At 44.9% G+C, this 57,671-nt stretch carries 54 protein-coding genes and 1 riboswitch (2 of these 55 cut by a window edge); of the genes, 13 read left to right on the forward strand and 41 right to left on the reverse strand.

Features of this window, described 5'->3' with window-relative positions; translation table 11 throughout:
- The 5 genes from MHH86_RS29995 to MHH86_RS30015 all read left to right on the forward strand — a co-directional run.
- On the forward strand, positions 1 to 1,174 hold the 3' portion of the coding sequence (locus MHH86_RS29995; RefSeq protein WP_038573751.1) for an MATE family efflux transporter. 218 nt of this gene lie to the left of the window's left edge; only the last 1,174 of its 1,392 coding nucleotides appear in the window; its start codon lies beyond the left edge, outside the window; it ends in the stop codon at positions 1,172 to 1,174.
- Between the two features lie 152 nt (positions 1,175 to 1,326).
- Positions 1,327 to 3,000: a GAF domain-containing sensor histidine kinase gene (locus MHH86_RS30000; RefSeq protein WP_038573753.1), complete on the forward strand. Its 1,674-nt coding sequence runs from the start codon at positions 1,327 to 1,329 to the stop codon at positions 2,998 to 3,000.
- A gap of 16 nt (positions 3,001 to 3,016) precedes the next feature.
- Complete coding sequence (locus MHH86_RS30005; RefSeq protein ID WP_038573755.1) at positions 3,017 to 3,709, forward strand: response regulator transcription factor; 693 nt, start codon at positions 3,017 to 3,019, stop codon at positions 3,707 to 3,709.
- A gap of 153 nt (positions 3,710 to 3,862) precedes the next feature.
- The gene (locus tag MHH86_RS30010) at positions 3,863 to 4,426 is read left to right on the forward strand and encodes an NADPH-dependent FMN reductase (RefSeq protein WP_038573757.1); all 564 of its coding nucleotides are present in this window, start codon (positions 3,863 to 3,865) and stop codon (positions 4,424 to 4,426) included.
- Entirely contained in the window at positions 4,423 to 4,884 is a 462-nt protein-coding gene (locus MHH86_RS30015; protein ID WP_036682137.1) for a VOC family protein, read from the forward strand. The genes MHH86_RS30010 and MHH86_RS30015 overlap by 4 nt, the downstream gene beginning before the upstream one ends.
- Before the next feature lie 69 nt (positions 4,885 to 4,953).
- Here MHH86_RS30015 and MHH86_RS30020 read toward each other — a convergent pair whose 3' ends face one another.
- The 3 genes from MHH86_RS30020 to MHH86_RS30030 all read right to left on the reverse strand — a co-directional run bounded on the left by MHH86_RS30020 (position 4,954) and on the right by MHH86_RS30030 (position 6,041).
- Positions 4,954 to 5,184, reverse strand: coding sequence for a cold-shock protein (locus MHH86_RS30020; protein ID WP_036682139.1), 231 nt, complete (start codon positions 5,182 to 5,184; stop codon positions 4,954 to 4,956).
- A 118-nt stretch (positions 5,185 to 5,302) separates the two neighbouring features.
- Complete coding sequence (locus MHH86_RS30025; protein WP_019914790.1) at positions 5,303 to 5,503, reverse strand: cold-shock protein; 201 nt, start codon at positions 5,501 to 5,503, stop codon at positions 5,303 to 5,305.
- A 259-nt stretch (positions 5,504 to 5,762) separates the two neighbouring features.
- The gene (locus tag MHH86_RS30030; protein ID WP_038573758.1) at positions 5,763 to 6,041 is read right to left on the reverse strand and encodes a hypothetical protein; all 279 of its coding nucleotides are present in this window, start codon (positions 6,039 to 6,041) and stop codon (positions 5,763 to 5,765) included.
- Positions 6,042 to 6,279: 238 nt separating this feature from the next.
- On the opposite strand from MHH86_RS30030, the gene gdhA reads away from it, so the two are divergent.
- Complete coding sequence (gene gdhA / locus MHH86_RS30035; protein WP_036682144.1) at positions 6,280 to 7,665, forward strand: NADP-specific glutamate dehydrogenase; 1,386 nt, start codon at positions 6,280 to 6,282, stop codon at positions 7,663 to 7,665.
- Between the two features lie 92 nt (positions 7,666 to 7,757).
- Here the strand turns inward: gdhA and MHH86_RS30040 are convergent, their stop codons facing one another.
- Positions 7,758 to 8,471 carry an HAD family hydrolase gene (locus tag MHH86_RS30040; protein WP_038573759.1) on the reverse strand — a complete coding sequence of 238 codons (714 nt, stop codon included), beginning with the start codon at positions 8,469 to 8,471 and terminating at the stop codon, positions 7,758 to 7,760.
- 34 nt (positions 8,472 to 8,505) lie between these two features.
- A complete protein-coding gene (locus MHH86_RS30045; RefSeq protein ID WP_038573760.1) occupies positions 8,506 to 11,073 on the reverse strand; it encodes a DUF2339 domain-containing protein in 2,568 nt (855 codons plus the stop codon).
- 191 nt (positions 11,074 to 11,264) lie between these two features.
- Between MHH86_RS30045 and MHH86_RS30050 the strand changes: the two genes are divergently transcribed.
- A complete protein-coding gene (locus MHH86_RS30050; protein ID WP_036682152.1) occupies positions 11,265 to 12,305 on the forward strand; it encodes a stalk domain-containing protein in 1,041 nt (346 codons plus the stop codon).
- Positions 12,306 to 12,839: 534 nt separating this feature from the next.
- On the opposite strand, the gene MHH86_RS30055 is transcribed toward MHH86_RS30050, so the two are convergent.
- From MHH86_RS30055 to MHH86_RS30090, 8 genes are all read right to left on the reverse strand, one after another.
- Entirely contained in the window at positions 12,840 to 15,557 is a 2,718-nt protein-coding gene (locus MHH86_RS30055) for a CHASE3 domain-containing protein (RefSeq protein ID WP_052097386.1), read from the reverse strand.
- A gap of 213 nt (positions 15,558 to 15,770) precedes the next feature.
- Positions 15,771 to 16,478 (reverse strand): DNA alkylation repair protein, encoded by a 708-nt coding sequence (locus MHH86_RS30060; RefSeq protein ID WP_036682455.1) that lies wholly within the window; start codon positions 16,476 to 16,478, stop codon positions 15,771 to 15,773.
- 33 nt (positions 16,479 to 16,511) lie between these two features.
- A complete protein-coding gene (locus MHH86_RS30065; RefSeq protein WP_076316128.1) occupies positions 16,512 to 18,086 on the reverse strand; it encodes a diguanylate cyclase in 1,575 nt (524 codons plus the stop codon).
- A gap of 83 nt (positions 18,087 to 18,169) precedes the next feature.
- A complete protein-coding gene (locus tag MHH86_RS30070) occupies positions 18,170 to 18,691 on the reverse strand; it encodes a YcxB family protein (RefSeq protein WP_036682157.1) in 522 nt (173 codons plus the stop codon).
- Positions 18,692 to 18,822: 131 nt separating this feature from the next.
- Positions 18,823 to 19,071 carry a type B 50S ribosomal protein L31 gene (locus MHH86_RS30075; RefSeq protein ID WP_036682161.1) on the reverse strand — a complete coding sequence of 83 codons (249 nt, stop codon included), beginning with the start codon at positions 19,069 to 19,071 and terminating at the stop codon, positions 18,823 to 18,825.
- 223 nt (positions 19,072 to 19,294) lie between these two features.
- A complete protein-coding gene (locus MHH86_RS30080) occupies positions 19,295 to 20,083 on the reverse strand; it encodes an SDR family oxidoreductase (RefSeq protein ID WP_036682457.1) in 789 nt (262 codons plus the stop codon).
- Positions 20,084 to 20,099: 16 nt separating this feature from the next.
- Positions 20,100 to 20,870, reverse strand: coding sequence for a class III extradiol ring-cleavage dioxygenase (locus MHH86_RS30085; RefSeq protein ID WP_076105075.1), 771 nt, complete (start codon positions 20,868 to 20,870; stop codon positions 20,100 to 20,102).
- A complete protein-coding gene (locus MHH86_RS30090; protein ID WP_036682167.1) occupies positions 20,867 to 21,520 on the reverse strand; it encodes an alpha/beta hydrolase-fold protein in 654 nt (217 codons plus the stop codon). The genes MHH86_RS30085 and MHH86_RS30090 overlap by 4 nt, the downstream gene beginning before the upstream one ends.
- A 143-nt stretch (positions 21,521 to 21,663) precedes the next feature.
- On the opposite strand from MHH86_RS30090, the gene MHH86_RS30095 reads away from it, so the two are divergent.
- The gene (locus MHH86_RS30095; RefSeq protein WP_076099730.1) at positions 21,664 to 22,215 is read left to right on the forward strand and encodes a helix-turn-helix transcriptional regulator; all 552 of its coding nucleotides are present in this window, start codon (positions 21,664 to 21,666) and stop codon (positions 22,213 to 22,215) included.
- Between the two features lie 6 nt (positions 22,216 to 22,221).
- On the opposite strand, the gene MHH86_RS30100 is transcribed toward MHH86_RS30095, so the two are convergent.
- The 20 genes from MHH86_RS30100 to MHH86_RS30195 form a co-directional block, all read right to left on the reverse strand.
- Positions 22,222 to 23,073 carry a diguanylate cyclase gene (locus MHH86_RS30100; protein WP_076099731.1) on the reverse strand — a complete coding sequence of 284 codons (852 nt, stop codon included), beginning with the start codon at positions 23,071 to 23,073 and terminating at the stop codon, positions 22,222 to 22,224.
- Complete coding sequence (locus tag MHH86_RS30105) at positions 23,063 to 25,159, reverse strand: cellulose biosynthesis cyclic di-GMP-binding regulatory protein BcsB (protein ID WP_081382518.1); 2,097 nt, start codon at positions 25,157 to 25,159, stop codon at positions 23,063 to 23,065. The genes MHH86_RS30100 and MHH86_RS30105 overlap by 11 nt, the downstream gene beginning before the upstream one ends.
- Before the next feature lie 52 nt (positions 25,160 to 25,211).
- The gene (locus MHH86_RS30110; protein WP_036682179.1) at positions 25,212 to 26,462 is read right to left on the reverse strand and encodes a glycosyltransferase family 2 protein; all 1,251 of its coding nucleotides are present in this window, start codon (positions 26,460 to 26,462) and stop codon (positions 25,212 to 25,214) included.
- Positions 26,463 to 26,489: 27 nt separating this feature from the next.
- Positions 26,490 to 28,040, reverse strand: coding sequence for a hypothetical protein (locus MHH86_RS30115; RefSeq protein ID WP_076316127.1), 1,551 nt, complete (start codon positions 28,038 to 28,040; stop codon positions 26,490 to 26,492).
- Positions 28,037 to 29,590 carry a hypothetical protein gene (locus MHH86_RS30120; RefSeq protein WP_076316126.1) on the reverse strand — a complete coding sequence of 518 codons (1,554 nt, stop codon included), beginning with the start codon at positions 29,588 to 29,590 and terminating at the stop codon, positions 28,037 to 28,039. Before MHH86_RS30120 ends, MHH86_RS30115 begins: the two co-directional genes overlap by 4 nt.
- Before the next feature lie 31 nt (positions 29,591 to 29,621).
- On the reverse strand, positions 29,622 to 30,776 hold the full coding sequence (locus MHH86_RS30125) for a glycosyl hydrolase family 8 (protein ID WP_235219466.1): 1,155 nt from the start codon (positions 30,774 to 30,776) through the stop codon (positions 29,622 to 29,624).
- A 169-nt stretch (positions 30,777 to 30,945) separates the two neighbouring features.
- A complete protein-coding gene (locus tag MHH86_RS30130) occupies positions 30,946 to 32,991 on the reverse strand; it encodes a catalase (protein ID WP_076316125.1) in 2,046 nt (681 codons plus the stop codon).
- 136 nt (positions 32,992 to 33,127) lie between these two features.
- On the reverse strand, positions 33,128 to 34,111 hold the full coding sequence (locus MHH86_RS30135) for a potassium channel family protein (RefSeq protein WP_306456170.1): 984 nt from the start codon (positions 34,109 to 34,111) through the stop codon (positions 33,128 to 33,130).
- Between the two features lie 117 nt (positions 34,112 to 34,228).
- A complete protein-coding gene (locus MHH86_RS30140) occupies positions 34,229 to 34,621 on the reverse strand; it encodes a DUF350 domain-containing protein (RefSeq protein ID WP_038573772.1) in 393 nt (130 codons plus the stop codon).
- On the reverse strand, positions 34,618 to 35,211 hold the full coding sequence (locus MHH86_RS30145; protein WP_232061559.1) for a hypothetical protein: 594 nt from the start codon (positions 35,209 to 35,211) through the stop codon (positions 34,618 to 34,620). Before MHH86_RS30145 ends, MHH86_RS30140 begins: the two co-directional genes overlap by 4 nt.
- A gap of 69 nt (positions 35,212 to 35,280) precedes the next feature.
- Positions 35,281 to 36,483 carry a glutathionylspermidine synthase family protein gene (locus tag MHH86_RS30150; RefSeq protein WP_036682191.1) on the reverse strand — a complete coding sequence of 401 codons (1,203 nt, stop codon included), beginning with the start codon at positions 36,481 to 36,483 and terminating at the stop codon, positions 35,281 to 35,283.
- Positions 36,480 to 37,169: a hypothetical protein gene (locus MHH86_RS30155; RefSeq protein ID WP_036682194.1), complete on the reverse strand. Its 690-nt coding sequence runs from the start codon at positions 37,167 to 37,169 to the stop codon at positions 36,480 to 36,482. The genes MHH86_RS30150 and MHH86_RS30155 overlap by 4 nt, the downstream gene beginning before the upstream one ends.
- 28 nt (positions 37,170 to 37,197) lie before the next feature.
- Positions 37,198 to 37,404, reverse strand: a complete 207-nt coding sequence (locus MHH86_RS30160; RefSeq protein WP_232061479.1) for a hypothetical protein — start codon at positions 37,402 to 37,404, stop codon at positions 37,198 to 37,200.
- Between the two features lie 79 nt (positions 37,405 to 37,483).
- Complete coding sequence (locus tag MHH86_RS30165) at positions 37,484 to 38,839, reverse strand: MFS transporter (RefSeq protein WP_235219467.1); 1,356 nt, start codon at positions 38,837 to 38,839, stop codon at positions 37,484 to 37,486.
- 92 nt (positions 38,840 to 38,931) lie between these two features.
- Positions 38,932 to 39,966 carry a sugar diacid recognition domain-containing protein gene (locus MHH86_RS30170; RefSeq protein ID WP_036682199.1) on the reverse strand — a complete coding sequence of 345 codons (1,035 nt, stop codon included), beginning with the start codon at positions 39,964 to 39,966 and terminating at the stop codon, positions 38,932 to 38,934.
- Positions 39,967 to 40,075: 109 nt separating this feature from the next.
- The gene (locus MHH86_RS30175) at positions 40,076 to 41,227 is read right to left on the reverse strand and encodes a glycerate kinase (protein WP_036682201.1); all 1,152 of its coding nucleotides are present in this window, start codon (positions 41,225 to 41,227) and stop codon (positions 40,076 to 40,078) included.
- A gap of 33 nt (positions 41,228 to 41,260) precedes the next feature.
- Complete coding sequence (locus tag MHH86_RS30180) at positions 41,261 to 42,559, reverse strand: SLC13 family permease (protein WP_036682204.1); 1,299 nt, start codon at positions 42,557 to 42,559, stop codon at positions 41,261 to 41,263.
- Between the two features lie 211 nt (positions 42,560 to 42,770).
- Positions 42,771 to 44,090: a nucleobase:cation symporter-2 family protein gene (locus MHH86_RS30185; protein WP_036682206.1), complete on the reverse strand. Its 1,320-nt coding sequence runs from the start codon at positions 44,088 to 44,090 to the stop codon at positions 42,771 to 42,773.
- A complete protein-coding gene (locus MHH86_RS30190; protein WP_036682464.1) occupies positions 44,084 to 44,698 on the reverse strand; it encodes a xanthine phosphoribosyltransferase in 615 nt (204 codons plus the stop codon). The genes MHH86_RS30185 and MHH86_RS30190 overlap by 7 nt, the downstream gene beginning before the upstream one ends.
- A 168-nt stretch (positions 44,699 to 44,866) precedes the next feature.
- Positions 44,867 to 44,970: riboswitch (purine riboswitch) on the reverse strand.
- A gap of 160 nt (positions 44,971 to 45,130) precedes the next feature.
- The gene (locus MHH86_RS30195) at positions 45,131 to 46,078 is read right to left on the reverse strand and encodes a sugar-binding transcriptional regulator (protein WP_036682209.1); all 948 of its coding nucleotides are present in this window, start codon (positions 46,076 to 46,078) and stop codon (positions 45,131 to 45,133) included.
- A 199-nt stretch (positions 46,079 to 46,277) separates the two neighbouring features.
- Here MHH86_RS30195 and MHH86_RS30200 point away from each other — a divergent pair, with 199 nt between their 5' ends.
- The 4 genes from MHH86_RS30200 (at position 46,278) to MHH86_RS30215 (ending at position 50,237) form a co-directional block, all read left to right on the forward strand.
- Entirely contained in the window at positions 46,278 to 47,246 is a 969-nt protein-coding gene (locus tag MHH86_RS30200) for a Gfo/Idh/MocA family oxidoreductase (RefSeq protein WP_036682211.1), read from the forward strand.
- A gap of 158 nt (positions 47,247 to 47,404) precedes the next feature.
- The gene (locus MHH86_RS30205; protein ID WP_235219473.1) at positions 47,405 to 47,917 is read left to right on the forward strand and encodes a hypothetical protein; all 513 of its coding nucleotides are present in this window, start codon (positions 47,405 to 47,407) and stop codon (positions 47,915 to 47,917) included.
- Between the two features lie 210 nt (positions 47,918 to 48,127).
- Entirely contained in the window at positions 48,128 to 49,336 is a 1,209-nt protein-coding gene (locus MHH86_RS30210) for an MFS transporter (RefSeq protein WP_038573785.1), read from the forward strand.
- A 58-nt stretch (positions 49,337 to 49,394) separates the two neighbouring features.
- Complete coding sequence (locus MHH86_RS30215) at positions 49,395 to 50,237, forward strand: aldo/keto reductase (RefSeq protein ID WP_036682217.1); 843 nt, start codon at positions 49,395 to 49,397, stop codon at positions 50,235 to 50,237.
- Between the two features lie 4 nt (positions 50,238 to 50,241).
- Here the strand turns inward: MHH86_RS30215 and MHH86_RS30220 are convergent, their stop codons facing one another.
- The 4 genes from MHH86_RS30220 to rlmN form a co-directional block, all read right to left on the reverse strand.
- A complete protein-coding gene (locus MHH86_RS30220) occupies positions 50,242 to 51,171 on the reverse strand; it encodes an AEC family transporter (protein WP_036682218.1) in 930 nt (309 codons plus the stop codon).
- A gap of 157 nt (positions 51,172 to 51,328) precedes the next feature.
- On the reverse strand, positions 51,329 to 51,808 hold the full coding sequence (gene greA / locus MHH86_RS30225; protein ID WP_036682220.1) for a transcription elongation factor GreA: 480 nt from the start codon (positions 51,806 to 51,808) through the stop codon (positions 51,329 to 51,331).
- Positions 51,809 to 51,917: 109 nt separating this feature from the next.
- Positions 51,918 to 52,205 carry a DUF6509 family protein gene (locus tag MHH86_RS30230; protein ID WP_036682221.1) on the reverse strand — a complete coding sequence of 96 codons (288 nt, stop codon included), beginning with the start codon at positions 52,203 to 52,205 and terminating at the stop codon, positions 51,918 to 51,920.
- Between the two features lie 79 nt (positions 52,206 to 52,284).
- Positions 52,285 to 53,355, reverse strand: a complete 1,071-nt coding sequence (rlmN, locus tag MHH86_RS30235) for a 23S rRNA (adenine(2503)-C(2))-methyltransferase RlmN (RefSeq protein ID WP_036682223.1) — start codon at positions 53,353 to 53,355, stop codon at positions 52,285 to 52,287.
- 155 nt (positions 53,356 to 53,510) lie between these two features.
- Between rlmN and MHH86_RS30240 the strand changes: the two genes are divergently transcribed.
- On the forward strand, positions 53,511 to 54,569 hold the full coding sequence (locus MHH86_RS30240; RefSeq protein WP_076143882.1) for an endonuclease/exonuclease/phosphatase family protein: 1,059 nt from the start codon (positions 53,511 to 53,513) through the stop codon (positions 54,567 to 54,569).
- Between the two features lie 16 nt (positions 54,570 to 54,585).
- Here the strand turns inward: MHH86_RS30240 and MHH86_RS30245 are convergent, their stop codons facing one another.
- From MHH86_RS30245 to MHH86_RS30260, 4 genes are all read right to left on the reverse strand, one after another.
- Positions 54,586 to 55,839, reverse strand: a complete 1,254-nt coding sequence (locus MHH86_RS30245; RefSeq protein WP_076099743.1) for a polysaccharide deacetylase family protein — start codon at positions 55,837 to 55,839, stop codon at positions 54,586 to 54,588.
- Positions 55,840 to 55,844: 5 nt separating this feature from the next.
- The gene (locus MHH86_RS30250; RefSeq protein WP_036682228.1) at positions 55,845 to 56,567 is read right to left on the reverse strand and encodes a hypothetical protein; all 723 of its coding nucleotides are present in this window, start codon (positions 56,565 to 56,567) and stop codon (positions 55,845 to 55,847) included.
- Positions 56,568 to 56,742: 175 nt separating this feature from the next.
- Complete coding sequence (locus MHH86_RS30255; RefSeq protein ID WP_170914151.1) at positions 56,743 to 57,408, reverse strand: glycosyltransferase; 666 nt, start codon at positions 57,406 to 57,408, stop codon at positions 56,743 to 56,745.
- 134 nt (positions 57,409 to 57,542) lie between these two features.
- Positions 57,543 to 57,671: the end of a nucleotide excision repair endonuclease gene (locus MHH86_RS30260; protein WP_036682230.1), read on the reverse strand. It continues 228 nt past the right edge of the window; the window shows 129 of its 357 coding nt (coding positions 229-357); its start codon lies off the right edge, out of view; its stop codon occupies positions 57,543 to 57,545.

Here is a 57,671-nt window from a genome sequence, read left to right on the forward strand (position 1 = left end):
CCAATATCTCGGTTCCAAAAAACCTCTGGAAGCCGCTCAAGTGACCGGCAATGCCATTACCCTAAACCTGTTAGTCGGCATTCTTCTAAGTACGTTTTTGCTGATATTCGGAGGGACGCTACTGACTGCGCTGAATGTAAAAGGGGATATCCTCATTTACGCCAAAGCCTATATGAATATTGTTGGTGGCGGTATTTTTCTGCAAGCATTAATCAATGCTCTGGCGACTACTATCCGTACTCACGGTTTCACCAAACAGACGATGGTCGTATCCTTGCTGATGAACATTATTCACGTGGTGGGCAACTACCTGCTCATTTATGGTCATTTCGGACTTCCGGCGTTAGGTGTGGAGGGTGCGGCTATCTCAACAGTGATGAGTCGATTTATCTGCCTGATCCTTTTCTTCCTGCTGCTCTACAGAGTGATGGAGGTACGGGTGAAAGTAACCTATTACATTCATCTTTCTAAAAAATACGTGCTGCAAATTCTCAAAATCGGCATCCCGTCCGCTTTTGAATCCATCACTTATCAATCATGCCAGCTTGTATTCACACTCTATATTACTTATTTAGGCGCTGAAGCTATGGCTACTCGCCAGTACGCGCTTAATATTTCCAATTATATTTATTTATTCAGTGTAGCTGTCTCTATGGGAACTTCCATCGTTGTAGGACATCTCGTGGGAGCTAGACGCCCTGATGAAGCCTATAAGCGTGTATTCACCAGTGTAAAGTGGGCGCTGCTGGTTACCGTAATAATAGATGCTGTGGTGATTTTCTTCCGGGTACCGCTATTCGGGCTTTTCACAGACAATGAGAACATCATTAGGATGGGGGCGCAGGTCATATTGCTTAGCTTCTTCCTGGAAACTGGGCGCACAACCAATCTGGTTATCATTAACTCTTTACGCGCCTCGGGCGATGCCAAATTCCCTGTATATATGGGACTGATCTCTATGGTCTGCATGAGCTTACCTCTTGGTTATTTCCTGGTGTTCCAACTTGATCTCGGGTTAGCCGGCGTGTGGATTGCCACTGCGGTGGACGAGTGGGTGAGAGCCGTCATTATGTATTTCCGTTGGAAAAGCCGAGCTTGGGAGAAACATGGACTTATTGAACACGAAGCTCCAGAACACTGTACGCCTTCCGCTACTCCCGCAGCTGTAAATTAACATGTATACTCAGAGGTTCTTTAAGGTCATATCAGATCTTAAGGAACCTTCTTTTTTATTTACGCCAACATTACATAAAATTTGAGAATGAATGAACCATTCTACGTTACAATAGATAGAACATAATTAACAAAGCTAAAGGAGAGAGCTTCATGCCGGAGGAAACCGGAATTCATGAGTTACTGACGCTCAAAACGATTGCGGAGACTTTGAACAGTTCCAATGAGCTGAGACCCATGCTCGATACAGTCATGGGCAAGCTACTTGAGTTAACCGGAAACACTGCAGGCTGGATCTTCCTGAGCGAAGAATACATGGAATATGAGTGTGCCGCTGATCGAGGTCTGCCACCTGCACTACAACGCGACAATAAACAACCAATGCAGTGCGGAAGCTGCTGGTGCCTAAGCCGCCTATGGGATGATCGGCTCGAGCATGCCGTCAACATTCTAAGCTGCAAGCGGCTCAGTAACGCCAGGCAGTATAACTGGGGCGACACGCTGGGGATCACCCACCACGCTACCGTCCCGCTGCATTCAGGTGAGCGTTACTTGGGACTTATGAATGTGGCTGCACCAGGCAAAGCACATTACGCCGACAGCGAGCTGGCTCTGCTGCAATCCGTGGCTTTGCAAATTGGCAGTGCTATTGAACGGATGCAGTTATATAGCACCGAGCAGCGCCGCGCGAATCTGTACGCCAAATTAGGCGAATTCAGCGCAGCTTTAAATCTAACCGCCAACCAATGTATCTCGCCCAGTATTCTAATCGAGAAAAGCGCCGCCCTGATTGGCGACTATTTCGATTGGCCCTTTGCAGCGATTATCGGGCAGCATGAGGGACAATTCGAAGTCCATGCTGCCTATGCGGCTAATATAACGCCGGAAACAGCTCCCTTCCAGCTCTCGGATTCTTTTAAAGTACGTCTAGGAGATATCGCAAAAGGACAACGCTTTGCGACATTAACCCCTGATGAAGAGCAGGAAATTAAGAAGTCCTGCTGTTCTGAACAACCTGTTGCGGAGCGTGTTGTGATGCTCGCTGTGCCCTTTCGGCAGATTGCCGCACAAGGTGCAGGAATTCTACTGATCACCTCACCCAAAGCACTAGCTTCCGCAACTGCGGATGGAGAGGTGCTTGAGGCTGTCGCTGAACATATTTCCGCTACATTGGAAAGTGCTCAGCTTGGAGAGAAACGCCGCGAAATTGCGCGTCTTGACGAGCGGAATCGTCTGGCCCGTGACCTGCACGACTCCGTGAACCAGATCCTCTTCTCCCTCTCAATGACCGCCAAAGGCGTGGAAAGCATGCTGAAGCAGGAGCATATCTCCCATCCTGCTACTGAAGCTGTCCGCGATATTCAAGCTTTATCCCAGTCAGCACTCAAAGAAATGCGTGCATTAATTATGCAGCTTCGGCCTGCCGGACTGGAAGCCGGTTTATTGACTGCGCTGCAGGCTCATGGCCAGCAGCTAGGGCTGCTGATACAGACGCAACGGAGCGGTGTTCACGAACTTCCCCGCAATGTGGAGGAAGGGCTGTGGCGCATTGGCCAAGAAGCGCTCAATAATGTACGAAAGCATTCCGAAACCTCTAAAGCGCAGGTATCTCTGCATCTGAATGCAGCCGAGGTGGTACTGAGCGTTGCCGACCAAGGTAAAGGCGGGGCCAAACGGCGTTCTAACACAGACACTAATGAATCTCTTGGACTGCATATTATGAAGGAAAGAGCAGAAGCTCTCTCCGGTCGTATTCATATCCACAGTGTGGAAAATCAAGGCACAACGGTTGAGGCAATCATACCTCTGCCCATCCAATCTACATGAAGTCGGGTGATTATAAATGACGATAAACTTATTATTAGTAGACGACCATGCAATGGTACGCCGTGGGCTGCAAGTATTTCTCTCCACACAACCCGATATCAAGGTTATTGGGGAGGCCTCCAACGGCCGCGAGGCACTGGAAAAAACAGCTGAATTGAACCCGGATGTCATATTAATGGATTTGCATATGCCCATTATGGACGGCATTGAGACCGCTCAAGCACTGAGGATCTCCCACCCGCAGGTCAAGGTCATTGTATTGACCTCCTTTTCGGATCAGGATCATGTGCTCCCGGCTATCCGCGTAGGAATCAAAGGCTATTTGCTTAAAGATATAGAACCAGAAGCGCTGGTAGTTGCGATCCGCAAGGTACATAACGGGCAAGTGGAGCTACATTCCGAGGCTGCCAGCCAACTGATGAATCTAATGGCGACCTCTACACTAGAGCAATTGGAACTTAATGCTTCCGATCCGAACGACCCAAACGCAACACCTGCTGCGATCACCGGATTAGAGCTTCTTACTCCACGCGAGCAAGAAGTATTAGACCTGATTGCGCTCGGTATGAGTAACAAAGAGATTGCCAGCAAGCTGGTCATCACCGAAAAAACCGTTAAGACCCATGTCAGCCACGTTCTCGGAAAGCTAAACTTAGCGGATCGGACTCAGGCTGCCATTTTCGCATTGAAAGGCGGCTATAACGCCTAGAATCAAAACTCCTCTACAACTTTAGTCTTAGACGCTCAGCACAATGGCTGAGCGTTTTTATTATGTATGTTCATTCCATGTGCTGATGTTAACAGAGGCCGATTCAACTATCATTGGTTTATAGCAATTGACCTCACATAGGAGTGGATACAGATGAAAGTGATGATCCTGACAGGCAGTAATCGAAAAGAAGCAACCAGCACGAAGCTGGCAGAACATGCTGCCCATTTCATTAGTCAGCATGGGGAAAAGGTTACCATGTTTGACCTCTACAAACGCCCACTTCCCTTTTATTCACCAGACGAGATTTACACAGAGCATGAACATTTAAACGAGCTTAAACAAGAGATGTTAGCAGCGGATGCAGTAATCTTGGTTACTCCGGAATATCACGGCTCGGTAAGTGGCGTATTAAAAAATGCGATTGATCATCTAGGCCAGGCGCATTTCAACGGTAAAGTTGTGTTATCCGCCAGTTCAGCCGGGGGAGCGGTAGGGATAAGCTCATTACTTCAATTGCAAGCCATCGTACGTAACCTGCACGGTATTAATACACCAGACTGGATCTCCATCGGCGGACTGCAACGCAAGCGGTTCGAGGTCGGGTACGACGGATACGAGGGTGGGCAAGAAATCGAAGATCGCATTCACCTAGTATTAGAAGCATTCCTGAATTTAGCCCGCAAAATCGACAGATCGGCAGGTGCTATCCAATGATCAAAGGACTATATGAAGCACATTTACCAGTAAGCAATCTTGAAGTATCCATCGAATTTTATGAGAAATTAGGTCTGAAAATGGCTTGGCGGGATGAAGAAACTGTATTCTTCTGGATCGAGGAAGGTCGGAGCTGGATTGGTCTTTGGGAAGGCCAGGAGGTTCAAACCCCATACCACCCGTCCTTGCGGCATATTGCCTTCCGTGTCACTTACGAGGACTTGAAGCAATCACTGCAATGGCTGGAATCGATTGGGGTAGAGGCTGTTCCGTTCCGCAACCGGACTTCTGTTGAGCCTTTTATCCGGGCTTATCAAGGAAATGCTTCTGTCTACTTCAACGACCCTGACGGCAACAGCTTGGAATTTATGTGCCACGTAGAGGTCCCTGAACATCTGAAGCCTATTTCAGAGAACATAACCTTAACGGAATGGGAGAAATTACTGCACAGTAAATAAAATACTCAAACAAAAAAACAGCTGCTCCCGTCCAAGGGTCCAGCTGTTTGAGTATATTAGCTTCTTCGATTACTTAATCGAAATGCCCTTCTTCATGGCCTTCATGTCTGCATTCGTATTCACAAGCGTTGGCAGTATCTTCATACTTCTAGTCATGGGAGAGTTGCATTGCCAGCAGGTAGGTACATATTGAAAGGCGAAATTATCGCGCATCCAACCTGTGCAACCTTCCTTGGTACAGGACCAAATTGCTGTGTCTTCTTGCGGAAGTTCCTCCAGTGCTTTTTTACGAAAATACATAAGTACCCCTCCTTGGATCGAATCGAGACGATATCGCTACCCTATTAGGGGCAGATTCATACTATGAAAATAAAAAAAGCTGCCCTCAACTTGTGTTAAGGGCAGCCTGATTTTTAAACTACAGTTTTACAACGTTTTCGGCTTGTGGTCCACGAGCGCCTTGAGTTACGTTGAACTCAACGCGTTGGCCTTCGTCCAAAGATTTAAATCCGTCGCCTGTGATTGCGGAGAAGTGTACGAATACGTCGCTTCCACCTTCAACCTCGATAAAACCGAATCCTTTGTCTGCGTTAAACCATTTCACTGTACCTGTTTGCATGATATTACCTCCAATATTTTATTTAACACATGTCCTTTTATTCCTACGTAGTGTACGAACAAATAAAAATTCACACATTGGAAAAGGACTCATACGCACAAATGATAACCTTTTACAATATGTGAATTAAGGGTTAAATTTATGATTGATTTCATTGTACCACACTAAATCACTAAAAGCAATGCGTATGCCTATTTAATTTTCACTCCGGCTCTTATTGCCTATAAACAGCAGCAGCCGAGCCGGACGAACACCCATGTTAGTCGATATAACCTGCCAATCCTTTATCCATCAAGTAATCCATTTCTGCATCAAGAATGGTCTCTACTGTGATTTCATCCAGCTTCACATCACGTTGGGCAGTGACATAGTCGACCAGATCATCGCTGTCGATGTCTACCTCACCCTTGGCGTTCGCCTTGGCCTTATTGATAAAGGTCTGTTCATGCTTCAATACTAAGCGGATGATTTGCGGATCCACTTTGGTTTTGGCAGATAATACATTTACTAGCTCCTGCTCATTTACTTTGTCACTCATTTTTTAAATTTCATCTCCTTACAATTATTACACAATCATTGTAGCATATTTCGCGCTTTAACGCGTCATTACGCGAAGTATACCGCGGTTTATTCACACTTTTCTTATCATCCCAGCGTCTATAACGTTCCACTTGAAGTAAGTTATTTAATAAAAACAGTTGTGAGGAACATTGACTTGTGCCAAAATATAAAAAAAGTGTTGGACCAAATGAATACTAGAAAAGGCGGTTGAATTCATGAGCTCTGTATCTACCCAGCAATTAGACACAAACAGCAACAAGGCACATCGTTATATCGAAGACGTATACGCACAGGTTGTTGCGCGTAATCCTTTTGAGCCCGAATTTCATCAGGCCGTAAAGGAAATCCTTGAATCTTTGCTTCCAATCCTCGCTGCTGAACCTAAGTATCAGGAAAATGCCATTCTGGAAAGATTGGTTGAGCCAGAACGTTTGATTATGTTCCGTGTTCCTTGGACAGACGATCAAGGTAAGGTCAGAGTTAACCGTGGATATCGTGTACAGTTCAGCAGTGCAATTGGACCTTACAAAGGTGGACTTCGTTTTCACCCATCCGTTAATGCTAGTATTATCAAATTCCTTGGTTTCGAGCAAATCTTCAAAAATGCTCTTACCGGCCAACACATCGGCGGAGGTAAAGGCGGATCCGACTTTGATCCTAAAGGTAAATCCGAAGGCGAAATCATGCGTTTTGCACAAAGCTTCATGACTGAATTGCAAAATTACATCGGTCCTGACCAAGACGTTCCTGCAGGAGATATCGGTGTAGGTGGTCGTGAGATCGGCTACATGTACGGACAATACAAGCGGATCCGCGGAGGATATCCGGCTGGCGTATTGACTGGTAAAGGTATTGGTTACGGCGGAAGTCAGGCTCGGACAGAGGCTACTGGTTACGGTACAGTTTATTTCGTAAACGAGATGCTGAAAGCAAAAGGCCTTTCTTTTGAAGGAAGCCGCGTTGTTGTTTCCGGTTCTGGTAACGTAGCGATCTATGCGATCGAAAAAGCTGTACAGCTAGGCGCTAAAGTCGTAGCTTGTAGTGATTCCGCCGGATATATCTATGACGAAAATGGGATTAACCTCGAAACTGTCCGCCGCCTGAAAGAAGTCGAAAGAAAACGGATTAGTGAATATGTGAATGAACATCCTAACGCTGTGTATACTGAAGATTCCACGCAAATTTGGACCATTCCTTGTGATATCGCCCTTCCGAGTGCTACTCAGAATGAGATTGATGAAGCCATGGCATTGAAACTGATTGAGAATGGTGTAAAAGCAGTAGGCGAAGGTGCCAATATGCCATCCACCCTTGAAGCTATTCATCAGTTCCAACAAGCTGGCGTGCTATTCGCACCTGCCAAAGCTGCTAATGCTGGCGGCGTAGCTGTATCTGCGCTTGAAATGGCACAAAACAGCATGCGGTTGTCCTGGAGCTTTGAAGAAGTAGATACGAAGCTGCATGAAATCATGGTTTCCATCTACGAACAATCTGTAAATGCATCCGAGCAATATGGACAGTCCGGCAACCTTGTTGCAGGAGCGAACATCGCTGGATTCAAAAAAGTGGCCGACGCTATGCTGGCTGAAGGTGTAATCTAAATAAATTACCGGCGCTCTAGTCACGAACGCCGACATACAAAAGTCCCCGTAACCGGTCAGTAAGAATCCGGTAACGGGGACTTTTTGTATATCTAAGCGTTCCATCCGGGGATCTTCCGCAAATCCCCGTCCCCTATCGATTGAGTACTCTCCACAGTCGTATTGGGGGGTGAAGAAGCCGTACGAATGTAACAGGAATCTATTCCTATCGTTAGTGCCCCTGCAATATCCGTACGGGGATCATTCCCGATCATGATGGCCGAACGCAAATCCGCTCCATAATGCTCAACTAAATAACGATAAAATAGCGGATCCGGCTTACTCACTCCTGCTTCGGAGGAAATGGCAATGCCATCGAATAAAGGAAGAATATTCAGCATCGTTAATTCTGCTTCTATAAAGGTTTTCTGGCCATTGGAGAGCAAAAACACCTTTTTGCCACGTTCTCTTAATGTTTGCAGAATTTCAAGCACACCCTCATAAAGTGAGATATGGATCATCGATAATGTCCGCAGCCATCTAACCGTTTCATGTAACCACGCTTGATCCGGTTCTCCACCCAATTGACGGGCCACAGAACGAAACACATCCTCCATTACGAAATCTGGATACTGACAATTCCGCGCGGCTTTGGTGAGCTGTAAATCCCTCTCCCGCAGAAATTGTGCCTGTAGCTCACTTCCCGTTATGGACATCCCCTGATATCCGAAATGGAGTGATAATCGATCCCATACCTCCGGCTTCTCCTCATCTGTCTGAATATCGATCAATGTGCCATACAGGTCGAAAATATAAGTCTCGTACATCCACCGTCTTCCTTCCTATTATTCTCTCTGTATTTTATCCTTTAGTACCATTATCGGCGGTTGTCTGGCCCTCCTCCATCCGGTTTGACACCTTTTGATAGAGATAGGAGATGCCGAGCAAGCAGATGCCAAAGCTGGCATAGGCTATGATTTTGCTGCCAGTGTTCAGCAGACCCAAATCATAAAGCAGCAGCTTGCCCGTTGCCAGCAGTGTTAATCCAAGGCCGAAGCGCCGGATGTACACATACCTTTTGCGGAAGCCATACATGATAAACAGAACGGCTAATAGTAGATAAATGAGACTAAAAATTAACCCTGCATCACTCAATTGCAATTGCACTCCTAGGAAAGCGGTGATAATGCCGAGTAGATAAATCGCCATGAAAACAGGATAGATCTCCATACTCTTAAACTGGCGATTCAGCGCTGCAATCAGCAGATCACGTCCGCTAAACCAAACAAAGATATTAAAGATAATCAGTACGGCCAGTGCGATATAATCAGCTGCTGTATTTTGCGCGAGATTATTTTGCAGACTTGGCAGGCCTACTGTAATTACTATACAAATGACGTAGCCAATCCCAAACAGAAATCTCACAAAATATTTAACAATTGTGTCATACAGCACCTTCACCTTTGGCAGCGCGTAAGCCAGAACCAAGGTCCATACAGCGGAGAGCAGTAAATTATAGAAGGTTCTATGCGCAAAGTCCTCCGGTACAACCAGATGATACAATCTTCTCGATTCATACAAGCCGTAAATCCAGAAATTTAATAACGCCGCATATTTAAACCACAAGGCTAAGGTGATTTCATAAGGTTCGCTGCGCTGAAGAGCATCCTTACGGTTATGCTGAACAGCATACAACACCGCGACAATCAGCATGCCTGCTGTGATAAAGACATATTTTAGCGGGAAGTAGACATCTCTAAAATTCGTCCATTGATAGTCTGCGACCCACTGCGTCGGTACATTTAGACAGAAGAATACTACAAGGCAGAGCATCATAATGCCCCAGCCTGCCCTTTCCATCCCCTTAAAGCGGTTCAGATTGCCATACAGCGTAAGAACGACGCCCTCAATCAGCCAACCGATGGACCACCAAGCCGCTCCAAATTGAAATGGAATCATCAATATGCCGAAGGTCAGTGAAGTGGCGTAGAACAGCAGCATGCTTTCTTTTTCCTGTGGCATCAGCTTCTCAAGCCCTCGACCCAGACCGAGATACAGCAGGCAGAAAAGCAACGCCAGTGCACCATTGTAATCCTTCAGTCCTGCATCCATAAATAAAATATACAAGGTGAGACAGCTAATAAACGTATTACATCCTAAGAGAGAGAAATCCCACCAGGACAGCTTGGAACGATATTTGAACGGGTACCACAAGGTAATTCCCAGATACATCGCAAAAGTCAAAACAGCATAACACATATTAATTCCGTTGCTATCAGACAAAGCTATTAATATGAGCATGGAGGGTGTATTAAATAAGTAGCTGATATAATTGACAACGTTCCAGCGTTTGCGGAAAGAAATCAATAAGATGAATAAATTCAATAGAAACAAGTAACCCATAGCTACATAAACCGCGTTGCCCGAAAGGCCAAACGCCCCCAGATATGAGTATAAGGGCAGATATCCTCCGATTAAGCCCAGTGCACAAATACTCCGTGATTCATACCTTAAAGACAGGAGTACCGCAGTTAAAGTAACGAGTACAGACAAGGATAATCCTACATATATACTAATAATATCAAGCAGAAAATAGCTATAGAAAATAGAGCCATACAGCACCGAAATCCCGCCGCCAAGCAGCCCTAAAGCGAAGGTGCCTTTTCCTTTGCGGTATAACCACTCCCCGCCTCCCAGCATCAATAATCCCAGTAGAAAAAAGGCGCTTCCCTTCATATAACCTGTGAACCAGTTGGAATAGGTATACCGGAAGCCTGCCCCCACCGCCAAAATCAACAGCAGAATACCCAGCTTGTTAATCCAGCTTAGTCCAATCTTCATTTCGATCTGATTTTGTTTTCTTCGGCGCTTAAGCACCTCTTCACTGATCTCTTCCGAGGCAAAATCATGTAATCCATTATCCATGCCCGAGTTGAGGCGAAGTTCCGCTTCCCTCATTCTCTGCCGCTGTGCCAGCACACGCTCATTTAATTCTGCCGCCAACGCCCCAAGTCGACTGGATATCTCTGCTTGTTCCTCACCCAGCTGCCTGGAGGCTGTATGGTACAGCTGCTGAATATGACGTTTCGTCTCCACTTCAAAAGCCGTCAGACGATCTGTATGAGCATGGCTTCTAGAGGCAAAATAAGTCTGCAGCTTCTGCCTCGACACTTTAAGAATGCCCAGCTTTTCATCTAAAATCTGTTCCGTTAGCGCAACTCTTAGCTCAGTATTCTCTTCTTGAAGCTTACCTACCTGAGTCTTTAGCTCGACCAAAGCAAGCTTATGCTTCTCATATTGCTTCTTCAAGTATTCATTCTCGTTGACCAGATCGTGACTTTCATATTCCGCAATCAGAGCCTCATATTCCTTAATAAGCCCGTCCTGCTGTACCTTCATGAATCTCAGTCGATCTTTGAATGACTCCATAGCGCCTCCTTATGTGAGCGATTGTTAATACTTACATATTACTACATATAGCTGTGGGGTCTTATGCTTTTTTTATATTTGCAGTGAATGAAGATTACGATCGGGATGCAAAAAAACTGCAACATTTTGGAGGGGTGTCCCGTCAGAATAATAACAACACTAACAAAAGATTTTAAAAGGAGCTCACAACCATGAACAACATTTTAAAAACAAGTACAGTTCTTTTAACTTTGTCACTAGCACTTTCTACAGGAGCAGCTTATGCTGCACCCACCACAACTTCTGCTAAAAATGAGGCTACACAAACCTCCGCTAGCGTTAATCAAAAGACGTTTGCGATTGAAATCAACGGATCGACTATTAAAGAAACAGGCTTCCAAAGCACAAATGGCAAAGAGCCGATGGTGCCACTACGTTCGATTACTGAAGCCCTTGGATTTGAATTAACCTGGAATGCACAGAATAAATCCGTTGAACTTATCAATGGCGCTGTATTCACTACAGTGAAAGCTGGAGAAGATCGTTATAGTATCAACAAAATGTATACAACACTTGGAACTGCACCACAATTGGTTGACTCCACTTTGTATGTCCCAGCTTCCTTTTTAAGCGAAGTAATTCATCAAAACATGACTGTGAAGGGAGATTCCATTGTGATCAACACAAATGCCGCCGAGCAGCACATGACTAAGACTGGTGTGATTACAGCAGTCTATGATGGTGGTAAATACCAATCCGTTCAAATCCAAGGTGTAGGTACGGATGGAATCGTATTAAATGTAGGGGAAGATACGGCTATTGAGATGGCAGACGGCACTAAAATTGCACTCAAAGATCTCCATATCGGGATGACTGTAAAAGCAGAACACTCCATGGTCATGACTATGAGTCTTCCGCCACAAACACCAACTTACAAAATCACCGTTCTGGATAAGCAGAAACAAGATGATCTTCTAGGTACTGCTGGCACTATTGAAGAAGTTCAAAAAGACGATGAAGGAAATATCAGTATCACTGTTAAAGGCAGTGGCCTGAGCGAATTGTCACAAAAAGAAGTAGTACTGCGCATTAACGAAGACACAGTACTCATTAATAAAGACGGCGAAGCTGTTAAAAGCAGCGAGCTTGTTAAAGGTACAAAAGTTATCGGATTCTACAGCCCAGTGCTGACCAGAAGCCTGCCACCAATCGGCACAGCTGTCAAAGTTGTAGTAGATTCTGCGCAACAATAAGTGAGAGACTGAAATCTTATTAAAAAGATTCCAAAGAGACATTAAAACAGCGATCCTTCCGTTATGGGAGGATCGCTGTTTTGCGTTTTGGGCAATAGGGTGGCTGACTCGCTTCAGCCGATTTGAGGTAAACGAAAGCCGGCTGAACGCCTAGGCACACTTTTGCTCGCCTGCTGCAGAGTTTTGGATGATCATAATTGCGAGGCTTACGGACCCAGATGACGTTATTTCCGATTTTTCCGCCTTTAGAGCAGCGTTTCGGACTCCAGCGCCACCATTCATTAAAAAGAGGGCATATTCGGTATTTTTTATGCCAATAGCGTCAGTGGGGTCCGTTAGAATTACAAATGTGGTAAAAAGCTGCGTTAACGGTCAGCTGTGTCCGATAGCAGATTATAGTTACTTCGTTCGCGCAACTTCGTTTGAATTATCCGAAGTTAGAGGTCTAGTTCAACGTCAACAAAACAGGGGTGCCCCAGCAGCCATTGTCATGACTACTAGGCACCCCATGATTGTTTCCGTCCATTATCTATTTCATGAATCGCTAGCTAGAATCAATTGCATCAACGCTAATAAACGTTCCAGGTTAATCGGCTTGCTAAGATAATCTGTTGCACCTGCCTGAAGGATTTTAGCCTTATCTTCCTTCATCGCTTTTGCAGTCAGTGCAATGATGGGAATATCCTTCTTTGCGGGCATTTGTCTGATCCGATTGATTGCCTCATATCCGTTCATCACTGGCATCATAATATCCATAAGAACGATGTCTATAGAAGCCGCTTGCTCCAGTTCATACAGGCCGCTCTCTCCGTTAGTAGCTGTAGTTACATGCAGCCCGCGCTTTCTTAGGGTATTTGATAAAGCAAACAAATTCCGTTCATCATCATCCACGATAAGTACATGCTTTTGATTCAGAGAAGTGAAGTCATTACGTGTATCCTCAGCCGTTGTAGCGGCAAGTACCACTCCATTCCCAATCTCTTGAATAACAGTCGCTTGATCAGCCACTTCCTCAAGGCTTGGGGCCTCAAGCTTCAAGGGCAAATACACTGTAAAGACGCTACCCACTCCTTCTTGACTCTCCACTATAATTCTACCACCGAGCAGGGTTGCCAGCTCTCTAGATATGGATAACCCAAGCCCTGTTCCACCATATTGACGTTCTGTATTTCCATTTGCCTGTTGAAAAGCCTCGAAGATAATCGACTGCTTTTCTTTTGAAATCCCAATTCCAGTATCCTTGATGGCGAAGGCAATAAATTCCCCTGTATACGAATCTGCCAAATCCAGCAGCTCGTCCTTAGTTGCTGAACGGATTTCCAGAGTGACTGCGCCTTCCGCTGTAAACTTAAACGCATTGGACAGCAAATTTATAATAATTTGCCGCACTCTTTGAGCATCCGAATAAAACAGCGGGGGTAAGTTCTCTCCCAGCTGTATTTGCAAAGGAATCTCTTTTTTGCGGGAAAGCTGACTGAAGTTCTGGATCATTGCCTCCGGAATCTCCGATATATTTATCGCTTCAATTTCAATATTCAGCTTTCCTGCCTCAACCTTGGACAAATCCAGAATGTCATTAATCAGCGCCAGCAGATCTTGTCCCGAAGAATGAATGGCTTTTGAGAATTCAATATCCTCTTCGCTTAAAGCTCCCGACTGATTCTCCATAAGAAATTCGGAGAGCAGCAGAATGCCGTTAAGCGGAGTTCGCAGTTCGTGAGACATGTTAGCCAGAAACTCTGATTTATATTGTGAGCTTTGCTGCAATAACTCTGTGTATTCACTGAGTTCCGTTTGAGCTCTTTCCGCCTCTAGTGACTTTTGTTCCGCCAGCAGTTTCTTATCCTCCAGCTTTCTATTCGTTGCATGCAGTGACTCCGTCTGGATTTGCAGCTCCTCAGACTGAGTCTGTAGTTCCTCGGTATATACCTGTAGCTCTTCGTTTAGACGCTGAGATTGTGCCAGAAGTTGGTCAATCTTCATAATGCTAATCGTACTGTTAATTGCGGAGCCAAAGGCATTCGAAATAGACCCTAGGAACTTAACCTGCAATTGCGTAAGTGGAGCAAAGGCGGCGATTTCCACCACAGCAACTACCTCACCCGAAAAAGAAATCGGCATTAGTAGAAGCGCCTTCGGCGCAGAAATACCCAACCCAGATTGTATGCTAATATAATCCTCCGGCAGATCCTGTATTTGCATCAAGCGCGCCTCTTTAGCACATTGTCCAACTAGACCTTCTCCGATCTGGAATGCCCGCTGATCTGGAATGTTACTGCTTCCGCCAAAAGTAGAGACTCTCTTAAAGAAATCTCGATCATGGTCCTGTGTTCGAACATATAAGGAACCATATGGGTAATCGAGGACTTCTGCGGTTTTGCCAAGAAAAATGTCGCCCAGTTGCGAGATATGTGTGATGCCCTGATACCTCGCCAACAATTCGTTTGCGTTAGCCTGAATCCATATCCGCTCTTGTTGCGTGTCTATCAGATGATTCGTAGCTACGCTCAGATCCCTGATCTCATCATTCGTGGTGATCTCTATCCTTGTCTTCATATCTTCGTCAGATTCCAATTCTGCAATCGTATGGGTAACTTTACGAACCGTACTAACGATGGCGCGTGAATTGATCCACGAAGCGACCATCGCGGTAACCGCTATAATTGCCCAAGCAATATAAAGAAGCTCTAGCAATAATTTATTCTTGTCTGCTTGTCTAGCAATCAGACTGTTGGTGTTCTCTTTCATCGTCTCGCGGTAAGTGCTGATCTGATTACGAATCCGGTCCATTTGATCTTTGCCGTCGTCGGAATTGAAGTATCTTAGGAGCTCAGCGTCCTGTCCCTCTTTTTTCAACTGGATCACATAATTTCCGGACTGTTCGATCCATTGCTTAATTTTACTTTCAATACCCAACAGACGCTGTAGCTGTAAAGAATCATTAGCAGTCAGCACGTAAAGCTTATCATAATTAGCTTCCCATTCAGCCTTACCCAAATTGTAGGGCTCCAGATACTTGTTATCGCCGGTGATGACATATCCACGTTGTCCGGTTTCCATATCTAAAATATTCTTCTCAATTAGATTAGCCAAATTAGTAATCTCTCGATCCTGATGAGAGATGAAGCTGGTTTCCCGCTGTAGAGCATTGATTCTTCCATGCATGACAAAAACAAATCCTAATAGACAGATCACGATTAAAACTGTAATTGACAGTATTTTATACTGCAAAGTGAATCGACGTTTGTTCACAACTAGCCTCCGTCCTGTCTTCTAACTATAAACCCCTTTCTATTCTACATCATTGCAAAAGATTACTTGAATAAGGCTTCATTAATTCTTCTATGTAAATTTTGACTGCTGCTAATTTAAACAATTTCCGCAGGGTTGAAACACTTGTTTTTCCCGGAATAAAAAAAAACCCACAAGTGCCTTTCACCTTGAAGGGTTACCTAAATATCTAACTTAGCAAATACAAGTTTTCTTCTTCACACCAAGCTTCCCAGCCTGTTCAACCTTAGCAATATAATCAACAGCCATGGGAACTTTACAAGCGGTTTGTCCCATGTTCACCTGGACCTTACCTATACCTGCTGCGATCTTTGCTGCCTCCTCATGCAGTTCTGTGATACTGCTGCCCACCATAATTACAAAAGTATTCATCGTATAACGGACACGATTCCGCTCCTGATGAATAGTAGCGCCTACTTGTTGTAACAACTCCCTAATCTCAGCGATGTCCAGCTTATCATCCGGTGTAATTGAAATGTAATTTGCATAAGTGCTCCAGCCGCAAACGGCTATTAGTTCATCCGAGGAACGAATCCACTCTCTCGCAAGTTCCAATCCATATGGACTCTCTGCGGCGAGAGGGGATACTATATATTCCACTACCGCATGCCAACTGGCCGCCGAAGCCCAGCTTTGAAGCTCTTGCTTCGTCATAGTCTTGGGATTGACGGTTAGCCCAGCCAAATACATTGCATCGTAATTGCCTGTCTGATACAAAGCCCTTGCCAGACTCTGATCTTTTTTCACATCCTTAACCAGCTTCTTCATATCCCCTACCTTTACTCCAAATAAAGGTTCCACTGCGCCATGTCGTAAGAAGGTACGTTTCGTCTGCTCTGTACCCATCTCCTCAAGCTTGCTCATCACTTCATCAACAGTCAGATTCATTAGGCCACTCCCTTATCTTCGATGTTCTTATCCCTTTACTGTTTCTCTTATGATCGGTTCACGACCTAACGTAACTCTGTTCTTCCCTGTATTCTTAGAGTGATATAACGCTTCATCCGCTTCCCGATATAAATCTTCGAAAGTCACCTCTCTACGCTCCGTAAAAGAGATTCCGATACTTGCGGTAAGATGAATGCTATCCTGTTCATTCAAGATTATCGTGTAATCACTCATCATTGTACGAAAATTCTCTGCTTCTTTTAAGGCTGCACATTTATCTTCAGCGAAAAAGCATACGGCAAATTCCTCGCCACCCACTCTTCCAGCAATACCTTTATTCTGGTATACCTGAAGTATTTTATTCGAGAAATCAACTAACGCCTGATCGCCCGCTAAATGACCATAAGTATCATTAATTAATTTAAAATCATCAATGTCAAATAACAGCAGAGCCAATCCTAATCCATCCGGGATCGTTTGATTCTGGACCCTTTGCATGAAATGCCTGCGATTATATAGCCCTGTCAGATCGTCAACCGTTGCCTGATAGACCAGCTCACGCTCATACCGCTTCTTCTCACTATGATCACTAAATACAATAAGCATACCCTTATTCTCTGTTGTCGCATGTTCCGTAGCAATTAAAGAAACCCCATAACAGAGCTCCCCTGCGCCAGAACAAACTACCTCAAACTGTCCCTCCGTCCTCTGACTGTAATGAGCTGCAATGTCTTTGTGAGACTTCATAAAAAGATCAATGTTTTTTCCCATCCAGTTATCGTTCGCTATTCCGGTAATGTCGTATAAAATAGCAGTCGCCGCATCATTTATGCCAATGATATTATCATAACGGTCAGTCAGAACTACGCCGTCTTTCATGTGCTCTAGAATTTTGTTTTTGGTTAGAGGGAAGATGGTTAATTTGGAGCTAACAAAAAGTGCGAAATAAGCCGCTATAATCGCAGGCAAATAAGTAAACGCCGTAAAACCTGTAATGGTAATCTTCAAGAGGGGAAGTAAAAAGACGGAAATAACCGGAACTAGCAAACCCGCCAACAGCAGCAAATTAGTCCGCAAATAAACTCTCGGGGTATTCAGTAGGGAAACTGCCAGCAAGCAGACTGCATATAGCCCAAAAAGCTGATCATACGCAATAAAAGCCATACTAAGGAGCGTAGGCTTTACAGCAATTCCACTAACACCCGCGACCGTCAGGACGGCCACTTCACTGCGCATCAGATGATGATAGCTATCCGTAAAAATAAGAAGTACATCCATAACAATAGGGATAGAGAAGATGGCAAGCTTCACGGGCAGGCGCCCTGTGGAAGGAGATACGTATTCTTTTACCACAGCATAAGTAAAGAGCGCACTAAAAAAAAGCGGAGCCTGCTGCACATTCTTCCACCACAGCTTAGACTGAAAAGAGGGTGACATAATCTCTCCGGCCGTTGCAACAAATATAAGGCTGACTAACAGCATTAAGATCCACAAATAGCGTCTGCCTGCTAACTTACGGTGCCGATAGGAGCTGACGCCCATGTACAGACTTAGAACACTGCCCATTAATAAGTAATACGGATATCCCTGAATCCATGGCATGCCATATTTCTCCTATTTTTCAAGTCACTCCTATCATTATAGCCTAATCCTTGGTACAAATGAATCAACAATAACAGCACATCTTATGCCTTAAATTTCACCCGATTGGAGAACATATATTTTCTGGCTAAATCCTTAAATGTTATTTTATCTTGTGCCGATTCAAAGAAACGTTTAGGGATAATCAGCGCTCTCTGTGTGGACACAAAAAACACAAACAAGTTCGTAGTTTCACCTATCTTATGTATCTCTTCCCACTTCACTTGTCCAGTGCCCGCTTCGGAAAGATAAGATATGCCTTCATCTGAAATCGTATAATTTTGCGGTTGCTGAATTAGGCTATCTGTTTTGAACGCCTTCTTGGATTTTTTGATCAAGCTTGCCTTGGTCATATACCATAAGACAGCGGCAAGAATTATAGCAGTCACAGCCAGGATTGAGATGCTTTGAGTACTGTAATCCTTAGTAATTAATAACAAAATCATAAAGTAAGCGACTACGCTAAAAGAGTTGAGTATAATCCGGCTATTCAAGCTGAACCATAAGTTAAACTCCTGAACGTCTTCACTCTTTAGGACTGTATCTACTTTTATTACATTTTCCATCACTGATCGCTCCCTCGACGCCATGTATATTTTTAAATTCATCTCATTTTAACATGCCTGAACACAAAAAAGGGACATCCCCGAAGCGATTGCTTCTACATGGGTTGTCCCTCTTCAATCCGTAAGGATTCTTATTTCTTTTGTGCAAGACGTTGTTTGAACTTGTCAACACGGCCGCCTTGTTCTGTATCTCTTTGTTTACCAGTGTAAAATGGGTGGGATGCGGAACTTGCGTCCACACGGAGCACTGGGTAAGTGTTGCCGTCTTCCCATTCCATAGTTTCATTGGATGATTTAGTAGATGCACTCAAGAATTTGAAGCCTACGCTTGCATCCAAGAAAATCACTTGGTTGTACTTAGGATGTATGCCTTCTCTCATTCTAATCGTCCTCCTTCTGAATAAATTCGTGGAGCCTTTATGGTAAATTATCCAAATGATCTGTAGGTTTATATATAGTATAACCTAATAAACGTAGGAAAATTCGTAAATCTTACGATTTAGACCACCGCTCCATCATACGCTTATTTAGAGCACAAAGCAACTAATATTGAAATTACTAATATTTCCATAACCTTTCAAAGCCTACCCATAACGCCGGAGGTTAGAGCGATTTCACCATTCCTCCATCGACTAAAAGAGATTGTCCCGTAACATAAGTATTCGCAAAAGAGCCTAGAAAAACAGCAGCCTTGCCGAATTCTTCGGGCGTGCCCAATCTTCCTAACGGGATTTGCAGCAGCGCTTCCTCTTGAATCTGCTCCATAGGGATCCCCTCGGCTTGTGCACGTTTGCCGTCTAGTTGAAGAATCCTGTCGGTTGCAATACGCCCTGGAGCGATCGTATTAATTAAAATGCGATCCGCAGCCAGCTCAGTAGCCAAGCTCTTGGTCAAGGCATACACGCCAGCGCGAAAAACATTGGAAAGAATTAGTCCCTCAATAGGCTGCTTGATAGAAATCGAGCTTATATTAACGATTCGCCCTGCCCCAGAAGAGCGCAGATGCGGCAGTGATTCACGGATCAAACGAATGGTGCTCATCAGTGTGAGCTCAAATCCTTGGTTCCAATCCGCGTCTTCCATATCAGCGAAACCTCCGCCATGAGGCCCCCCCGCATTGGTCACTACAACATCAAGCCCACCGTTTTGGGCTACAACCGTTTGAATAGCATGTACGATATCCTCTGGGACAGTCACATCCATCTGAACAATGTTCACCTGCTGTCCTGTGGCTGCCTGAATCTCTTTCTGTGCGTCTACAAGCTGCTCCATACTCCTGCTGGCGATCATTACCTTCGCCCCCTCACGGGCGTACTCCAGCGCAGTTGCGAGTCCTAACCCTTTACTTGCTGCGGCTACAAAAACTGATTTCCCACGAAGTCCCAAGTCCATCATTAATGCCTCCTTCTTAATTAAACTCCCAACAGCTAAGACTTAAATTGCCATACTGATAACTTCGGTGCAGCAGCTTCGCTTCTTTCCCTTTATCGCCAGCTCCCATAGCTATTATCAGAGGGATAAAGTGCTCATTAGTCGGCACTGCATCAATACCATAGGGAGCAAGCTCCTGATAGCTAAATAGTGACTCTGTATCCCAAGCTTCCACCCTGTGCTGCAGCCAGTCATCGAATGTCTCCGCCCATTTCTCGACGTTCTCCATTCCCCACTTCACGCTACGCAAATTATGGACGGTTCCACCACTGCCAATAATCATAATATCCTGCTCACGCAGCTCAGATAAAGCCTTACCCATTAAATATTGCTGTTCATTGGACAGCTCTCGATTAACTGACAAAGACACAACAGGAATATCTGCATTCGGATAGATTAATTTAAGAATAGCCCAAGCTCCGTGATCTAGTCCACGCTCTGTATTTAATTTGCTGACAATCCCATTCTTGTGGAACAGAGACATAATTTGCTGTGCAACCTCATTGTCTCCTTTGGCAGGATAAGTCATTCGATACATCTCATCTGGGAAGCCATAGAAATCATAGATGGTGTCGAAAGTCTCCATAACTCCAACCGACTGTGTGTGTTCTTCAAAATGTGCAGAAAATAGAACAATCGCTTTAGGTTTGACATTCCTCTCAGCGAGCTCCCCAAGAAATTTCGTATATGCATTGTTATCAAGTACCAGAGAAGGAGCACCGTGGGCAATAAAGTAAGAAGGTATCATAGTTTATCACTCCCTAAGTTCTGCAGTAACCAAGCGATCAGGTCCTGCTGATTCTGCGGTAATACACCATGATCCGAAGGATAAGTTTTAAAGGTTAATAATGGGGTTAGACCTTCGAAATAAGCGGCTGTTTCTGTCCCCACTGAAATTGGAAATACAGAATCATATTCACCATGCGAGATGAAGACCGATACCTCCTGCACACTCTTCAGCTCATAATCTGTCTTCACAAACCCCGGAACATAACCGTTCAGCGCCACAATTCCCCGAAGCGAATTCCCCATTGTAAGAGCGAGTGTCATGGACAAAATGGCTCCTTGACTGAAGCCAAGCAGATAACGGTGTTTAGCATCTATAGGATATTTGTCGGTGGCGTATTCGATAAACTGCTGCAATTGCGATACAGCCTGATCAAACTGCTCACGGATGGGATGACCTAGACTTTTGAGATCATAATATTGAAATCCAGCCCCTAAAATCATATTTCCCCGAATCCCGATAATAATAAACTCTTCAGACAAGGGCTCGACAAGTCCGAACATATTCTTCTCATTGGAACCTTTGCCATGCAAGGTGAAGATAACCGGATAAACCCGATTCACATCGTAGCCGGAAGGTAGACTGACATCATATATATAAGGTGCCTTCATACTAAACACTCCTTCAAAATATTTGTAATACAAAAATAATATTTGTAAGGATAATATTATAAACCTCTGGCTAGTATGTCAATTAATAATTTGTTAATATAAAAATATATTTGCTATTACTAATATTAAAAGGGGCTTTACTTATGAATATAGGTTCAAACATTCGTACAATCCGTAAAAGAAAACATATAACGATTGCCCAAATCTGTGAAACTACTGGCCTGTCACAGGGTTTTATGAGCCAGGTTGAGACTAACAAGACCTCTCCTTCGATCGCAACCCTTAGCCTGATTGCGGATGCGCTGAACGTTCCGTTGGCTTATTTGCTGTTAAAAAAAGAAGAGCGGATGCAGGTGGTACGATCCGAGGAGCGGCAAATCACCAGTAGCGGAAGTGATCGACTGCAAGTTGAGCATTTAAGCTCAGCAGGTGGTGTACGAATGGTGCTTGTCCATTTCCCTCCGGGCACTTCCACGGGCGAAACTCCGCAGGCGCACGAAGGCAAAGAGGTCCATTTAGTGATAAAAGGTGAGGTTTATGCGGAGCAAGGTGAAGATTTCGGGATGTTCCAAGCGGGGGATTCCTTTAGCTGGAATGCCTGTGTGCCACATCTGGTCATAAATAAAGGCGATGAGCCGGCAAGCGTGCTCATCGCCATCCATACAGAGGCTGATAGTGAAACTGTTGATTTTTAAGCTGGCCTACACGTCGTACTCCAGCTGTTTTTTGGCCTGAACAATGAAATCCAGCGGATTCTCAATCGTGCCGGCCTGGTATTCGACCGCCCCAATCTTAAGACCCAGGCTGACCTTATATTTTCTGGAGAAATTATTGTCATTCAACTCCTGAAGCTTGAGCTTAATCCGCTCGATCACAATCTTCGCCCCATCGCTGTCCGTGAACAGCAGCAGGCCCCATGTTGCTTCATCCTTATCTAGCAGATAGAGTGCATCATTGGTACGAATACTCGCCTGACTAAGCTGAGACACGTCATAGATAGCTTCTGCCAGCTGATCTTCAGGAATGATCCGTCTGATCTCTTTCCAATACTTCACCTTCACCACTAGCAGGGTGAGCGGAATCTGATAGCGGGTCGAAATGCTTGTAAATAATGTAGCATCCGTCTGAAAAGAAATACTGTTCCGCAAATTTGTGTTTTCATCGACGATAGCCATATTGGCAGTCTTTTTGCGTAGCTGCTCATTCTCCACCTGCAAATCACGGCTGCTTAAAGTGAATACCCATAGAACGACCGTTAATAGCGGAGTCATAATTAACCAGAAATAAGTATTCAGGCTAATCGTCTCCCCTAGCGTTATCGTCTGGTACATCGTGTAGAATCCGTAAGCAAAGATAAACACCAGATTCAAGACCAGCCCTGCAGTGACCGTTGTAAAATACGTAACAATGGCCAGAATAAAAGCCACCGTTAAAATGATAATATTCTGGAGGTAATCATCCGGTGCCCCGGCAATGAAGACGATACAGAGGAACGATAACATCAGGAATGATAAGAGAGCGATGTCCGACACTAAGCTGCGATTACGTCTCACGCTTATCACCACGTTTCTTCATGTGTTTGCGAAGCAGTAGGATCAGCGATAGAACTACCAGCGTCAGCACCAGTAAAATCACGATGATAAAACTGAGTACATCCGACCGTTCCATTATTTTCTGGGCCACAGAGTCCTCGGCTGCTCCAGTGATCGTTTTGAAACGGTGTGCGCTGACATTACCGTCTTTATCAACGATTGCACCATCGCCAAACACCTTCCACTTGTCCCGTTCTGTAGCGAGCAGCTTCGATCCTAAGTAATACTCTTCCGAGCTGACTCCCGTAACCGCGAGCAATGCACGTCCCGCCTCAAATGGGGAATCAATCAGCTGCAGTGTTCCGATTCGTGCGCCGTATTGCTCTTCAATACTCATTTTCTCATTGGAGCGAATTGTGGTTCCATCTCCGTTATATTGAAAATAAAGCTTAGCATTCTGATCACGGATCACCTTATTATTCTTATAAGCACCAATAACGATGATATTATTATTTTTCAAATGATCGGCGCTGACAGTATCGGTATAGAACTGGATATTCCCTATATTTCCGCTGGCATATTTACCAAGCAGATTAAAGATATTCGATACACTTAAATAGGCGTAATCATCCATTTGTTCGGGCAGTACAACCGCCACATGATTATAGATCCCATCGCGGATGAACGGATATGGATAGTTATTAAATAAGAGATCCGTGCGATCCTTCGTATTCAGCTGCATTACAGAATCTTTACTGATATAAGCCCACGGCATTTGATCCCGATCGATAATACATCTGGCTCCTTCGATCTCCAAATCAAAAGCCACTGTCACCGAGAAATTTCCGGATATATTCAAGTTCTGAGGCACCGAGAGATTAAGAATATCGCCATTCGCCAGTTCCTTGGTCAGCTTCTTACTGCCAATCGGAGTATTATTGATGCTCACGGTAACCAATGAACGAGTAAAATCCAAATTCTGTGCATAACGGAAATCCAGGCTGATTTTACCGGAATCGGCAATCGAGCGGTTCGCTGGCAATGAAATAAAATACGTCTGCTCCTGATGATGTGCCCCGGTCAGTTTATCACCTGTTTCAGTGAACGTGATGTTAGAGCTAATCGAAAGCGCAGGTGCTGACACTTCTGTAGCATCCGTTACTGTTTTCAGATCACTAGTGATCTGCCCGATCAGCTCTGGATTAGCAATCAAACGACCCGCTTTAATCAGCAAGTTCTCATCCTTCGAGGTTACAACCAAGGTGGGCTGGGTATCCTTATTCACTAGCTGGAGCAACGCGTGCGTACCCAAATCTTCAGTGGAGCTTAGCTGAGCTTTCAGCCCGCTTGGTACTCTGTCATACATAGCTACCAGTACAACTGCGGCCTTATTCTGCACAGTGTCTGCCCGGTAGGGAAGCAAGGGAATAGTCTTATCATTTAACGTAATCCCCTTAACAAACCCGGAGAGCGCATAAGTGGCTGCTTCCATTTCTGCCGCCGTGCTTTTGTCCGGTACAGTCAGAATACTCTGATTCTTCGTTAAGGTATCTATCCCGGCGAATCGCTCGCTGAAGTCACTGATCCCTCCACTCAAGGGCTTTGCGGTATAAATCACGTTAACACTGGACGTATTGAACAGATGCAGCCAATTATCCGACGTTTCATCGACCGAACAAAAGAGATCATCTTGACGATCTGTCTTCAAATAGCCCTGAATGCCCAGCGTATTCGTCCCTTTTTTCAGAAACCCCTTGGGCGCCGCAAGGGTCAACAGCTGTTCGCCGTTGTCTTGTAGTGACGGACGAAACGTATAGAACGGGCTGCCGTTTAGCGTTAAGGTAACACTAGAAATCTGCTCTTCGGTAATTTGTGAAATTTGAAAATGCAGTTTGATCTTTACTTGATCCACATTCCAATAATCCAGAACCTCAAAATATTGCTGCTGGGCACTCGAACCTGTTAAGGACGAGTCTGTTCCCGTGAATGAGGTTGTATAAGTAGACTTATGATCCTGTGGCAACGTCTCTGCGGCAGCAGGATGGATTGGAATTAAGAAAAGGGAGAGGCAGGTTAACAGTATAACCAGCTGTTTTTTTATCTTCATGTTCTGTTTCTCCTGTGATTACATTTTTCTCATATGACTTTTTGGTGCCTCGTTAGTAGCGCTCCGTCTTATACCATTTGGCTTCTCTTTTGAAGATGAGGTCTTTCAGGTATAGATATAATCCGTTAGCCGCGACAACCATCCACAGCTGGCAATAAGACACATACATCAACATTACAATCCCTAGATTGGACAAGCTCATCTCGCCCTTTTCTGTTGTTAGCGTAATGAAGGTCCCCACAACGAATAAAATAATAGCGAGCAGCCATAAGAAATTACTAAGACCTGCAATAGTAGTATGCACATAACCCAAAGCATGCAGGATCAGCAGCACATCCGAGGTGATTAACGACAGCAGCAACAAGAAGTAAATGGATAGAAAATAAAGAATATCGAACCGCACCTTTGCGGCCGATTTATTGAACAGCAGCGGGATATTTTTGACAATGACATAAATATTGCCCTTCGCCCAGCGGGTTCGCTGCTTGAACCAGACCTTCAGGGTCTGTGGTTCCTGCTCCCACGTGACGGATTTGGGCTGGAACTTGATTTGGTAACCCATCATATAAATCCGGAAGCTGATTTCTGTATCCTCGGCTATCGCTTTGACATCCCAGCCACCGATGCTTTCCACAATAGACCTGCGCATAATGAAATTTGTTCCCGGAATAGTGCAAAGCTTGAACAGCTTCCAGCGCCCCGCTTGAGCCATCCATTGAAAGGATAAGGTCTCAATATTAATGAACCGGGTCAGTAAACTTGCATCACGATTACGGGTCCGGAACTTCCCAATCACCGCACCGAGGCTGGAATCATGCATGATCTCAGCAACCAGATAACGCAAAGCTGTTTTCTCCGGAGTATTGTCGGCATCATAAATGGCGATTAGCTCCCCTTTACAGCTGGTAAAGCCTATATTCAAGGCATTGGATTTGCCTTTGCCTCCTGTAACTGCATCCGTATTAATGACTACCAGCTGACGCCCCGGATTTCGGGATTGTATGCCCGCAAGCAGCTCAGCACTGTTATCAGAGGAATTATCATTAATCACAATAATCTCATACCGATCTTGCGGATAATCCAGCGCCAGCAGAGATTCAACCGTCTTACAAATCACTACCCCCTCATTGTGAGCGGGAACCATAATTGAAACAAAAGGATATTCACCCTCTATCTCTGGTATGTCCTCATTTTCGGATTTAATGTAATATAGATAGCCCGCGATAATGAGGGTCACATTCACCAGCAGCAGAGACCAAATACAGATCACCGCAATCACCATCAGCACGTCTGAAATCGTCATAGGGTCCTCCAAATCACGATAGTTGTCTCATTTCAAAAACTTTCTGCGATATAACCGGTATCCGATCATCAGCAATCCGCCAAACAGCAGCAGAGAAATCATGATCACAACAATAAAAAATTGATTCTGAATATTAAAAAGTCGGGTGAAGCTCTTTTGCTGTTCCTCTGTGTAGCGATAATCGCTATCTACTGTTTCCGGTGTATAGTCCAGGCTTAGAGGTTGTCCATTAATAGAAATCATTCCATCTAGTGAGGAGATTGTGTTCTGATCAGTAACGACCTGGTGCTCTTCTTGCTTATAATCGGCAAAAGAAACCCAATTCCGTTCCAGACTTTGCAGCATTTCTTCAAGCTGACGCTCATCCTCGGGCATGTCGACGGTGATTACAGTATCCATCGGCAATTGCGGTATCACTTTATTGGATGTAGGCAAAGCCTGAAGAAATTCCAGCGGAACGCTATATAAAGAGGATGGAAAGGATTTAGAGGTGTCGCTCTGCTCCATATAATCAATCTGTTCATCCGGATATAACACCACGGAATCAAAAAAGCTCATCCCCGCTTCTGAATACTCTTTGTCATACGACCAATGCATTTCCGCCCCGACTCCAAGCGGCCCAAGCCCATTTTCGGCCAACAGATTGATGAAATCATTCATCTTTCCTTTAAGCGTATGGTCAATGGAGCTTATCGTTGGCATCACCACTGGGGCATTGACCAGAATGCTTCCATTGCTGGATTGCACACTTTTCATGGCCACTAAATAACGCTGCATGGCCGGATAATCGGTATTGCTGAACACAGGCCGCACACTTGCAAGAAACGGAATCCCCAGTTGATACAGCCGCTCACCCGTTTCTGCCAGCAGTCGCAGATCGGAGAAAGGATAGATTTCTTTGATCGCAAGGTACATTTTAGGAGCAGCAGTGATATGGAGCCAATCCTTCAGAACATACGCCATCCCCAGCGTACTGACATTCCCTTGTTCAAAATATGGGGCATATGTATCATTCCCCTTACTCACAGCGTACGGTGCTTGCAGACCCTCCTCCGCAAAAGATAGTTTCCCAAAGGATTTGACCGCCTGACTCGCTGCAATATAAGGCATATCCTGCACCTTAGCTTGAATTCCGGAGAACTGTCCAATTTCGAGCTCAGCACTCCCGTCATAGATCACATCAGTGGTTAGCTGTAACGCCTTCATTAGACTAGCGGGTGGGTTGTACCCGATATGCAAATACTGCCCCTGATAATGCTCCCAATCCTCTATATAGGATTTATTCGTGATCGAAATATCCGCTTCGTTACGGACCATGATCACTCTGGAGTAATTTTTCAGCATCCCCTGCTCGTATTGATCTAGGCTTCGAAGTGTAACCTTTGTCGAGTAAGCTGCCAGCAGACGTTGAAGTTCAGTCACATTTCCATCCTTAGCGGTCCCCTTGGCAAGGCTGTCATAGAGCAGTAAGACTTGTTGTGGCGATGCAGCAGATTGAACAGGAGTGGTGGGAAGCAATAGGATGGTTAAGCTCAGCGTCAGCAGCAATATACAGTATAAGATCCCTCTGCGCTTCAAACACTCACATCCTTTTGAGGCTTTGTAAATGGACTAGACGTGGTGGGGCTCTCGTTAACCGGCTTTTTACGATTTTTGGAGAATCTGCGTCCGATCACACTAGATACTGTCAGAAAGGTCACCAAATCAAAAGATAAAGTGAACAAGAATTCATGCTTGGAAATGTCGGCATCACCAGCACCGATAATCGATACAAAAATGCCTGAAAGACCAATGCCTATCGTAGCGACAATCAATACCATCCGCTGCAATCCTCTAAAATTACGTGCCTTAATGGCTGTTACGAAAGAAGGCATATACAGACCGATGACAAGCACTGTCCAAAGGAAGATAAAACCTATCGTTCGTGGTGCCAAAGCCTTTTTCAGCTGACTGTATCCAGTAAAAAAGTGACTCTGTGCTCGAAATTCCTTCCCAAGGGATTGCTCGTAATTGCCCATCGCCGCTGGTTTGATCGAGAATGCACTTTGAGCAGCTACATTAAGAATCGAGTTAAGCTGATCCGGATTCGATATATAGTATTTAAGGATCGAAACAAATCCGTAACGACTGTAAAAGTTCTCTTGGAGGATCGGTGAATTCACATCAATAGTTCCGTATTTCTCGTAGTAAATGCTATTCTTCAAGATGGCATATTGTTCATCAATATCGAATGACTTCAGTGCCTTCTCCGGATCGGAGGAATCCTTCAGCACCCCGCGGGTCATGGCATGGAACTGGTTAATATTCACGAACTCATCCGAGATATTCAAATAGGTGAACACACCCGCGAACAGGATCAAAGCAAGGGAAACCATTGTCAGAATGCGAAATATTTTATCCCTGCGAATCCAAAGGATTGAACACCCCAGAACCGCAATGATTATACCCACTGGCGCATTTTGCTGCTTGGAAGTAGTCAGGATGATCGTACTGATCAAGAACAGGGCCAGCAGCACATAGTCATTGTATCTTTTTTGATATAACAACAACCAAGCTGCGAACATAGTAATCATCGTGATCATCACGACGCTCTCGCCGTAAAAGGAGTTGAAATAAGCGGTATACCCGGTATCTCCAAATATAAAAATAGCAATACCTGCAGTGACCCATCCCTGCTTGCGGGTCATCCCCCATGTAACAGCCTCTATTAATAAGTAGATCGCCGCAACATATAAAATCGTATAAATGACTGCTTGAAACCGGATATCGAAAACCTCGCTGCTAAAAAACAGCTTATTAAGTCCAATGGCCAGCTTGATAAATAGGGACTGCGAAGAAAATAATGTCGCGCCATTCTCATTAAAATATTGAAAGATTCCATATTGCTTTACAAAATAACCAAAGTATTGCTCGTCATAATCCGGCAGATTGAAATAAATTCCGTTACTATAGATGCTGCGAAAAAAATCACCATTATCCGCCATTCCGACATACGGGGCGGTAAATAAGGCTATGATGGTTATAAGCAACACTCCAACAGCAGTGATAAAAGCCGGGGACAATGGCAACGGTAGGTTAGCGAGTGTCATCCCCTGCCTCAGAGGTGATTTCACCGTGTTGTTTATCATGCAGATTCACCTTCGTTACTATAGGTTTAAATTAATAGACATAGGCCAATGATGCCATCAGATTATCAAAGGAATAGGCTTGGCCACTAGCTACATCGCCGAAGCCTCCATACAGTGAGCTGCCGGCATCGGTTATTCTGAACTCGTTCATTCTTTCAATGCTTTTGCGATAGAGTGCATCGTCTCCGATCTCGGCACCAATCATAGCCGTAATAGCGTAAATGGCTGTTGAGCGAATATCGTTAAGCGGCTTTCCCTCACGCGAATATTGTCCATATAATGTGCCAGCTTCGACCTGCTGCTTGATATAATCAATGCTGGAGGATTTCTGCTGGTCTACCTCTGCCAAAGCCAGAATAGACAGTAGCGATTCTACTGTATTGATATTCTCCGAAGTATAGGTTCCACTCTCATAATTAAACCTTGTTTCATAGAAGGGAAACTCATCTGATAAATATCCATCTTTCAGTATAACGCTCATATTATTCAACAAAAATTCACGAGATTCTCCAGAAACCGACAATTTTCGCATTGTACCTAAATCAATATAACATAAAGTAACGAATGTGTTGGTTTTTTTGTAATTTTCATCATAGAAGTCATACATATATCCATTTTTTACATTATAGTTATAAAATCTTTCACCATACTTATCCGCTTCCTCTGTATAGTGTTTATCCCTAAACGTATCCCCCGCTTCATAAAGCGCACGAATGATACGTAAGTCATCAACGGCAGCATTCACAGGATATAATTTCTGCTGTTTAGGGCTATATCGGTAGCTAAAACCGCCCTTCATATCAAAGGTTTGCTTAGCCAGCGCCCATTCTTCTGCAAATCGCTCTTTCTCACCACTCCGTACGGCTGCCAGCATCCTCAGAGAGGCAGACTCACTTAGAATCTCATGGCCGCTTGCCGCTTCCCCGGATTGCTCTGTTTCAATTAAATTCGTATAAACACCGGACGAGCCGGTAAGCTTCGTAACAATAAATTGCTCTAAAGCATCCAATTCCTGTGAATGGTCCCCCACATCATTATTAGCCGAACCCGTAGGATTCGGTGGCTCTGTTGTATGAACATTCGCGGAGGGCGAGGGTGTTGATGCCGGCGTTGCTGTTTGCTCGCATGCTGTTAATGCTGTAAAACCTATAAGTACCACTACAGCAACAGCTATCTCTTTCCTCAAAAAATCACCTCCCTAAGCATCTGCTTATATTGCCTAGTATTATCTATAACGGTAATATACATCACATACTTAATCCAAATGTTAAATTTATGAAACTATTAGATGGAAAAAAGAGGCATCCACACGCCTTCTGACGAGCAGACCCCTCTTTTTCTATCATCTATTTACTTTATTCCATACGTTCCCAAAAACGATGGGCAGAAATGGCCGCAACGAAGCTAGCCGCAAAAACTTCCCCACCATCGCCTATTACGACGCCCGGACTGCTTCTGTGTTCATCTGTTGCAAGCAGCTCAGCAAGTGTTGTGGTCATCGCGATGGGTTTAAAATGTGCATATGCTTGGTTGAGGAATAGCGCTGCATCTTTATGGAATTTCTTGCGCTCTGCATTTCCACCAGCCGCATAAATCGCATCGAAGAGCACCGAATCTGTAGTGGATAAGGTGTGGATGACTTCAAGCTCTGTGCCGTTTGAGCCTTTAATAAATCCAAGCTTATCACTGATTAGCTCCGGTTGAATCCCAGCTCCCATAAGCGTGTCCAATACAGGCATTACCGCAGCTTCATCAAAACCATCCCCGATAATCACGCCTACTTTCCGCGTGTTAGGATGTTTTTTCGTATTAGCTTGACTTAAGGCTGGGGAAGCTTGAGTGACCTCAGAACCGCCAACTTCTGGAGCCGCTATTCCAATGGCTTCTGCCACAGGTACAGCAAGCTCGGAGGTAATGTTAGCAAGCATATTTACGACCTGCTGTCGGACCGACTTACTCTTAACCTTTCCAAGCTCAAAAGAATAAGCTTCGATAATATGCAATTGTTCCGGAGGGCTCATACTATTCCAGAATAACTTGGCTTGTGAAAAATGATCCTCAAAGCTTTTACTCCGGCTCCGTACCTTACGGCCCTCAACCTTTTCTTGATAATGCACATAACCGCCTTCAGCCTCTGGGACAGGTCTCGGTGTATTTTGGGCCAGAGAATTATTATGATAACTCACAGTGCCCTGATTAATCGTCTGCCGCCCATATCCGTCACGCTGGTTGTTGTGGAAAGGACACACCGGTCTATTAATCGGCAATTCATGAAAGTTAGGACCCCCAAGCCGAATCAGCTGTGTATCCGTATAAGAGAATAGTCTGCCCTGAAGTAGGGGGTCATTGGTGAAATCAATACCAGGCACTACATGTCCAGGGTGGAAAGCCACCTGCTCCGTTTCGGCAAAAACATTATCCACGTTGCGGTTCAAGGTCATTTTCCCAACGATCTGCACGGGCACGTCTTCCTCTGGCCATAGCTTTGTAGGGTCCAACACGTCGAAATCAAACTTGAATTCATCTTCTTCACTAAGAAGCTGAATGCCCAGCTCGTATTCCGGAAAGTTGCCAGCTTCAATCGATTCCCATAAATCACGTCGGTGAAAGTCAGGGTCCGCTCCTGATATTTTCTGTGCTTCGTCCCACACCAAAGAGTGTACACCAAGCACTGGTTTCCAATGGAATTTAACAAAATGTGCTTTCCCCTGCTCATTGATCAAACGGAAGGTGTGAACTCCAAACCCTTCCATCATCCGGAAGCTTCGCGGAATGGCGCGGTCAGACATCAGCCACATCGCCATATGGGCCGATTCCTGGTTATTGGCGATGAAATCCCAGAAGGTATCATGGGCTGATGCCGCCTGAGGCATTTCATTATGCGGCTCCGGCTTAAGCGCATGCACTAGATCAGGGAACTTAATCGCATCCTGTATAAAAAAGACCGGCATATTATTGCCTACCAAATCATAATTGCCTTCTTCGGTATAAAATTTGGTCGAGAAGCCCCGGGCATCCCGCACAGTTTCGGCTGAACCCCGTGATCCTGCTACCGTTGAGAATCGGACAAACACCGGGGTCTTTACGGACGGATCTTGAAGGAATTTCGCCTTCGTATATTCTTTCAACGATTTATATACTTCAAACTCCCCGTGGGCGGCAAATCCGCGTGCATGCACGATCCGCTCAGGAATCCGCTCGTGATCGAAATGGGTCATTTTTTCCCGAAAATGAAAATCCTCCAGCAAGGTTGGCCCCCGGTCACCGGCTTTTAGGGAGAACTCATCCTCGGACACTTTCAATCCCTGATTGGTTGTTAAAGCGTGACCTTCGTCCTTACTGCGAAACTGTTCCAGATGCTCATTTTTGCTATTTCCGTTCACTTTTTGCTGTTCACTCATTAACAATGGCTCCTTCCGAAAGGTAGAGTAACGATAATATTCATCTCTTACCCTTAAGGAAGGAACGGCAAACAAAAAGAAGCGGAATTCCGAGAAGCCCTTCTCCCGAAAATCCGCTTACTCGCTTATCTCTGACCTAACCTTTAATTCTCCGGTACGTCTCTTCATCCGAAACAATATATAATCTAGCCTCTTTAGGAATAGGCTGGCCCAGCTTGCGATTGATGCTAAGGTCACTACGATCCGAGAGTAAAGTTGCACCTTGAAGGAGCAATTCCTGAAACGCCTGCCCATAGGTCTTCCATGCACTATTCACTGGAATCTCATAAATATCATCCCCATACTGGCGGCTCAGCAGCTGCGTAATCACCTCTGAATTCCCCTCTTGTAGAGCGGATCGGACAGCCAATCTAGAAATGGCATCATGCGACAGAACGAATTCATTGACCTGAACATGCCTGAAATTCTGTATATTCTTCTCCTGCATAATTTCTACGGTAGTATGTACTTGTGGCGCTATGCGCTCAATGCTGGAGGCGATAAGCAGAGACTTCCCGTCAATTAGCGATGCTTCATCAATCCGTGTGTCTCCGAACACAATGGCTGCCCGGGCTTCGTGTATGTTAGCTTTAAGGAGAATCTCATCGCTGGAAGCATCACCGCTCACAAAGTGGACCTGTTCCATATGCTCCAGCGGATGCCGTCCTATCTCATCAATGATGACGATATGACATTTAGGTGAATAGCATAACACCTCATCTACCGCAGCTTGTGCTTTCTTACTCCAATTGATTAATATCACATGATCCTTTCCCCGGAAGCTCAATGTTCCTGCTCCTCTCCTTCTCTGCACTTCTGCAATAGAGTCAATGACCTTGCCAATAACCAAGCTGAGAAGACCAATCCCAAAAATATACAGAAACATGGTGAATAGCTTACCAACTACAGTCTCGGCAAAATAATCCCCATACCCAACGGTGGCCATCGTTGTCATGACCCAATAGAAGGCATTAAACCAGTTGTGGAATGTACTCGGTTCAAGCAGGTAAGCTATCGATGCGCTAAGAATTATAAAGATCAAAATAATCAAACCGATCGACCGTTTGCGTAAACGCATCATCCTGGTGGATATTCTCAGAAAAAAATGCATCTGCCATCCCTTCCTCACATTAATAAAGCTGCCTCTCGAGGTTATTACTGAGGGCAGCCTTATCCATGTTCATCTGCGATTTTTGATCTAAACAATCAAACTGCTGACTGCAAACGCTGTGCCGATAAACACCAAGCAGAGCATAGTGCCTACTGCCACATTGCCTTTTTCCAGATGTTCTGAAATTTTAAAGCTTGGGGTCGCCAATTCAAAAATCCAGTAAGCAGCGATGAGGCACACATAACCGACAGCAAACCAAATGATCATATGCAGAATAGAGGTATTCGTATACGCCGCTACTCCAATGATAATTGCTGTGGCGAGAAATTTGCCGCCAAGCGCTAGAGCTACAGCCACATTCCCTTTTTTCAGCTCTTCCATATCCTTGAACGGGGTCATCAAGCCAAAGATAACCATACCCAACAATTGCAGAAGAATAATCACAAATATACTGACTATCAAATTAACAACAATCGTCACTTTGCCCACCCCCGAAATTTCGCATATGCCGAGTCATAATCGGCGAAATCATGTACTTCCTCAAGGACTACGGAAGCGGTCTTTTCTTTCTCTAATGCTGCATAACGCTCATCGTCTATCGGCTGCTTGATCCGGTTGCCGGAAGGCAGCTCAAGGACGGCAAAGTTTCTTGTCTTCTCATTATATTTTGTCTTGTATACTCCTACAAGATCAACATCCGTAGTTACCGATACCTTAAGGTTGGTAAGGTCCTCTACTGCTGTTTTTTCATCGGGATACGATTTAATGGTCGTCCAGGAAGATAGGCGGACTTCATTGCGCTGGTCAGCATCTGTGATCAGCTCAGCGTCCATGAACTGCAATGTCCATATTTTATCGCCAGTAGCATAATTCTCATCATTCGGCAGCAGCTCATTATCCGGCAACACCGTCATATCGCTGCCAATTAGATCACCTACAGTACTCTCCACAACCCGGTAATCCCAAGGTACCCGTGCAACACTATCAGAAGTTTCGGCAGTGCCTGAATCAAACACACTCCCCTGATTACTGGAACATGCACTAAGCAGCAGCACCGTTAGAAGCATCATACATAAAGCGCCGATCCGGGCCTTTACTAATCTAGTAGACGACTTGTTTATAGCCTTACTTTTATCCAACTATCTCACTCCCAACGCGATAAAATGACTGGCATTGCCCGTAATCAGTCCGCCAGCCCGGCCGAGCAGCCCACACGGTTTCCCATTAATGACGAACATGCCTGTCAGTAGGTGGAATTCACCTTCGGCGGTGTGTATTCGGGCTAGTTCAGCTCTTTTTTGATATACAGAGGGAAAAAGCTGACTGCTATCATAACCCTCTTCGTCCTCAATTTCCAGAGTTCCACTATCGTCAAAGAGACGTACAGAACCGCCTTCGCGGCCAAATACAGATTTGGACACAAAGCTGCCAGAGAACACAGGCTTATTATAAGTCGGCAAAATATAACGTGAGATCGCCTCACGCTCTTCATTGTCAAATAATAAGCCAAGCTCATACATTCCCCACACAGCTGCAATCAATCCCTTAGACTGCAACAGGATACTGTGAGGTCCATTAAAAAGCTGAAGATTTCCCTGCTCAACGGCATAGGCAAGTGCATCTCCACCTTCATCGACGGCCATCCACTCTTTAGGATATAGAGCAAACATCCGCTGTATCACCCGGTCCTCCCCATCCTTCAGAATGCCCTCATCGACCCACAGGTCGAGGCAATCCACACACTGAATAGTAAGTCCGCTATGTCTGACCAAGGCTTCAATCGTACCTGAATCTTCAAGATGGGACCCATAAGCAACACAAGCTGCGGTATCTGGACGTTCTATCTGCCATGCTGCGGCAAGTTGTTCCTTCATCGCATGATTTGGACTAGCCACACCCGCCTGTTCACAGATCCAAGGTGTTGCTATGGAAGCCTCCACATAACCTGTAGGTGTATCGGCATTCAGTTCCAGAAGCTTGATGGTTCCATCATGAGCTATCGCAAAATCAAACCTTGCATACCGGCTGATTAAGCCTTCTTCCGGAATAGGAGACCCATCAAGCATCTCCCAAAGAACAGGGGGAATGCCCAGTAGCTCATACAAATCGCGTTTTAGATGTATATACCGAACCGCCTTATCGAGGATAGCCCAAAGCTTTGCGGAGGCTTCCTCAAGCTCCTTGTAAATGTCGCTGCGCATCACAGCTATTGCATCCATCCAATACTCTTCTTCCTCTAGATCTGCCCAAGTGAACCCAAGCTCATACAGCGCTTGTACCCGTGGGCCCCGCTCCAGATCAGACAAATCCAGGATCTCAAACACGCTCTGCTGATCACTCATCCGCCGAAACCACTCTTGCTTGAGCCTGATCTCGATGAAGATTTCGAGCCTGAGCTTGATTTAGAGTTCTTCGAAGAGTTTAAGCCACTGGAAGTGCCCCCGATTCCGGTCTTCGAAGAGGAACCCCTTCTCGTGATGGAACCCGTGGATGAGGTTGAGGTTTTAGGTTTCACTACAGAACCGGGCACCTTTTTATTCTGAAACTTTTCGCTGCTATAAGTAGGTGGTTTATAAGTGGTTCTCGTGCCTCCATAATAGGTAGGACGGTCCTTAGCCCATCCTCTGGAGGAGTAATTGGCACCGCTGTTAAACAACATATGATACAGAAGCAAATCCGTCCAGCCAAAACCTGAATGATAACCGCCATAGTTATTCACTACAGTTGTCCCGTTTGAAGTTACTACGCCTTGGCCTTGCTCCTCTACCTCTTTCGTACCTTCTTCGGGGTAGGGAATATTCCAATCCACATTTTTATCAAAATAAGCTTTAACCTCTTCATTAGACCAAGAGACTAGCTGTGGTTCGCCCGCAGAAGTATTCGCGCTAGCCCCCGCTCCGCCAGGAATAAACATAGCATTCGCTAATAAGGCTATGCCTAGCGATGTTGATAATACACGGATGGGTTTGCCATCGGCGGTAAATAATTTTGATGCAGGCAATTCCTTATCCCTTTCTTCTTTAGCCATCGTAAGGTTCTCCTTCCCTGATGATCTTCTATCCCTCAGTGTGCATCGGAACAAGCAAAAGCTCCAGCTTGCCTTCATCCACATTCAGCCGTCCTTCAACCGCTTCATATTCCTTACTGCCCACCACTATATAATTGACATGTTCAAGTGCAGTTATCATATTCATGCTCCACGTACGCTCTTCAATTACTCGCAGATCACCCTCTGGCATTTTTTCGATTAAAACTACACTCATCCCGTTATCCATTATTACCATTCCTTCCTTATATCTGCTATAGCATCTGATACGTTTTTATCACCTTTTCGTTTCAGTTCTAAGCTTGTATAGATTGCCCAGTATTACTTTTGGAATAAGAACGTCTGTATAAAAGGAGAACTCCTAACGAACACAAGCTGACAAGAAGCAACAGTCCGTATACATGCTCATATGCTTTTGCCGGCGCAAGATCACGCTGAGCATGCAGCAACAGCCCACAGACCGCAACAGATACAGAACCTCCAAAGAACTGAATCAGTTGTAAAAGCCCCATACCTGAACCAATCCAAGTTCGCGGAAGAACCCGAGAAGCTTCATTATTTAAGGATGCCATTGTCGCCGAGAAGGCAGGAGAGAAGCAAAGATAACCAAGCAGAAGAACTACAGGAGATACAGAAAGGTTCAGCGCAAATGCAGCCATAACAGCGGCAAGGATACAATGTCCTATGATTAAGAAGCGCAAGTTGCCATACCGGTCAATAAAACGTCCAACAAAACGGGTAAGAAATGCGGATAATAACGCACCAGGTGCGATAAACAAACCAATCATCAACGCGGATTTACCAAACAGATTAGCGAGCACAAGCGGCATCAGGAACAAATTCCCCAAGTTCAGCACCAGAATACAAAAGCCTATGGTAACTAGCTTCAAGTATCCCGGCATTTTTAGCAACTGCGGGTTAATAAAGGATTCCTTCGCCTTCTTCAAATACCAAGCGTGCACGATAATAGATACTATGCCCACTGCTAACCATACCAGAGATTGGGTAGTTACGGCTACCAGCAGACTTGCCGCATTTACAACGGTCAACGCCGCCCCAATAACATCAAAGCCTGCAGGCTGAGGCTGTTCCTTAGGTAATAACCGCAGCAGCACTGGCAATACAACAAGCACAAGGCAAGTAATTCCGAATAACCCATTCCAGCCAAAATACTGACTGATGACGCCACCGAAAATAGGGCCCAACCCAAAGGCCATTGCACTCCCTGCGGAGATCATGGCGATAGCCGCACCACGTCTTTCAATAGGCACATAACGGCTGGCCAGTACGAGACCCAATCCAGCCATCGCACCCGCGCCGGCAGATTGTACTATTCTCGTTATCAATAATGTATTAAAGTCATGCGCAAATAATCCAAACACTGAGGCTAACCCAAGAGTAATTAAGCCAACGGTCAAAAGTCTCCGAATCGGCAACACGTCTGATAAGCGGCTATAAATAACCGTCGATAAAGCATATCCAATCGAATAGCTCGAAATTACCCATGAACCTAGATCAGCAGAAATTTGGAGATCCTGAATAATGGTTGGAAGTGATACATTAAACATCGTTGTGTTCATCACTACGATAAAAAGGCACATGGTCCATAATGGCATGACTACTTTATCATTCATTACTACTTTCTCATTCATTCCTATCCATCCCTGTCCTAATTTATCTATACAAGCTTATCTAAGTTTATGCCTATAAAATCAGGATGGCAATTGGAATAGGGGGATTTAGTTTACTTCCGCCACATCAATCCGCACAACAATTCAAACAACTCCATGTAGTTGCGTGGATTTTTGCCCGTCAATGTATGAATGCGATTAAGCCGGTAGTTCAGTGTATTTCGGTGAATATTCAGCTTCTGTACAGTACGATTATGGTCCCCATTCTCAGCAATAAATACTTGCAGCGTTTCAATCAGGCCTGTCTTATCGCCCGACTGATCCAGCAGAGCATAAATCGTTCCGGGCCGTTCAGCACCGTCATAAGAGAGATGAATCAAGAAGCTTAGTTCCTCATAAGTGTACAGTTTCTTGAGCGGGTCGACTCTGCTGCCAACACTAATCGCCGCCTGGGCCTGTTCAAGTGAATAAGCAGCTAACTCCGCTGCTTCGCCAGAACCTATTCGCCCCACATTCGTACATGAATTTAGTTTTCCTATAAGCTCTTTATAAAGAAAAACATCCGTTATGAAAAAAACCGCCTTATCATTCTCCAAATTCCAGTAATGTGGATAAGACCTAAATACATTTTTGAATTCTTTGCCGTTCACATCGCCTTCCACAAGGATCGCCCAGCATTTTTTCTTAAGATCAAGCCCATAGCTGCCTGCCCGTTCCAAAAACTCAAGATCATATGCTTCTTTACGATAAGACAATTCATGATAAAATTTCACACGTTTTACTCGCTCATCCTGTTCCAGCTTGTTCCTTGCTTCCTGCTCAATAAGTAATATAGTAGTGACTCTGACCAGCTTACTAAACGGCCTAACCTCATCTGGATGTCCCGTAATACCTACCACACCCAAAACTTTATGATCTATAATAATGGGTTCATTCACCCCCGGCTTCATGCCGCTGCCATCCTCGTACACTTCAAAGACATGCCCACTTTGAATAGCTATTCTCGCTCCCTCATGTAAGGTTCCGACCCGTTTCAGATCTCCGCTCCCCACAATAAACCCGCTCTCATCCATAACATTAATGTTATAAGGAACTACGCTCATCATTTCTTGTGCTATTTGTCCTGCGAGTGATTTCGATATCTTCATGTCTGTACCTCCTGTTCCTTTATATTCTACTCAGAAAGCTTCTACCTTAAAAAAGAAAAAAGGGGCTGACTCCGTTCAGTCAGCCCCTCTATCACTTTGTATAATTCAATCAGCTTCCTTGGTTCAGCATGACTAACCTAGCCACATTCTCAGCCGTTCTTTCCAGATTCTCTTGCCCTTTATTCAAGGCATCCTCCAATGAAGCTGCACCTGGCATGATGCCAAAAATAGCATCGATCCCTTTATCATACAGCACTTCCGTCTGATCGCCGATCCGTCCCGCGAAGGCCAGTACGGGTTTATTATATTTCTTAGCTACCTCAGCAACGCCAAGCGGGGTCTTGCCATATTGGGTCTGGAAATCGATGCTTCCTTCCCCGGTCCACACCATGTCCGCCTGCTGCACCTTTTCTTCAAGTCCAGTATAGTCGATCACAAGCTCAATGCCCTTTTTTAATATTCCGTTTAAGAACACTACCAGTCCTGCCCCAAGTCCACCCGCTGCACCAGCACCAGGCATATCTATAATATCGAAACCCAGTTGCTCTTTGATGACACTCGCATAATGATGCAGATTGCTGTCCAGCTGTTTGATCATATCCGACGTAGCCCCTTTTTGCGGACCAAATACATTGGAAGCTCCGGTCAACCCACATAATGGATTCGTAACGTCGCAGGCCACTTCAACCTGTACATCCTTCAGGCGAGGGTCAAATCCACTCAGATCAACACGGGCTAATCTGCCAAGCTGACCACCACCAAATAACAGCTCATTGCCTTCGGCATCCAGCAGCCTGCCGCCTAATGCCTGCACCATCCCGGCGCCTCCGTCATTGGTGGCACTGCCACCGATGCCAATCAGCAGCTTGCTGACCCCACGATCCAGACATGCTTTGATTAATTGTCCTGTCCCGTAGGTGGTTGTAATCAATGGGTTACGTGTCTCAGGGGATACCAGCTGAATACCACTCGCACTAGCCATTTCCAGCACCCCTGTCAGCCCGTCTCCTGTGATTCCGTAGGATGCGCTAACTTCATTGCCCAGTGGCCCTTTAACTTTTGTTATATATACTGTACCTTCCGTTGCATCGACCAAGGACTGCATCGTTCCTTCGCCGCCATCTGCCATGGGTACATGAATACAAGTAATATTAGAATTTACTTTATGAATGCCTTTTTCCATGGCTTCACAAGCTTCTTTGGCTGTCATGCTTTCCTTGAAAGAATCCGGTGCCAATACGATGACAAAGTCTTTATTCATAGAATATCCGTCCCTTCTAGTTGCAAATATAAATTATAGGATGAAGCCGTATAATATAGTGGCGACGATAGCCATCGTCAGACCCACGAGACTTTCATAAGGAATCAGTGACATCCGGTCCTTAATGTTCATCTTAACGGAATCTGCGGTCACGTGGAAGAAGTTACCGTGTGGCAGATGGTCAATAACTGTAGCCCCGGTGTGTACCATAATTGCTGCATTTAGCGGCGCTGTGCCCATCGAAAGAATAGCGGGACCAAATGATCCGGCAGCCACGATAGAAGCCGTAGAGGTTGATGCTGTAGCAGCCGCCATCAGGATTCCTGCAATTGGAGCAAGGAACGTTCCGGAAATTCCCATAGCCGTTATTGCATCTACAACAGTAGCGCTCAGATCCGATTTCGAGATAATACCAGCGATAGCACCAGCACCAATCAGGATAATGGCTGTACCTGTCATTTTATTTAACCCTGAGGTTGTAAAAGAAATGATGTTCTTCGTTTGTTTCATAGCAATCAATCCAATAATGCCGGCAAGAGGCAAGATGATCATAGAATCGACTTTAAATGATTTCAGCAATTCGATATTTAGAATATTTCCGATTGGGTTAATGGCTAGAAGCAAAATAGCGACAACTGGAGCGACGATAGCACGGCCAAAGCTAGGTTTAACCTTAGTGCTGTCTTCCTCTTTAGTTACAACGTCGCCCTCTGCAATTTTTACACCTTTGTTGACCAACAGATTAGCAATAATAACAGTGACAATCAGACCCGCAACGGCTGGGATGAATCCATGAATCATGACCTGAGCCAAATCTACATCAAAGCCTTTAGCTACGGCAATGGTGTTCGGGTTCGGTGAAATAATGTTACCGGCTTTACCGCCACCGACCAGTGCGAGCAGCAAAGCGGTTTTGGAAATGCCGATCTTCTTACCTACGGACAAAGCGATTGGAGCGACAATAATGATAGCGACTGTGATGAATACGCCCACTGCTGTAATTATCATAGTAGCCAGCGCTATAGATAATAACGCTTTCTTTTCACCAAGCTTATCTACTATGGTCTCGGCCATTCGTTCGGCTGCCCCTGATTCAATCAATACCCCGGCCAGCACACCAGCTGCGAGAACACGTACAACTGCACCCATAACACTATTCGTTCCGTCGATGACATATTGTACTGTCTCTGCAATGGATGCCCCGCCTAATATTCCTCCAGCAATCGCGCCTAAAAAGAGTGCGTAGACCGGGTTAACCTTTTTGAAAATCAATACGACGGCCAGAATCAATCCCGCAATTGCGCCCATCCAGTTAATTACTGTGCCTTCCATCTCTAGTTGCCCCCTAGTATAAGAATTTGACACTATACAGTGTGTAATTTGATAACGCTTTCTAAACTGAGTATACTGCGCTTACAAACCCAATAATATTGACGGGACAACCTATTTTTTTGTGCATATGCACAAGCACTGAGCATGAGAAAAAGACCAAGCTTAGGTTTCAGCACACCAGAGCTTGGTCTTTTAACATGAATTAAACGTATTATGAGACTTGTGTTTCTTTCGTTAGAACAGGGGCAGCAGGATCTTCTGCCAGAACATTATCCTTTGTCTTCGAGAGGAAGATATTCAGCACAATCGCTGTAAGGGAACCGGATACGATACCGTTTTGCAGCAGCATCCGGGCGAATTCAGGCAATTGATCGAACATCGCAGGTACAGTTGCCGAACCCAAACCAACAGCGATACTACAAGCGGCAATCAGCAGATTACCATCCTTACGCAGATCTACCTCTGACAGAATCGACATCCCGGAAACAGCAACCGATCCGAACATCACGATCATCGCTCCACCCAGTACGGCATTGGGAATAACCGTTGTCAGAGCCGCCAATTTAGGCAGTAATCCAAGCACAACCATAATCCCGCCTGCTGCAAAAATAACATTCCGAGTTTTGACCCGAGTCAGCGAGACCAGACCTACATTTTGCGAAAATGCTGTGTACGGAAATGCATTAAAGATCCCGCCCAGCATAATCGCCAAACCTTCCGAACGCAGCCCGTTTACGATCTGCTTTTGTTCCACTTTCTGATCCGTTACTTTACCAATCGCAAAGTAAACGCCTGTGGACTCCACCATACTAACAATATTAACAATGATCATAGTGAAAATAGCCGTAAGATTGAACTGAGGCCATCCGAAGTAGAAAGGCTGTGCAACACTTACCCAAGAGGCTTCACCTACTGTAGAGAAACTAACAATGCCCATTCCATAAGCAATAATTGTACCCACTAAAAGACCTATCAAGACAGAGACCGAGCGAAGAAATCCTGTAGTAAAACGGTTAACCGCTAAAATGACCAGCAGCGTGATCAGTGCAAGCAACAAATTGCGGGGATTCCCAAAATCAGCGCTGCCTTCTCCGCCAGCTACGCTATTCATAGCTACAGGAATAAGAGATAACCCAATAATGGTCACGACTGAGCCCGTTACTATCGTTGGGAAAAACCTCAGCAGCTTCCCGTAAAGGGGGGCCGCCAGTACCACGAATAAACCAGATAAAATAATTGCTCCATACACCGTCGCCAAATTGTTGGCACTGCCGATAGCGATAATCGGCCCTACTGCCGTAAAGGTACATCCAAGAATAACCGGCAGCCTGCTGCCAAAATACTTAGTGCCCATAATCTGCAGCAAAGTAGCTAATCCGCAAGTAAACAAATCAGCTGCGATAAGATAGGCCATTTGGGTGGCATTCAGGTTCAGCGCGTTCCCTACGATCAGCGGTACAACAACTGCTCCGGCATACATCGCCAGTACATGCTGAAATCCTAACGCAAATACTTTTTTCTTGCTTAACATCTCGCACTCTCCTTGATTGGCTCTTTTGAACTTTCATTATCAATGAAGTGAATTTCACCTGGTGACATAGATGTGATCCGGGCTAAAGCATGGACTTCTATCCCTCTATCCTCGAGTAGACTCCGGCCTTCTTGGAAGCATTTTTCAATCACACAACCAACGCCAAGGAGCTCAGCGCCAGCCTCTTGCACGATATCAACCAGTCCAACAAGAGCAGCACCAGTAGCCAAAAAGTCATCTACAATAAGCACCTTATCGCTTGGTCCGATATATTTTTGCGAGACACTAACCATATAATCCTCTTTGCGTGTAAAAGAATGTACCGGCGCGGAATAGACCGCTTCAGATAAGGTCACTGCTTTCTTTTTCTTCGCATATACAAACGGTACGCCTAAGGCGATGGCCGTAGCCATGGCAAATTGAATGCCACTCGCTTCAATAGTGATGATCTTAGTGATAGGCAAATGTCCAAACAACCGCTTGAACTCCTGTCCAATTTGTAAGGCAAGCTCCGTATCCACCTGATGATTCAGAAATGAATCTACCTTTAGTACCGTATCTGATAAAATAAGACCCTCTTGTCTGATGCGCTCTTGAAGTACCTTCATAGTAAACTTGATCTCTCCTTCTGAATTAAAAACAAAAAAAGGACAAATCCCTTGAGTCGTTTCTCTCAAGTGAATTTGTCCTTCTGGGTTTTTGTCCCTTAGTGGTGTAACACTGCATAGTGTCCGCATCGCTCGGTCCAGTCCTTCCATAGTCAGGAAGCGGAACCCTAGATGCGCTATTTCACTCATAGTCGGATAATTACAGTGGTTATCCGGTAGAAACTTATGGGCCATATTCCCAAGATTATATGAGTTGATAAGCAAATATAAGGATAATGTATAATGTGAAACTTATATTTTTATAAATGTTCGATATGAATACCTTGTATATCTTACACGCTCTGTCTGGTGCTTACAAGCAAAATTTTAAGCGATTTGCATGCCATTTTCAGGTTATTTTCACGAAATTCAATTGTTTACATTTAGTAGTTGCTACTCCAATATCTTCTGCGCTGTTTCTTGGGTCGTTACAAGCACATTCATATAACCCCCATTTAGCGCACCACGGATCCCTGTAACCTTCTCAAGTGACTCCGCTACACCAATCGAATACCGAGCTTGCTTGATCTGCTCCAGCTCAATAGTCAGCGTTCTATCCGATATTCCGGTATGCACGGGAATCCCGTTGCCATCATAGAATCGTGAACAGATATCACCAGCAACCTTTCCATTCTCCAGCTCAGCAATCACTGCATCACCATAAAATCCGCGCCACGCCTCCTCCCCTTTCATTTCCGGTGATCCGATGCCGAACACAGCGATATCCAGATGGTCCCACGCCTTCGCAATGGTCTGATAATACTGCGAATTCATCAGTTGATCTCTAGTTTCCTTTTGCTCCGTGATCGCTGGAACATCAATCATTAACGAGCGCGCACCCCATTTTAGGGCAGCTTGATAGCAGATGTTATTTACATGGTACCCGCTCTCCATCTTTCCTGATGGGCCGCCAACCGTAGGTACACAGGTTACAAAAGGTCTCTGGGCTTGTGTTAGGCTTTCTACAACGCTAGCTAAGCTGCTTCCCCAAGAAAACCCAATCGTATCTTTCGGCTTAAGCACTTGCTCGAGCCATCTCGCACAGGCTTGTCCTATAGCTTTGCGTTTAATCGTACTGGACTGTGCAGGATCTACCTCCACAACAATGGCTTCCCGTAGCCCGAACCGCTCCTTCAGCTCCTGCTCCAATGTAAAATGATCGCCAGTATCGTAATTAATAGTTATTGTAACGATACCTTCTTCACGTACCCTCTTTAGCATCCTGCTGATGGTGGTACGATATATACCAAGTTTGCTAGAGATTTCACTCTGCGTTAAATTCTGTTCATAATACATTTGTGCTATTTTAATGAGCAGCTTCTTATCTTCTTTTCGATCCATGTTACAACGCCCCCGCTATATTCAACAGTTTGACGGATTTAGAACCCCCCGCTATACTGTAGACGATTGTTTTGCACATTTATCATTATATTGCACAAATGTGCTTAATATCAAAACTTTTATGGAGATGAATGGTTCAGATGGAATCAAGGTTATCTCTAAATAAAAACAAACAATCCAAACAGGTGAGGTGCTGGAAATGAATCCCTTAAAGTGGGCAATTGTAGGTCCGGGAAGTATAGCTGCCGAATTTGCGGCTGCGCTGAATGAAACGGGGGAAACATTGTATGCGGTTGGATCGCGGAGCTTAGAGAAAGCACAACAATTCGCTAATCAATATGGAGCCACGAAAGCTTATGGCAGTTACAGTGAAATGCTGCAAGATCCCGCAATTGATGTAGTGTACATCTCTACGCCACATAGCAATCATTATGAATACATCATTGAAAGCTTACAGAATAACAAACATGTTCTCTGCGAAAAAGCAATCACGGTGAACAGCAAACAACTTCAAGAAGTCGCCCGACTTGCCGCTGAAAAGGATCTGGTTGTGGCCGAAGCTATGACCATCTACCATATGCCACTGTATAAGAAACTGCGGCAGCTCATTGATGACGGCATCATTGGGCGCCCCAAAATGGTGCAGGTCTCCTTTGGCAGCCATAAAGAATATGATGTGAACAACCGTTTCTTCAGCAAAGATCTGGCGGGCGGAGCACTGCTGGATATTGGGACGTATGCGTTGTCCTTCACAAGATTCTTCCTGTCCAAACAGCCCCATGAGATTCTTACTACAGTAAAACGATTCGAGACAGGAGTGGACGAGCAATCCGGCATTATTCTTAACAATGCTGCAGATGAAATGGCGGTAATCTCCCTTACAATGCGCTCTAAAATGCCTAAACGGGGCGTGGTTGCAGGAGAATTAGGCTTTATTACCGTAGACAATTTCCCGCGGGCCAGCAAAGCCACCATTCAATATTTGGATGGCACAGTAGAGACGATTGAGGCTGGAGATACAGCCAAGGCTTTACAATACGAGATTGAAGATATGCGGCGGTATATTGCAGATAAAAGCCATAAAGAGACCCTCGACCTCTCCTTGGATGTCATGGACATTATGAGCAATGTCCGGGAGCAATGGGGGATCAAATATAGCTTTGAATAAATAAACCGATTATTAGGCAGCACCTTAGGCAAATGATTGTTTTTCGAGGTGGTCCGCCCGTATTCATCACTTAATCCCCCCATCTGCATTAATGTTAATGAAGTCAAAGTATGGGAGAGTGAATATGGGTGGCCTATAAAAGAGACCGGATCGTTGTCATTATTCAAAAAGGAAAACGGCGCATAATTACAAGGACCCCACTCCACGGAGTGGACAGATTAATCTTTGTCATCAACAATCAATATACGAACGCCCCCAACACTACACAAATTGCAAGCGGTGCAGGACGCAGCAGCGCAAGCGGCAATAATGCCGCCATTGCTTCTCCCTATACACGCCAACAACAAAGTGTCGGCGCAGGCGGTGATGCGACTAACCTAGGCAGTGGGGGCAACAAACGCGGCAAAGCTAAGCCCCTCTTATTATATCCGTATCGCAAAGAAGTTGTGGTCGTTATCAATACCCAGACGGTTAAACTGCCTAAACGGAGCCAGCATGCCTCCGCAACTCAGGTAGCAAGCGGAGGCGGAACGTTCAGCACCGGTGGAACAAACTCCGCTATTGAAAGTCCAGGAACAAGACAGCAACAGGCGGTTGGTGGAGGATCGGGTGGGCACGCCACTAACAAAGGCACAACTAAACGGCGCCACCTCAAACAACGGTCTCGTTAACCCTTTCGGGACTATATAACAAGCATAGCAAAAAGCATGGGCAAACCCGACGAGATCAGGGCGCCCATGCTTTTTTTGGGTTTGGTGAGTTGCGTTACAGGTACTTTTTAGTACCTATAGCACTTTAAAGTACGTACTATACTTAATGGACAGATCTCTTCATAATAGCACTTACCGGCCGGTGATTAACACAGCGTAGGAGTGAAAGAAATGTCCTTAGATAAAAGAAGAAGCACCTTGGCGCTCTTAGCTCTAGCCATTAGTGCCTTTGCGATTGGAACCACTGAGTTTATCAGTGTGGGGCTGCTGCCTCTAATCGCCACGGATCTGCATATACCGGTAACCACAGCCGGGTTGACCGTTACTTTATACGCTTTAGGAGTAACTTTTGGCGCACCCATCTTAACGTCGCTAACCACGTCGATATCACGCAAAACATTGCTGCTAAGCATTATGATCGTTTTTATTATCGGCAATAGTCTTGCGGCGGCTGCGGACGGGATTACATTGCTGTTAATCGCGAGAGTGATTTCCGCCCTGGCACATGGCTTGTTCATGTCGATTGCTTCGACCATTGCCGCCGACCTCGTGCCTGAGGATCGTAAGGCCAGTGCCATTGCCATCATGTTCACTGGACTAACAGTAGCTACTGTTACTGGCGTTCCGCTAGGTACGTTCCTTGGTCAACAACTCGGCTGGCGTGCTGCATTTGTTGCTATCATTGCAATCGGGCTTATAGCACTCATCGGCAATCTGATCCTTGTTCCTTCATCCGGGCTGCGCAAAGGTACCCACACACCCCTTCGTGAGCAAGTTAAGCTGGTCACCAATGGGCGTTTACTGCTTGCCTTCGCGATTACAGCTTTGGGCTATGGGGGCACATTTGTAGTCTTTACTTATTTATCGCCCCTTCTGCATGAGATCAGCGGATTCAAAGAGAATACAGTCGCCGTCATCTTGCTTGTCTACGGCATTGCGATTGCCATCGGGAACGTGATTGGAGGTAAAGCCGCCAACCGCAAACCAATGAATGCTCTATTCTATATGTTTGCAGTCCAAGCTGTCGTCTTATTTGTCTTAGCTTTTACCGCACCTTACAAGGTTGCCGCACTGATTACGATCTTCTTTATGGGACTGTTAGCTTTCATGAACGTGCCCGGCTTGCAAGTACATGTTGTTACGCTTGCAGATCGATATGCGCCAAGTGCACGAGATGTAGCTTCTGCATTAAATATTGCTGCTTTTAACGCTGGTATTGCCATTGGTGCGTACCTTGGCGGCATCGTCACAGATCATATGGGACTGATTCATACCACTTGGGTAGGTGCAATCATGGTTCTGTCCGCAGTATTACTGACGGCATGGAGCCGTGCTCTGGAGAAGAAAGATGAGGCTCCTCTCCAGACTAAAGCTGCTTAAACAGCAGTCCATTAACAACCCAAACAAACTTTTAAATATCTTAGGAGGTTACTTTATTATGGCTCAACATCTACAGGATACAACTACATTACACAACGGTGTAAATATGCCTTGGCTAGGGCTTGGCGTATTTAAAGTAGAAGAAGGCGCAGAACTGATACAAGCGATCAAATCGGCTATTAGACACGGTTACCGCAGCATTGACACTGCCGCAATTTATGAGAATGAAACAGGCGTGGGACAAGCCATCCAAGAGGCTCTACAAGAGAACAGCTTGTCCAGAGAAGAACTTTTCGTAACCTCAAAGGTCTGGACCGCAGATATGGGCTACGAAGAGACCATTGCCGCCTACGAGACTAGCTTAGCTAAACTCGGACTTGAATACCTGGATTTGTACCTTATTCACTGGCCTGTAAAAGGAAAATATAAAGAGTCTTGGAGAGCGCTTGAAACATTGTATAAAGAGGGCCGGGTAAAAGCCATTGGGGTCAGCAACTTCCAGATTCACCATCTTGAAGATGTACTGAAGGATGCTGAGATTAAGCCGATGGTCAATCAAGTTGAATTACATCCCTATTTGAATCAGCAAGAGCTGCTCGACTTCTGCAAAGAGCAAGGAATCCAATTAGAAGCTTGGTCTCCGTTAATGCAAGGTCAATTGTTCGATCAGCCTGTACTGAAACAAATTGCTGCCAAACATGGCAAATCCGTCGCTCAAGTTATTGTCCGTTGGGACCTGCAACGTGGGATTATCACTATTCCTAAGTCTACTAAAGAACACCGGATCATCGAAAATGTAGACGTGTTTGATTTCAATTTATCTGACGAGGATATGACTCTAATTAACTCTCTCAACCAAGATCAACGGGTAGGTCCAGACCCAGATCATTTTGATTTCTAAGGGCTTACGCACCTTGCACTAACACTATAAGCACCGGCAACACGAGAAACGAAGCAAGCGTCGTCCACAAAATACATTTGGATACCAGCTCCGGTGAGGCATTAAAGCGCTCGGCTAACACTACGGCGTTGACGGCAACTGGCATAGAAGCCAAAATCAGCAGCACAGAGAACAAGGTCCCGGTTATTTGCAGGATCGATAATCCGAGGTAAGCCACTAGCGGCGCTAAGATTAATCGAATCGACATCCCTGTCCAAAAAGTAGACTGGCCCTTGCGTGCGGATGGCATGGTTCTCACTTTAACCATCTGTGCGCCAAGGATCGCCAGTACCACCGGCGAATATCCTCCAGCTACCAAGGCAACCCCTGTAGCCACCTCTGCCGGCAAATGCAGGCCAAAGATACGGAGAAGAAGGGCCAACAGAGCTGCGTAAATGGCAGGAAGTGAAAAGACCGATTTTACTGCATTTTTTACCGAGAACTGAGATCTTGCTGCAAAATAAACGCCTATCGTATTCACGATAATCATCTGTCCGATCACATATACAGAGGCCTTATCGAGACCAAGCTGTCCGAAAGCTAGCAACACCAGCGGAAGTCCATAATTCACGCTATTCGTAAACGTTGAAATCAAGGTCAGACCGGATACTTCGGATGGATCTAGCTTCAATAATTTTCCGACTATATTCGCAATCGCCCATAAGAAGATTAGATTCAGAAGCGAAAAGGCGAGCGTCTTATAAATATCATCCATGGAAATCTCGGCAGTAGCCAATGTATTTAGAATAATTGCCGGCGTTAAAAAGTATAGATAAAGCGTCAATAACGGCTTCGTATCCAGATTCTTAAACCGCCCAAGCAGCGCACCCACGATCACAGGGATGGACAAAGGCACGATGACTTGGTATAACGTCGTTAACACACTTTGGATCATGAATAGAACTCCTCTGCTGTAGGTTACTTCAAACTATAAGCGCAACAGCGCAGAACGTCTAAGATATGAAATCAATATACCTCATAGCCAAAACCTATCATGCCAACAAAAAAAGCTCCCAGCCCCTACAAAGGGTTGAGAGCTTTTCGGTATATTGTTACATCATTTTGATCTCAAGCAACTCATATTTAATGATGCCCATCGGTGCATTTACACTAACAATATCGCCGACCTTTTTACCCAGCAATTCCTTGCCTAGCGGGCTTTCATAGGAAATCTTGTTATTAAGAACATCTGCCTCAGCAGCTCCAACAATTCTATATTCGATCTTCTCCGAATATTCGATGTCATTCAGAATAACAATACAACCCATACTAACCTTTGACAGATCCATTTGGCTCTCATCCACGATCTTGGCTTTGGTCAACATTTTCTCCAGAATCATAATACGAGTCTCCATGAACGATTGATCGTCCTTGGCCGAATGGTACTCACTATTTTCCTTCAAGTCTCCATAGCTGATCGCCAATTTAAGCCGTGCGGCCAATTCCTTACGCCCTGCGCCTTTCAATTCCTTCAGCTCTTCCTCTAATTGAGCCAACCCTTCTTTGGTCAAGAACACTTCTTCATTAGACATGTATACAACTCCTATTTAGATAATTTATAGCTTGAACATATAAATGCTTATATTTTAAAAAAATCCCTGCCACAATTGAACATTGGGCAAGGAGGTCAATGCTGCTTAATTATTCTGGCAAATGCTCTTTACAAAAAAGGAGTAACGCTTCTTCCTCGTCCTCTTCCATATCGAAATCGAGCAGTTGACCTGAAGTTGTCTCCTGTAGATCATAACTTACGATGCTGACTTGATCTTCATCCACCTTAATAATCGCTCTAGCGGATACTCCGTTCTCTACATACAGCTCATCATCCTCTGGAACGTCCAGTTGAACGACAAATTCATACCGTTTACCGGTTAGTATACCGAAAGGATCTTTTACATTCTCCACATTGTAGCCCGTAAATGTCAACATAACTCAATCAACCTCTTTTCCTAATACCTGCCACGTCATTGTATCACAAAAAGTAACATATTGTTGTCGAGGTAGTCCATCAAGCCATGGCTTTGGATTTCTTGATTTGTTTGCTTCGCAGCTGTCCGCAGGCAGCATCAATATCCACACCATGCTCCAGACGAGTGCTTACGCTGACACCCTGCTTCTTCAAGGTATCAAAAAAGGCCCGCACCGTCTCCCGCTCGCTTCTTTGATATTGGCTGTGTTCATCCACCGGGTTATATGGAATCAAGTTCACATTGACGAGCGGGCGTCGATCGCCAATCAGCTCGGCCAGTTCAAGCGCATGCTCTCTGCCGTCGTTTACATCCTTCATCAGAATGTATTCCAGCGTAATTCTCCGCTTGGTTTTCTCCAAATAATAATCTATAGACTCCATTAGCTTCTCTATTGGAATGGCCTTGTTAATCTTCATGATCTGCGTCCGCAGTTCATTATTAGGGGCATGCAAAGAAACCGCCAGGTTCACCTGCGTATTCGCATCCGCAAATTCAACGATTTTGTTAGCCAATCCGCTCGTTGATACGGTAATCCCTCTACCCGCAATTGCTAGTCCCTTGTGATCTTTGACAATCGCCAGGAAATCGAGCAGGTTCTTGAAGTTATCGAATGGCTCGCCAATGCCCATCACTACGACGTGACTGACCTTTTGATCCAGGTTCGCCGCATCCAGATGCTGCTGGACCTTCATAATCTGCTCCACAATCTCTCCGCTGGAGAGATCCCGGCTCTTCGCCAACAGCCCACTTGCACAGAAGCTGCAGCCGATATTGCAGCCCACTTGCGTGGTTACACATACAGACAAGCCGTATTTCTGTCTCATAAGCACTGTCTCGATCAGGTTGCCATCCTTTAGGCGGAACAGGAACTTAATCGTTCCATCCGCAGATTCCTGCTTCACATGTTCTTCCAAGGTATGAATGACAAAATTCTGCTCTAATAATTCTACACAATCTTTATTTACATCGAGCATTTCCGAAAAGTCTGTAATCCGCTTCCGATAAAGCCAATCCCAGACCTGCGTAGCCCGAAACTTTTTATGTCCACGTTCTAACAGCCATGCCGCCAGTTGATCAAAAGTTAATCCATAAATGGATTCTATATTCATTCGTTATCCTCTTTTCAAAACGTTAAAGTTCAGACCATCACTACTCATTGTCTCAAATTTTTTTTATTAAAACAAGGGGAGTTATTGGGTAGTGTCGAAGTTTACACCATTAAAGTCTGTTCTATGAACATGTATCTAAGGAGCGATGGAATCATATGGGTTTAACAAGAATAAAAGCAATCAGTCTCACCCTTCTAGCTGCCGTTCTAATCCTTGGCGGTTTTTTAGTGTATATTACCCTCACTGACTACAAACCACAGGAGATTACTACCCTTACTGTAAACAATAATCCGCAGCAAGTACTGAAGCAGGGAGAGTCCTTCTCGGTAACCACCTTTAATATTGGCTACGCCGGGTTGGATAAAGGCCAAGATTTCTTTATGGATGGCGGAACAAAGTCACGCTCAAGCAGTAGGGAACAAACGAAGACAAACCTTGAGGCCGTAGCGTCCCTTATGACAACTACAGACTCGGACCTGTTCATGCTGCAGGAGGTCGACGTCGATTCTTCCCGTAGCAACGGTATAGATGAAGTCTCTTTCTTGTCGAATAAGTTCGCTGATTACAGCAATGTTTTCGCGACCAACTACAAGGTACCTTGGGTACCGCTTCCAGTTCTTGATCCGATGGGCTCGGTGAACAGCGGTTTATTAACTTTATCCCGTTTTAACAGCACAAGTAATATTAGATATGATCTCCCGGGCAAAGAAACCTGGCCTCGCCAACAATTTGATCTCGACCGTGCTTTTGTGGAGAGCAGATTCCCCGTTGATAATGGAAAAGAACTGATTCTAGTCAATCTTCATTTATCAGCTTTTGACCAAGGCGGAACGATTCGCAAACAGCAATTGGAGTATTTATCGGCTTATATCAAGAAGGAGAATGACAAAGGGAATTACCTCATCTTAGGGGGAGATTGGAACCATTCCCTTCCGGGTACAGCTCCTGATGCTTTCGAGACAACGCAGGATTGGCCGCAATGGCTGCAAGAATTCCCTGAACATTTTCAACAGGGCTTTCAGTGGGCTGTAGATGCCAAGGTACCCTCCGTCCGGACGCTCGATGTTGCCTATACAGAAGGTGTGAATTTCCGCGCAGTGATTGATGGCTTTCTAGTCTCACCAAACGTCAGCATAAGCGGCGTACAGGGTCATGAGTTATCCTTCGAACACAGTGATCACAACCCTGTAACAGCCACTTTTATTCTGCAATAACATGGATTCTCTGATTCTATTTAAACACAACAAATTTCAGGTTTTTCTCTTGAAAATACTTAATGATAGCAGGCAAAGCTTCTACAGTAATCTTCTTTTCGTGAAATAGATAGACTCCGCCGGACGGATCGGCATGATGAACATATTGAAGAATATCCTCTGGGTTCTTGACGTTCCAATCCTCGGGATCACGATTCCACAATAATACCTTCATCTGCTGTTCCGTCACCTTGGCGGTTAACTTGTCATTGATCGCCCCATATGGCGGCCGAAAAATAGTAATCGGCGATTGTGTAATTTGCTCCAGCGCCTGATTAGTCTTCGCCAAGTTATTCCGGTTCTCCTCAACGCTATTAGCAGTCATTTTGCTATGATCCCACGAATGACTCCCAACCGACATCTTATGCTCATCAGCATACCTAACGGCTTCCGCATTATGAGCTACTTTATTCCCAATGAATAAAAAGGTGGCAGCCACCTTATGTTCTACTAGAATATCTACGATCTCTTTCGTATACTTTGACGGTCCATCATCAAATGACAAGGCAACGTAACCCTTTGGCAAGCTATACAAAAATTCATTCTCGGGTAATTCATACTTTTCGTACGGCAATGTCTGTTCCTGAGGAGGGGCCGAAGGTTCTGGTGTAGGCTCGGCTTGCTGGTTATGAACCGATATCGTCTGCGCAAGGGTAACGAACGGCACCGAAAGTAATGGCTCAGAGTCGGCCCCTAATACGGGTTCCTCCAGCGCTTCAGCACTATCTACGAGTTGTCCATCCATTCGCAGAGGTAACACAAATATCAAACAAGCGAACATGAGACACAGCAGTGCAACCAGTCCAATTCGTTTGGTCTTCTTTCTGCTTATCCTATGCCCTGGTTCTGTAGAGGGAAGCATGGTCTGAACTACCCTCTCCTCTTCTGCTTGAGGATAGTCCTGCTGCTTTAATTGAAGAAGTTGGGTTACATAATATTCAGAACAGGCAAAATACAATGTTTCGCTGTATGCTCTGTTCATTATAATCAGTGTGCTGTAGTAACTATTCCGAAAAGGATCCCACTTCGGATACAGCGACAATCTCATTCTCCCTCCGGAAAAGGGACCTAGCGCCTTCAATTGTTCGTATGTAAATTCATCTATGGTGAGCTTGCTTCTTGCGTACCCAACATTACGGGTTAGACCTACCTCAATCTGATAACCGGCCTGTTCATGCTCAAGCGACAGTAACTCAATCATTAGAATGGTGTCCGGTTCCTTAGATGCCATGAATCCTATGTATCTCCGTTTCCATCATTTCGATCCGTCAGACTACTGCCACTCCCAAAAGGAACCGTCATCCGATTGGTGAAATCGCTGATCATACCCGAGAGATACGCCTTTTCTTGGCGAATCGTATCGTACTTCTGTTTTAAATGTGCATTCTCAATCTCAACCCGTCCGATTTTCTCTTCCAGATCATTCATCTTTTTAAGTTTCTCTGCATGGGCTTCGTTATGTTTTTGAATCAGATTTACATATTTTTGCTGCTCCAGCTCAATGGTACTCTTTAATTCCTCGATCTCAGCTGTGAGCGCAGTTTGAAGCTCGCGGTAATCCTCCAGCACTTGATCGACCTTCAAATTTCTCTCAATCAACTTATGCTCAAGCTCGCGGACATTCTTTTCTCTTTCCTCAATGACCTTATTAAGGTTTTTCATATCCCGGTTTAATCGCTCCACATGACTGCTGGAATGGGTCAACCGATCCTGAAGCTCATTAATATTGGTCTCCGCATGTTGTCTGGCCTGAATAATCTGCTCCACGGAGAAGATCAAATCGAGTGATTTTTTATCAAGCTGAGCTTTGCCTGTCGTAACCAATCCAGCTAAAGTCTCGTCCGAGGTCTTTTCTTCTATTTCTTCGACCTGATCATCTAATAACTGTACCTTTTGAACCATATCCGACTTGGATTGCTTATCCACTGAATCTTTCTTTTTAAAAAAGGGGGAAATCATCGATTTTATCACCTCAATTATAAAAAAATGTCAAAAAATGTCGAGTGCCCACGAGTCTATTATAGTTTACTTATCTTGTATGTAAGTGAGCCTTTATATCTAACTTTCTGAAATGCACCTAAAGACCTATTTTCTTCTGCAAAATAAAAAAAGCACCCCTTCGGGTGCTTTGATTTCAATTGAATTTATCGGGAAATTGTTTGATCAATCCCTCGGTTAAGATATCTGCGAACATGATCATATGCTCCAGCCCTTTATCAAATGCGACAATTTCGGCATCCCAATCCTTTTTAACTCTAGCCGTCACGTCATCAGTAATCAATTCCAGATGTTCATGAAGCATTTCCTTTAATTGTTCATAAGAATATTTGGGATTCTGACTACTAAGGAACTTGGCAATGTCATCGGCGTTGGTATACCACTCTTTATTGTATTTTTCCACATCGGCCTGATTTCCAGCCTTCGCAGCATCTAGGACTTTTCCGGCAATAAGAATATGCTCCCGCAATAATTGAGCTACCTTATCTCCAACTGCCTCACCGTAATACGGTTTAAAGGCATCCCCTATGTCCTGCTGATTCTGTAACAGCCTTGCCAGTACCTTCTCCTTATCCTCGGAATCTGCAAAGGCGCTAACAATGTAGTTTTTTGTCCATACCACATGATCGATCCATAACTTCCTAAGATTATCCTTAAGCTCAATTACGGAAGGGGTTAAGCATTGCTTGTGGGAGCTCTTTTTCTCTTTAGCCGCTGCAGCATCAGCAATTGTAGGTGTAACACTTACAACCAGAAACATACACAATAAGGTTAGCTTCAACATCAAATACTTATTTTTCAATATGACCTATCTCCTTGTGAACAGTGATGGATTTGAATATCTTGTATATTGTGCACCTTTACTTCCATTTCATTCGCAACTATTCTCAGAACACAAAAAAGCACCATCACGTGGACGGTGCCTGGGTCTTACTTTTATCTAAACATCACTTTATCTACGTTGTATTTAGATTTCAGTTCATTAATGATATAGGTTTCGTAGATCTCTCTATGAACTGGACTTTCGATCAAACACACATCAATTCTGGTGACCTCGTCCCGATG

The sequence above is a fragment of the Paenibacillus sp. FSL F4-0097 genome, from assembly GCF_038593125.1.
Taxonomy (GTDB): domain Bacteria; phylum Bacillota; class Bacilli; order Paenibacillales; family Paenibacillaceae; genus Paenibacillus_AQ; species Paenibacillus_AQ odorifer.

Excerpts from the sequence above, each read along its gene's own strand:
- MHH86_RS30040 (WP_038573759.1), bottom strand. The coding sequence starts at position 8,471 with ATGTACGAGACTTATATTTTCGACCTGTATGGCACATTGATCGATATT.
- MHH86_RS30110 (WP_036682179.1), bottom strand. The coding sequence starts at position 26,462 with ATGACGATTTCAGACGTGCTGATGGTGATTGCGGTGATCTGTATTTGG.
- MHH86_RS30215 (WP_036682217.1), top strand. The coding sequence starts at position 49,395 with ATGGCTCAACATCTACAGGATACAACTACATTACACAACGGTGTAAAT.
- MHH86_RS30180 (WP_036682204.1), bottom strand. The coding sequence starts at position 42,559 with ATGGAAGGCACAGTAATTAACTGGATGGGCGCAATTGCGGGATTGATT.
- MHH86_RS30175 (WP_036682201.1), bottom strand. The coding sequence starts at position 41,227 with ATGAATAAAGACTTTGTCATCGTATTGGCACCGGATTCTTTCAAGGAA.
- MHH86_RS30145 (WP_232061559.1), bottom strand. The coding sequence starts at position 35,211 with ATGATGCTTCTAACGGTGCTGCTGCTTAGTGCATGTTCCAGTAATCAG.
- MHH86_RS30025 (WP_019914790.1), bottom strand. The coding sequence starts at position 5,503 with ATGCAAACAGGTACAGTGAAATGGTTTAACGCAGACAAAGGATTCGGT.
- MHH86_RS30230 (WP_036682221.1), bottom strand. The coding sequence starts at position 52,205 with ATGTTGACATTTACGGGCTACAATGTGGAGAATGTAAAAGATCCTTTC.
- MHH86_RS30020 (WP_036682139.1), bottom strand. The coding sequence starts at position 5,184 with ATGTATTTTCGTAAAAAAGCACTGGAGGAACTTCCGCAAGAAGACACA.
- MHH86_RS30165 (WP_235219467.1), bottom strand. The coding sequence starts at position 38,839 with ATGAATGAGAAAGTAGTAATGAATGATAAAGTAGTCATGCCATTATGG.
- MHH86_RS30070 (WP_036682157.1), bottom strand. The coding sequence starts at position 18,691 with ATGGAAAATGTAATAAAAGTAGATACAGTCCTAAAGAGTGAAGACGTT.
- greA (WP_036682220.1), bottom strand. The coding sequence starts at position 51,808 with ATGTCTAATGAAGAAGTGTTCTTGACCAAAGAAGGGTTGGCTCAATTA.
- MHH86_RS30220 (WP_036682218.1), bottom strand. The coding sequence starts at position 51,171 with ATGATCCAAAGTGTGTTAACGACGTTATACCAAGTCATCGTGCCTTTG.
- MHH86_RS30005 (WP_038573755.1), top strand. The coding sequence starts at position 3,017 with ATGACGATAAACTTATTATTAGTAGACGACCATGCAATGGTACGCCGT.
- MHH86_RS30000 (WP_038573753.1), top strand. The coding sequence starts at position 1,327 with ATGCCGGAGGAAACCGGAATTCATGAGTTACTGACGCTCAAAACGATT.
- MHH86_RS30045 (WP_038573760.1), bottom strand. The coding sequence starts at position 11,073 with ATGGAGTCATTCAAAGATCGACTGAGATTCATGAAGGTACAGCAGGAC.
- MHH86_RS30075 (WP_036682161.1), bottom strand. The coding sequence starts at position 19,071 with ATGAGAGAAGGCATACATCCTAAGTACAACCAAGTGATTTTCTTGGAT.
- MHH86_RS30245 (WP_076099743.1), bottom strand. The coding sequence starts at position 55,839 with ATGGCATCTAAGGAACCGGACACCATTCTAATGATTGAGTTACTGTCG.
- MHH86_RS30050 (WP_036682152.1), top strand. The coding sequence starts at position 11,265 with ATGAACAACATTTTAAAAACAAGTACAGTTCTTTTAACTTTGTCACTA.
- gdhA (WP_036682144.1), top strand. The coding sequence starts at position 6,280 with ATGAGCTCTGTATCTACCCAGCAATTAGACACAAACAGCAACAAGGCA.
- MHH86_RS30190 (WP_036682464.1), bottom strand. The coding sequence starts at position 44,698 with ATGAAGGTACTTCAAGAGCGCATCAGACAAGAGGGTCTTATTTTATCA.
- MHH86_RS30160 (WP_232061479.1), bottom strand. The coding sequence starts at position 37,404 with ATGAGTGTAGTTTTAATCGAAAAAATGCCAGAGGGTGATCTGCGAGTA.
- MHH86_RS30090 (WP_036682167.1), bottom strand. The coding sequence starts at position 21,520 with ATGAAGGCACCTTATATATATGATGTCAGTCTACCTTCCGGCTACGAT.
- MHH86_RS30065 (WP_076316128.1), bottom strand. The coding sequence starts at position 18,086 with ATGCCATGGATTCAGGGATATCCGTATTACTTATTAATGGGCAGTGTT.
- MHH86_RS30185 (WP_036682206.1), bottom strand. The coding sequence starts at position 44,090 with ATGTTAAGCAAGAAAAAAGTATTTGCGTTAGGATTTCAGCATGTACTG.
- MHH86_RS30015 (WP_036682137.1), top strand. The coding sequence starts at position 4,423 with ATGATCAAAGGACTATATGAAGCACATTTACCAGTAAGCAATCTTGAA.
- MHH86_RS30150 (WP_036682191.1), bottom strand. The coding sequence starts at position 36,483 with ATGAGTGATCAGCAGAGCGTGTTTGAGATCCTGGATTTGTCTGATCTG.
- MHH86_RS30030 (WP_038573758.1), bottom strand. The coding sequence starts at position 6,041 with ATGAGTGACAAAGTAAATGAGCAGGAGCTAGTAAATGTATTATCTGCC.
- MHH86_RS30120 (WP_076316126.1), bottom strand. The coding sequence starts at position 29,590 with ATGATAAACAACACGGTGAAATCACCTCTGAGGCAGGGGATGACACTC.
- MHH86_RS30200 (WP_036682211.1), top strand. The coding sequence starts at position 46,278 with ATGAATCCCTTAAAGTGGGCAATTGTAGGTCCGGGAAGTATAGCTGCC.
- MHH86_RS30210 (WP_038573785.1), top strand. The coding sequence starts at position 48,128 with ATGTCCTTAGATAAAAGAAGAAGCACCTTGGCGCTCTTAGCTCTAGCC.
- MHH86_RS30130 (WP_076316125.1), bottom strand. The coding sequence starts at position 32,991 with ATGAGTGAACAGCAAAAAGTGAACGGAAATAGCAAAAATGAGCATCTG.
- MHH86_RS30105 (WP_081382518.1), bottom strand. The coding sequence starts at position 25,159 with ATGAAGATAAAAAAACAGCTGGTTATACTGTTAACCTGCCTCTCCCTT.
- MHH86_RS30085 (WP_076105075.1), bottom strand. The coding sequence starts at position 20,870 with ATGATACCTTCTTACTTTATTGCCCACGGTGCTCCTTCTCTGGTACTT.
- MHH86_RS30095 (WP_076099730.1), top strand. The coding sequence starts at position 21,664 with ATGAATATAGGTTCAAACATTCGTACAATCCGTAAAAGAAAACATATA.
- MHH86_RS30135 (WP_306456170.1), bottom strand. The coding sequence starts at position 34,111 with ATGATGCGTTTACGCAAACGGTCGATCGGTTTGATTATTTTGATCTTT.
- MHH86_RS30195 (WP_036682209.1), bottom strand. The coding sequence starts at position 46,078 with ATGGATCGAAAAGAAGATAAGAAGCTGCTCATTAAAATAGCACAAATG.
- MHH86_RS30155 (WP_036682194.1), bottom strand. The coding sequence starts at position 37,169 with ATGGCTAAAGAAGAAAGGGATAAGGAATTGCCTGCATCAAAATTATTT.
- MHH86_RS30170 (WP_036682199.1), bottom strand. The coding sequence starts at position 39,966 with ATGAAGATATCGAAATCACTCGCAGGACAAATAGCACAAGAAATGATG.
- MHH86_RS30250 (WP_036682228.1), bottom strand. The coding sequence starts at position 56,567 with ATGATTTCCCCCTTTTTTAAAAAGAAAGATTCAGTGGATAAGCAATCC.
- MHH86_RS30010 (WP_038573757.1), top strand. The coding sequence starts at position 3,863 with ATGAAAGTGATGATCCTGACAGGCAGTAATCGAAAAGAAGCAACCAGC.
- MHH86_RS30080 (WP_036682457.1), bottom strand. The coding sequence starts at position 20,083 with ATGGACTTGGGACTTCGTGGGAAATCAGTTTTTGTAGCCGCAGCAAGT.
- rlmN (WP_036682223.1), bottom strand. The coding sequence starts at position 53,355 with ATGAATATAGAATCCATTTATGGATTAACTTTTGATCAACTGGCGGCA.
- MHH86_RS30240 (WP_076143882.1), top strand. The coding sequence starts at position 53,511 with ATGGGTTTAACAAGAATAAAAGCAATCAGTCTCACCCTTCTAGCTGCC.